General features: G+C 34.2%; 40 protein-coding genes and 1 riboswitch. Of the genes, 15 read left to right on the top strand and 25 right to left on the bottom strand.

Features of this window, described 5'->3' with window-relative positions; all coding sequences use genetic code 11:
- Positions 1–495: 495 nt before the first annotated feature.
- Entirely contained in the window at positions 496–2,073 is a 1,578-nt protein-coding gene (crtH, locus tag VKJ25_RS21860) for a carotenoid isomerase (RefSeq protein ID WP_324238761.1), read from the bottom strand.
- A gap of 813 nt (positions 2,074–2,886) precedes the next feature.
- On the opposite strand from crtH, the gene upp reads away from it, so the two are divergent.
- The 3 genes from upp (at position 2,887) to VKJ25_RS21845 (ending at position 4,458) form a co-directional block, all read left to right on the top strand.
- Positions 2,887–3,537, top strand: coding sequence for a uracil phosphoribosyltransferase (upp, locus tag VKJ25_RS21855; RefSeq protein WP_324238760.1), 651 nt, complete (start codon positions 2,887–2,889; stop codon positions 3,535–3,537).
- 222 nt (positions 3,538–3,759) lie between these two features.
- Positions 3,760–4,065, top strand: coding sequence for a ssl2009 family thylakoid membrane protein (locus tag VKJ25_RS21850; RefSeq protein ID WP_324238759.1), 306 nt, complete (start codon positions 3,760–3,762; stop codon positions 4,063–4,065).
- 108 nt (positions 4,066–4,173) lie between these two features.
- Positions 4,174–4,458, top strand: coding sequence for a YggT family protein (locus tag VKJ25_RS21845; protein WP_324238758.1), 285 nt, complete (start codon positions 4,174–4,176; stop codon positions 4,456–4,458).
- A 182-nt stretch (positions 4,459–4,640) separates the two neighbouring features.
- On the opposite strand, the gene VKJ25_RS21840 is transcribed toward VKJ25_RS21845, so the two are convergent.
- The 10 genes from VKJ25_RS21840 to VKJ25_RS21795 all read right to left on the bottom strand — a co-directional run bounded on the left by VKJ25_RS21840 (position 4,641) and on the right by VKJ25_RS21795 (position 13,845).
- Positions 4,641–5,102 (bottom strand): hypothetical protein, encoded by a 462-nt coding sequence (locus tag VKJ25_RS21840; protein WP_324238757.1) that lies wholly within the window; start codon positions 5,100–5,102, stop codon positions 4,641–4,643.
- Positions 5,103–5,589: 487 nt separating this feature from the next.
- Positions 5,590–6,480, bottom strand: coding sequence for a shikimate dehydrogenase (locus VKJ25_RS21835; RefSeq protein WP_324238756.1), 891 nt, complete (start codon positions 6,478–6,480; stop codon positions 5,590–5,592).
- Positions 6,481–6,797: 317 nt separating this feature from the next.
- A complete protein-coding gene (locus VKJ25_RS21830; RefSeq protein ID WP_324238755.1) occupies positions 6,798–7,742 on the bottom strand; it encodes a F0F1 ATP synthase subunit gamma in 945 nt (314 codons plus the stop codon).
- Positions 7,743–8,170: 428 nt separating this feature from the next.
- Positions 8,171–9,688: a F0F1 ATP synthase subunit alpha gene (gene atpA, locus VKJ25_RS21825; protein ID WP_324238754.1), complete on the bottom strand. Its 1,518-nt coding sequence runs from the start codon at positions 9,686–9,688 to the stop codon at positions 8,171–8,173.
- 234 nt (positions 9,689–9,922) lie between these two features.
- Positions 9,923–10,471 (bottom strand): ATP synthase F1 subunit delta, encoded by a 549-nt coding sequence (atpH, locus tag VKJ25_RS21820; RefSeq protein ID WP_324238753.1) that lies wholly within the window; start codon positions 10,469–10,471, stop codon positions 9,923–9,925.
- A gap of 2 nt (positions 10,472–10,473) precedes the next feature.
- Positions 10,474–11,001, bottom strand: coding sequence for a F0F1 ATP synthase subunit B (locus VKJ25_RS21815; protein WP_324238752.1), 528 nt, complete (start codon positions 10,999–11,001; stop codon positions 10,474–10,476).
- A 263-nt stretch (positions 11,002–11,264) separates the two neighbouring features.
- A complete protein-coding gene (locus VKJ25_RS21810) occupies positions 11,265–11,750 on the bottom strand; it encodes a F0F1 ATP synthase subunit B' (protein ID WP_324238751.1) in 486 nt (161 codons plus the stop codon).
- Between the two features lie 118 nt (positions 11,751–11,868).
- Positions 11,869–12,114: an ATP synthase F0 subunit C gene (gene atpE / locus VKJ25_RS21805; protein ID WP_011611801.1), complete on the bottom strand. Its 246-nt coding sequence runs from the start codon at positions 12,112–12,114 to the stop codon at positions 11,869–11,871.
- Positions 12,115–12,484: 370 nt separating this feature from the next.
- Entirely contained in the window at positions 12,485–13,231 is a 747-nt protein-coding gene (gene atpB, locus VKJ25_RS21800; RefSeq protein WP_324238750.1) for a F0F1 ATP synthase subunit A, read from the bottom strand.
- A gap of 140 nt (positions 13,232–13,371) precedes the next feature.
- Positions 13,372–13,845: an ATP synthase subunit I gene (locus VKJ25_RS21795; protein ID WP_324238749.1), complete on the bottom strand. Its 474-nt coding sequence runs from the start codon at positions 13,843–13,845 to the stop codon at positions 13,372–13,374.
- A gap of 643 nt (positions 13,846–14,488) precedes the next feature.
- On the opposite strand from VKJ25_RS21795, the gene VKJ25_RS21790 reads away from it, so the two are divergent.
- Complete coding sequence (locus tag VKJ25_RS21790) at positions 14,489–16,312, top strand: Eco57I restriction-modification methylase domain-containing protein (RefSeq protein WP_324238748.1); 1,824 nt, start codon at positions 14,489–14,491, stop codon at positions 16,310–16,312.
- On the opposite strand, the gene VKJ25_RS21785 is transcribed toward VKJ25_RS21790, so the two are convergent.
- On the bottom strand, positions 16,278–16,964 hold the full coding sequence (locus tag VKJ25_RS21785) for a hypothetical protein (protein WP_324238747.1): 687 nt from the start codon (positions 16,962–16,964) through the stop codon (positions 16,278–16,280). The genes VKJ25_RS21790 and VKJ25_RS21785 overlap by 35 nt on opposite strands.
- Before the next feature lie 156 nt (positions 16,965–17,120).
- A complete protein-coding gene (locus VKJ25_RS21780) occupies positions 17,121–18,305 on the bottom strand; it encodes a class I SAM-dependent methyltransferase (protein ID WP_324238746.1) in 1,185 nt (394 codons plus the stop codon).
- A 314-nt stretch (positions 18,306–18,619) separates the two neighbouring features.
- On the opposite strand from VKJ25_RS21780, the gene VKJ25_RS21775 reads away from it, so the two are divergent.
- The 4 genes from VKJ25_RS21775 (at position 18,620) to VKJ25_RS24775 (ending at position 24,275) form a co-directional block, all read left to right on the top strand.
- Positions 18,620–19,714, top strand: coding sequence for a TauD/TfdA family dioxygenase (locus VKJ25_RS21775; RefSeq protein ID WP_324238745.1), 1,095 nt, complete (start codon positions 18,620–18,622; stop codon positions 19,712–19,714).
- A 380-nt stretch (positions 19,715–20,094) separates the two neighbouring features.
- Positions 20,095–22,821, top strand: a complete 2,727-nt coding sequence (locus VKJ25_RS21770; protein WP_324238744.1) for a phycobilisome rod-core linker polypeptide — start codon at positions 20,095–20,097, stop codon at positions 22,819–22,821.
- A gap of 500 nt (positions 22,822–23,321) precedes the next feature.
- Positions 23,322–23,822 (top strand): hypothetical protein, encoded by a 501-nt coding sequence (locus VKJ25_RS21765; protein ID WP_324238743.1) that lies wholly within the window; start codon positions 23,322–23,324, stop codon positions 23,820–23,822.
- An 18-nt stretch (positions 23,823–23,840) separates the two neighbouring features.
- The gene (locus VKJ25_RS24775) at positions 23,841–24,275 is read left to right on the top strand and encodes an ImmA/IrrE family metallo-endopeptidase (protein WP_375340365.1); all 435 of its coding nucleotides are present in this window, start codon (positions 23,841–23,843) and stop codon (positions 24,273–24,275) included.
- Positions 24,276–25,242: 967 nt separating this feature from the next.
- On the opposite strand, the gene cobW is transcribed toward VKJ25_RS24775, so the two are convergent.
- The 3 genes from cobW to VKJ25_RS21750 form a co-directional block, all read right to left on the bottom strand.
- Positions 25,243–26,289: a cobalamin biosynthesis protein CobW gene (cobW, locus tag VKJ25_RS21760; protein ID WP_324238742.1), complete on the bottom strand. Its 1,047-nt coding sequence runs from the start codon at positions 26,287–26,289 to the stop codon at positions 25,243–25,245.
- 277 nt (positions 26,290–26,566) lie between these two features.
- Positions 26,567–26,965 (bottom strand): DUF1636 domain-containing protein, encoded by a 399-nt coding sequence (locus VKJ25_RS21755; RefSeq protein ID WP_324238741.1) that lies wholly within the window; start codon positions 26,963–26,965, stop codon positions 26,567–26,569.
- Positions 26,966–27,543: 578 nt separating this feature from the next.
- The gene (locus tag VKJ25_RS21750) at positions 27,544–28,224 is read right to left on the bottom strand and encodes a HupE/UreJ family protein (RefSeq protein WP_324238740.1); all 681 of its coding nucleotides are present in this window, start codon (positions 28,222–28,224) and stop codon (positions 27,544–27,546) included.
- A 28-nt stretch (positions 28,225–28,252) separates the two neighbouring features.
- Positions 28,253–28,428, bottom strand: a riboswitch (cobalamin riboswitch).
- A gap of 258 nt (positions 28,429–28,686) precedes the next feature.
- Here VKJ25_RS21750 and clpX point away from each other — a divergent pair.
- Entirely contained in the window at positions 28,687–30,048 is a 1,362-nt protein-coding gene (gene clpX / locus VKJ25_RS21745; RefSeq protein WP_324238739.1) for an ATP-dependent protease ATP-binding subunit ClpX, read from the top strand.
- A gap of 253 nt (positions 30,049–30,301) precedes the next feature.
- On the opposite strand, the gene VKJ25_RS21740 is transcribed toward clpX, so the two are convergent.
- Positions 30,302–31,438, bottom strand: a complete 1,137-nt coding sequence (locus tag VKJ25_RS21740) for a helix-turn-helix domain-containing protein (protein WP_324238738.1) — start codon at positions 31,436–31,438, stop codon at positions 30,302–30,304.
- Positions 31,439–32,375: 937 nt separating this feature from the next.
- The gene (locus tag VKJ25_RS21735) at positions 32,376–32,675 is read right to left on the bottom strand and encodes a hypothetical protein (protein WP_324238737.1); all 300 of its coding nucleotides are present in this window, start codon (positions 32,673–32,675) and stop codon (positions 32,376–32,378) included.
- Positions 32,676–33,131: 456 nt separating this feature from the next.
- On the opposite strand from VKJ25_RS21735, the gene VKJ25_RS21730 reads away from it, so the two are divergent.
- Together VKJ25_RS21730 and VKJ25_RS21725 are read left to right on the top strand one after the other, a co-directional pair.
- Positions 33,132–34,283: an iron-containing alcohol dehydrogenase family protein gene (locus VKJ25_RS21730; protein ID WP_324238736.1), complete on the top strand. Its 1,152-nt coding sequence runs from the start codon at positions 33,132–33,134 to the stop codon at positions 34,281–34,283.
- Between the two features lie 569 nt (positions 34,284–34,852).
- Entirely contained in the window at positions 34,853–36,031 is a 1,179-nt protein-coding gene (locus tag VKJ25_RS21725) for an aspartate aminotransferase (protein ID WP_324238735.1), read from the top strand.
- A gap of 100 nt (positions 36,032–36,131) precedes the next feature.
- On the opposite strand, the gene proB is transcribed toward VKJ25_RS21725, so the two are convergent.
- Complete coding sequence (gene proB / locus VKJ25_RS21720; protein ID WP_324238734.1) at positions 36,132–37,244, bottom strand: glutamate 5-kinase; 1,113 nt, start codon at positions 37,242–37,244, stop codon at positions 36,132–36,134.
- 450 nt (positions 37,245–37,694) lie between these two features.
- On the opposite strand from proB, the gene VKJ25_RS21715 reads away from it, so the two are divergent.
- Positions 37,695–38,765, top strand: a complete 1,071-nt coding sequence (locus VKJ25_RS21715; RefSeq protein WP_324238733.1) for a Gfo/Idh/MocA family oxidoreductase — start codon at positions 37,695–37,697, stop codon at positions 38,763–38,765.
- Positions 38,766–39,274: 509 nt separating this feature from the next.
- On the opposite strand, the gene VKJ25_RS21710 is transcribed toward VKJ25_RS21715, so the two are convergent.
- From VKJ25_RS21710 to VKJ25_RS21690, 5 genes are all read right to left on the bottom strand, one after another.
- The gene (locus tag VKJ25_RS21710) at positions 39,275–39,628 is read right to left on the bottom strand and encodes a phenylpyruvate tautomerase MIF-related protein (protein ID WP_324238732.1); all 354 of its coding nucleotides are present in this window, start codon (positions 39,626–39,628) and stop codon (positions 39,275–39,277) included.
- A gap of 435 nt (positions 39,629–40,063) precedes the next feature.
- Positions 40,064–40,543, bottom strand: a complete 480-nt coding sequence (locus VKJ25_RS21705; RefSeq protein ID WP_324238731.1) for a flavin reductase family protein — start codon at positions 40,541–40,543, stop codon at positions 40,064–40,066.
- A gap of 1,104 nt (positions 40,544–41,647) precedes the next feature.
- Positions 41,648–42,550: a heterocyst differentiation master regulator HetR gene (gene hetR, locus VKJ25_RS21700; RefSeq protein WP_324238730.1), complete on the bottom strand. Its 903-nt coding sequence runs from the start codon at positions 42,548–42,550 to the stop codon at positions 41,648–41,650.
- A 937-nt stretch (positions 42,551–43,487) separates the two neighbouring features.
- A complete protein-coding gene (locus tag VKJ25_RS21695; RefSeq protein ID WP_324238729.1) occupies positions 43,488–43,739 on the bottom strand; it encodes a hypothetical protein in 252 nt (83 codons plus the stop codon).
- Between the two features lie 588 nt (positions 43,740–44,327).
- Positions 44,328–44,573, bottom strand: a complete 246-nt coding sequence (locus tag VKJ25_RS21690) for a hypothetical protein (protein WP_324238728.1) — start codon at positions 44,571–44,573, stop codon at positions 44,328–44,330.
- A gap of 1,342 nt (positions 44,574–45,915) precedes the next feature.
- Here VKJ25_RS21690 and cysC point away from each other — a divergent pair.
- A complete protein-coding gene (gene cysC, locus VKJ25_RS21685; protein ID WP_324238727.1) occupies positions 45,916–46,440 on the top strand; it encodes an adenylyl-sulfate kinase in 525 nt (174 codons plus the stop codon).
- 543 nt (positions 46,441–46,983) lie between these two features.
- Complete coding sequence (locus VKJ25_RS21680) at positions 46,984–48,669, top strand: polysaccharide biosynthesis/export family protein (protein WP_324238726.1); 1,686 nt, start codon at positions 46,984–46,986, stop codon at positions 48,667–48,669.
- 915 nt (positions 48,670–49,584) lie between these two features.
- Here VKJ25_RS21680 and VKJ25_RS21675 read toward each other — a convergent pair.
- Complete coding sequence (locus VKJ25_RS21675; RefSeq protein WP_324238725.1) at positions 49,585–49,728, bottom strand: hypothetical protein; 144 nt, start codon at positions 49,726–49,728, stop codon at positions 49,585–49,587.
- A 788-nt stretch (positions 49,729–50,516) separates the two neighbouring features.
- Between VKJ25_RS21675 and VKJ25_RS21670 the strand changes: the two genes are divergently transcribed.
- Positions 50,517–52,637: GumC family protein (locus VKJ25_RS21670; RefSeq protein ID WP_324238724.1), on the top strand; the 2,121-nt coding region annotated here is incomplete at its 3' end.

The raw sequence follows: 52,637 nt of genomic DNA, 5'->3' as shown, positions 1-52,637 counted from the left end.
GGTATTTGAGAAGTTGGAATTGAGTTAGCTATAACTAATATAGAAATTAATCCCAAAATGATTAATCCTATTAATAGAGTTATTTTGATCTGGCTTAAATTCCAACTATTAAACATAGAGCTATCCTATTGATAAACTAAACTCCTACAGTAAAATGTTAGAATCTGTTTTTATAAGTATCTGGACAGAATTAATTGTGAATTTTTTATTGTTATATAGTAGAGGTATCAAAAGGATTACAATTAAATTTATAGACAAATAATTTTGTCTACTTACTTGTCTATAAATTTACTCCTTTCTTCCTCCTTGTTATAGCAGATATCGTGAAAATGTAGTGCGGGAATCTTGCCCGCGCGGGTGTAAATCATAACAACCGAAAGTATTCTAACTTCTTCGTTCTTTCTGATTACTTTTTAACTTCTTCTTAACTTCTTCTTAACTTCTTCCTTCTTACTGTTTCCTTCCTCCTTCTTAACTTCTTAACTTCTTAACTTCTTAACTTCTTACTGTTTCCTTCTTCTTTCTTCCTTCTTTCAATCTCAAATCAACAGCAATTCTATGAGCGCAAGCAAAACCAGAAAATGCCACAGCATTTAAACCTTGACCAGGAAATGTACTATCTCCAACACAGTATAAACCAGGTATTGCAGTACGATTAAAAGGCATTCCTAATAAACCTTTTAACTTCCGCTGAGGAATAGGTCCGTAAGTTCCATCTTGTCGATTTAAAAATCTTTTATGAGACCGAGGTGTTCCTATTTCTATATGATCTAAACTTGCATCTAAACCAGGAAAAATATTTTCTAATCTAGAAATAACTCGCTTTGCTGCTGCTTCTTTTTTAGCTTGATATTCTGCTTGATTTAATCCTTGCCAATCTTCCATATAACTAGGTGTAAAAGTATGAAGAATATGATATCCTTCTGGGGCTAAACTTGGGTCTAATAATGTGGGAATAGAAACAAAAATTGTACCTTCTGAAACTTCCATTTTTTCCCAATTTTCTAAGAGAATATGATGACATTCTGTACCTTCGGGAAATACTCTGGCTTCTACTCCTAAATGCAAACTTAAAAAACTGGGTGATTTTTGATAATTACCACGCCATTTGATCTCACTTCGAGGTATATTTTCTTCAAGCATTAATTTACCAAAAGTATCCCATCTTGTGGCATTAGAAATAATCCGTTTACCTCGATAAACTTTACCATTAATTAATTTTACTCCTATAGCTTTTCCGTTTTCAATGATAATTTCTTTAACACGAGATTTATATCTGATTTCTCCCCCATTTTTTTCCAAACCTTCTACTAATTTTTGAGCAATTTTTCCCACCCCACCTTTAGGATAATTAATACCTCCATAATGTCGGTCAGAAAATACCATACCAGCATTAATCATTGGCGTTAAATCTGCCGGAACCACTGACCAACAATAACATTCCATATCAATAAATTTCAATAACTCAGAATCCTGAATATATCTACGGGCAACATCTCCTACATTTTGGGGTAAATACTTCAATAACCCCAAACAAGAACCAGGATTTTGCCAAAATGATTTCAAGAGATATTTTATTTCTTCTAGAGACAATAACTCCATAGAATTAAGACAATTAAATACTGCCCAACATTCGTCATAAAATTGTCTAATTCCTTTCCTTTCATGGGGAAACTTTTCAGTTAATTCTTCAAGAAATTTTTCATAATTTTGGTGAACTTTTAATTCTAAATTATTTGGCAAATGATAATGTATTTGTACCGGATCGGGAATTGTTTCGATACTAACATTCACCGCATCTAAAGCACGAGTTAGTAAATTTGTAGTGCCTTTTTTGCCAAAACCAAATATCATTGATGCACCAACATCAAATGTGTATCCTTCTCTTTCAAAATAACCGGAACTTCCACCAGGAATAATATAACTTTCTAAGACTATAACTTTAGCTCCTTTAGCTACAAGTTGAGTAGCTGTAACTAAACCACCCATACCAGAACCAATTACAATTGCATCATATTCAGATATTGTCGGAAATTTATCAGTTAATGAGGGAGATGTGATAGATATTGCCATAATAAACTTTTGATACTTTTCTTAATTTTAATCTATTACTGATAATAATGATTTGTGTAAAAAAAATTGTAGGGTTTGGTTTTCAAACCCCTACAATAAAATATTACCGAAATAATTAAACAATTAAATAATTCGCGCCTTGAAGCCTCCGCCTTTTAAGGGTAAAAAGCGGTCGTCAGCGGAGCTTCCCGAAGGGTGAGATAGATGGGTTCCCTAACCATATTTAATCGACCAAGAAAAATAAATCTTTTCCTTTTAGCAAATCCTCTCCCTAAAAGGCAGAAGTAATTATCCATTATCCATTATCCATTAAAACTTGTCTCAGTCTAAACTAAAATGACTATAAATAGCTAATAGATAACTGTTCAATGCTTTGACGATAATAGGGAAAATAAACAAGACTTACACAGAAACCCGGTTTTTGTATAACTCCTGATAATATTAGAAAAATATTGATTAATTTGCACATATTTGTGTGTGATAGTTTAAAATTAATCAGCACTTACGCATTTTTAACTTTTAAAGACTAAACTATAACGTTATAGTTTTTGTTTAAACTCTATATTATGTAGTGTCTCTGTGTAAGTTATAATAATAGGACTTACACGGGAGGAACCCGGTTTCTAGGAGAAATCCTTGTTTTGAGCAATAGAAGTCTATGAGAAACCGGGTTTCTGGGTTCATCTGCGTAAGTTATAATAAATTAGTTATTATCAAAATGTTTTTAGAGGGTTACTCACAATCCCCATAACCAAAAAGATTCTGACTTTTAACTTACGACTTCTAACTTCGTTAAGAGAAACTTGCAAATTTATGGCTCCACAACTTCGTGTTTATGTCCCACCCCATCCATTGATCAAACATTGGTTAGGTGTAGCTCGTGATGTTAATACACCCTCTTCTCTATTTCGCTCTGCAATAACAGAATTAGGCAGATGGTTAACTTATGAAGCAATTCGAGATTGGTTGCCTTTAGTAGAAACTACTATACAGACTCCTTTAGCTGCATGTCCTGCTACTTTTGTTAACCCTCAAATTCCGATGGTAGTAATACCTATTCTCCGAGCTGGTCTAGGATTATTAGAAGGCGCTCAAACTGTCCTACCCTTGGCATCTGTCTACCATTTGGGAATGTCTAGAAATGAAGAAACTCTTGAAGCTAGTTGTTATTTGAATAAGCTTCCCCCTGAATTTGATCCTAATGTTCGGGTTTTGATTTGCGAACCAATGTTAGCTACTGGTGGGACAATGATGCAGGTGATGGCTGAATTAACGAACCTTGGAGTTAACCCCACTGCTATCAGAATTATTTCTGTAGTAGCTGCTCAACCTGCTCTACAAAAATTAGGTACTACTTATCCTAGCTTAACTATTTATACCGCAACTATTGATGAGACTGTCAATGATATTGGTTATATCGTACCTGGCCTTGGTGATGCAGGTGATCGAATTTTTGGCACTTAGTAGTTACAGTCCAGGATGCTAATTGATAACTGAAATGACTCGTAATTTATAATTTTAATTTGGTTATTATAATATTTTTTAGTAAAAAAAATATTATAATAACCTTTATAATGAAAAATTAACCTATAGAAACCTAGTAAATCTCTTTTTCTCATAAGCTTTGGTCTTCATAGGTAATTTCTTAAGTAAACAGCATCTAAAACAATTAGCTTTTTGCTAAATATGAGTAATAAAAATGGTTTTGCAAGTGGTTTGATAGCAGGTATAGCATTTGGTGGCCTGGTAGGTGGATTATTTGGAGTTTTAATTGGAGCAAGGATATCTGATGATACTGAAGCAGAAAACTTATTGGATAGGCAAGACAATGAAAAACAAACATCTACCAAAGAAGCAGAAGCTATAGAAGAAACTCGCCAAAGTTTAGAGGGTAAAATAGCCAAGTTGAACCAGGTCATTGATGAAGTTCGCCAGCAAATAAATGGTGTAAATGGAACTTGGGAAAAGTCAGAGCGATCGCCTTCTGAGTAAAAATTAAGTAGATTTTATACATAACTTTATGTCTCTACATGGGACAAATCTGTGCTAAACTCTATTAGATAACTTATTAGTTTTTTTTGTAGTTTCAAAATAATATTTATGAATGCTTCCATAGGACTATTAGCCCAGACATTATCAACTTTTGTCAGTTTCTACTTGGTTTTAATGTTCATTAGAATTTTGTTAAGTTGGTTCCCTAACATTAATTGGTATGATCCACCATTTTCTGTATTGAGTCAGTTGACAGACCCTTATCTTAACATATTTCGCTCTATTATTCCGCCTTTAGGAGGTATTGATTTTTCTCCTATAATTGCTATCTTTGCTCTCCAGTTTGCTGCTCAACTTTTAACTGGATTACTAGGCAGTATAGCAGTTTATTAATTTCAAATAAAAATTACATTAGGTTACACCTAAAAACTTTTGAGGCTAATAAAAAAACAAGTATTTACAAAAAATATCATGTTTCAAAAATTAGTTATAAAAAGTCTGGTGTTTCCTATCGAACTTTAGCGCTACAAGTATGCTTGTGGCGCTAAAGTTATCCACAACAAATAACCTAATTACTAAAATCCATCAAATTCTTCAATAGTTTGCTCCCATCGAACTTTATGGGAAAACCCAGATGATTTAAAATTCTTAAGTTTTAAGGGAGTGGGTAGATTTGCTGGTACTGAAACTCTAATTTCAAAATCAGTACTGCTAAATGGGAGTACTTCTTCAATAGAACCAAGTCTACCACGATTTTCCATAACATTGTTGTTATTAGCATCATAAATACGGCCAAAAACATCAGCATCATATACAGGTTTACCAGAATTATTTTTAGCTTTTCCACTGATAATAAAGCAGTTAGCTGCCATACTCGAACCACTGGTAATTGCCCCTTTTCCTAGCTCTGTAGGACAATCTTTGTACTCTAAATCATATAATTTCAGTTCAATTGCCCAAGCTGGACTACTCCACAGCCAAATAGCTATTGTAATTAAGATAGAGATAATAATATTAGGTAAGAATCGTGATTTCATATTATTAAAATTTAGACTTAGTATAATAACTTTAACTTATCTGAGAAAGATTAGCACAATCAAAATAAATTATTACAGTAGTTTCAGAGTAGAAGCTTATTATTCTATTCAATAATGGATAATGGATAATGGATAATGGATAATGGATAATGGATAATTGATAATTGATAATTACCTCTCCCTAAAACGGATAGGACTGAATAAAAGGAAAAAATTTATTTTTTTCCCCTATCCAAGCGGAGGCTTAAAGGCGCGAATTATTTAATTGTTTAATTATTTAATTATTAATTATTCGGTAATCTTAGTAACACAAGCATCTTCCTTGTTACAGTCTGGAAGGCTGAACAGGAAAGCAGAGTAGAGGCCTATTTGTAATCCTAGTAACACAAGCATCCTGCTTGTTACAGCCTGGAAGGCTGTGTTACCAAGCCAATCTTTAAGTCTAGCTCACCATCCTCATGTATTACTGTAAATTACGAATATATTTTTAATCAGTCAACCCTAAATGTTCACGTAAAGAACGACGCATAACATCCACAGGTACAGACTCTTTTAACCATAATTCTAAAGCAGCAGCCCCTTGTTGGACTAACATTTCTAAACCGTCAATAGCGATCGCTCCCCTTTCCTGAGCTTGCTGAATAAATTTAGTCGGATTAGGAATATAAATTAAATCATAGACTATTGCCCCTCGTGACAAATTATCAAACATTGCCTCATCCACCGGATATTCTTGAATATTGGGGTACATTCCGACAGGAGTCGTATTAACCAACAAATCTGCTTTAGTAATTAAGCTTGACAAATTATCCCATTTGTGTATGGTAATATTTACAGGCAGAGGAGAATTAAGCCAACTTTGCTGAAAAGCCCTTAATTTATCTTCTGAACGACCAACAACATGAATCTCAGCCAAACCCAACTCAGCACAACCCGCGACAACTGCACGAGCAGCACCACCATTACCCAAAATTACCGCAACTTTTTGATGCCAATCCCAATTATAAGTTTTTAGTGGAGCTAGAAATCCTGTAACATCAGTATTAGTCCCTGCCCATCCTTTATCTATTTTATAAACGGTATTAACCGCTCCCACTGCTTCAGCAATATCCGATACTTCCGATAAAAGTGGAATTATTGCTTGTTTGTGGGGAATAGTAATACTAAAACCCTGGACCCCAATAGCAGAAAATCCAGCAATAGCAGTTGTTAAATCTTCTGGTTTAATAGGAAAAGGTAGATAAACATAATCTATTAAATTTTGTTGATTTTTTTGATTATTTATTGCTTTAATTGCAGCATTGTGCATTAGGGGAGACAAAGAATGTTCAACCGGATAGCCAATTACTCCTAATAATTTTGTTTTACCTGTAATCATATTTTTTTGAGTAGGGGAGTAGGGAAGTGGGGGAGCAGGGGAATAATTATAGAATAATGAAAATATAAAATATATTTATTAACTAGACTCTATGATAGACATCCCCAATAATAAAAAATAAAATCAATTCTGATCAGAAATTATCAATTATTTCTCCGTGTTCCCTATTCCGTATTTCCTCTTTGACTTTGACCAGAGGAAAAAGTTGCAAAAATACGCCTGAGTTATCCCAGACGTATTTCCAATATAATCTTCAAAATTCCAGCTATCTCAAACAAAGACAAAGATTCTTTGACGACTTATAACTAATAACTCAACTAGAGAGCTTCCGCGCCACCGACAACCTCAAGAAGTTCTTGAGTAATCGCAGCTTGTCGAGCCTTATTATAAGAAAGAGTTAATTTACGAGCCAAATCACTAGCATTATCACTAGCATTGCTCATAGCAGTCATTCGAGATGCTAACTCACTAGCAGATGATTCTTGCCACGCTCTTAATAACTGATTAGTCAAAAATAATGGTAAGAGAGCTTCTAAAATTTGAGTAGGCTCTTGCTCAAAAATCATGTCACGAGGTAAACTTTTAACAGGTGCAGGTACAGTTTCTCGTGATACTTCCCAATGACCATCTTTACTGGTTAAACGGAAAATTTCATCATCGTGAACTTCCAAACCTTGAGGATCGAGAGGTAACAAAGTTTGAATTGCTGGTTTAGAACTAATTAGTGAAATAAACTTAGTAAAAACTAATTCTACCCTATCCACTGAACCTGCTAGAAAACTCGCCAGAATTTCATCAGCAACTACAGAAGCATCATTAGCCGTAGGAATTTTTTCCGGGTTATCATAAGTATTTATAGTTGGAACTTCACGACGTTGAAAATATTGAATAGCTTTACGTCCAATTATCAAATACTTGCAGTTAATTCCTTGTTCTGTCAGTTCACGGGCCCTAGTTTCTGCCAACTTAATAACATTAGCATTATAACTCCCACATAGACCACGATTTCCAGCAATTACTAATAACCCAACTGTTTTTACCTCCCTTTTTTGGAGCAGGGGTAAATCTAGATTTTCAAACTGTAAACGTTGAGCAAGTCCATATAAAACTTGAGCAAGGCGGTCAGCAAAAGGTCTTGTACCAATTACTTGTTCCTGCGCACGACGTACTTTCGCTGCTGCTACGAGGCGCATTGCTTCTGTAATTTTTCTTGTGTTTTTGACCGACTTGATGCGATCGCGAATAGCTTTTAAATTAGGCATTGTTTTTAAATAAGGAAGAAGGAGGAAGGAAGAAGAAGGAATAAGGAAGAAAATCTTTGACTTTCTCTTAATTTATCAACCATATTCAACTTTACTGAAAAGCCAGAAAAGAAGGAAGAATAAATAAGGAAAATTCTTGACTTTTTCTGATCGGTCAACTATATTCTACTTTCTGAAAAGTTCTGTATATACCAATCCTCAAATCGTTGATGAGAAACTGTAGGGGTTTGGTCTCCCAACCCAAGCCATAATGGGATATGGAAACCAAACCCATACCATAAAAACGTTACAACATCATTGTGGATTGCTATAGTTTCTTTCCAGCACTTAGTTGCTAAATTTATCTAAACTAATAATTTAGTGGCTAATTGTTTTTCTACCATTAACAACTAACCACTAATTATTGATACCTGAAAGCAACTAATCTACTAAGCTGATACTAAGAATGTCTGCTTATACTCAGCGATACCCTCTTTCAAAAGAGCTTGTGCGTCATCAGTTAGTACCTTTTTAGTGTTGATAATTTCACCAAACTGAGGCTTACTGTTGTTAAAGTAATCTATTAAACCAGCAATAAACTTAGTTACTTTCTCCAAAGGAATATCATCCAAGTAACCATTAATACCAGAATAAATTACTAATACCTGTTCAGGAAGTGTACGAGGTGAGTTTTGAGGTTGCTTCAAAATTTCCCGTAAACGTTGACCCCGTGCTAGTTGGTTTTGAGTAGCCTTATCTAAATCAGAAGCGAACTGAGAAAATGCTTCTAACTCAGCAAACTGAGCCAACTCTAACTTGATTTTACCAGAAACTTTTTTGATAGCTTTAGTTTGAGCCGCAGAACCTACCCTAGATACAGAAATACCAGCATTTACCGCTGGACGGAAACCTGCGTTGAATAAGTCACTAGACAAGAAGATTTGACCGTCAGTAATAGAAATTACGTTAGTAGGAATATAAGCGGAAACGTCACCTGCTTGAGTTTCAATAATTGGTAGAGCAGTCATACTACCTCCACCAAGTTTGTCATTCAGTTTAGCAGCTCTTTCTAGAAGACGGGAGTGGAGATAGAATACGTCTCCTGGATATGCTTCACGACCTGGTGGACGACGTAATAGTAAGGATACCTGACGATAAGCTTGAGCTTGCTTAGAAAGATCGTCATAAATGATCAAAGTCGCCTTACCTTTGTACATGAAGTATTCAGCAATACTCGCACCAGTGTAAGGAGCTAAGTATTGTAGAGTAGCTGGGTCACTAGCGTTAGCTGCAACTACAACTGTATAATCTAGTGCGCCTTTATCTTCTAAAGTACCTACTACTTGAGCTACTGTGGAAGCTTTTTGACCAATAGCTACATATACACAGATAACATCTTCGCCTTTTTGGTTAATAATAGTATCAATGGCGATCGCTGTTTTACCAGTCTGTCTATCACCAATAATTAATTCTCGCTGACCTCTACCAACAGGAATCATAGAGTCAATCGCAGTAATACCTGTTTGCATTGGTTCGTGAACAGAACGGCGATCAATAATTCCTGGAGCTGGAGACTCAAGTAGACGGCTTTCAGTAGTTTCGATATCTCCCTTACCATCAATTGGACGACCAAGGCCATCAACCACTCGACCAACTAATGCTTCCCCTACTGGTACTTGAGCAATTTTACCTGTGGCGGTTACAGTAGAACCTTCTTGGATTTCTCTACCTTCACCCATTAATACTGCACCAACATTGTCCTCTTCTAGGTTTTGGGCAATACCTACAGTACCGTCTGCGAACTCTACCAGTTCTCCGGCCATTACTTTGTCTAAGCCATAAATCCGAGCAATACCGTCACCTACTTGGAGAACAGTACCAACGTTAGATACTTTTACGTCTTGTTCGTACTGTTCTATTTGGTCACGAATAATTTGGCTAATTTCGTCAGGTCTGATTGATACCATTTTTATTTTCTATTGTCAAGTTGTTTTACACAAATTTATCAATTATTGTATAGCAGTTACTAGGGATATTAGGAAATTCCTAACACTCTCAAATATAGTCACAGCGATAATTTAACTTTTGAATGCTATAGCTAAGAAAAAAAGGACATAGAATCACAATTAATCTTAATAAATTAGAAATTTTTTCCAATTGTTCCCTGTTCCCTGTTCCCTATTTCCCTGTTCCCTGCTATACTATACTGCTTTGAGGCTAATACCAATTCGGCGTAGTTGTCCTTGTAAGCTAGAGTCAATTATCTGAGACCCTATTTTGATAATTACCCCACCAAGTAAACTTGGGTCAATCTTAGTTTCCAGTTCCACACCCGCTGCACCAGTCATTGACTTAACTCGTTCGCGGACTGTATTTTGTTGGTCTTCATTTAATTCTATTGTGGAGGTTACTTCTGCTAAAACAGTGTTATTAAATTTCCGCAATAGAGCTAAATATTGTTTTCCTATCTGTTCTAGAAAAATAATTCGACCTCTATCAATGAGCAGCATTAAAAAATTACGCATCAACGGATCTACTTCCTCTCCCACCATGCGTCGTACCACTGCTTTTTTATCCTCTGGCTTAATAACTGGATTTCCCAAAAATTTCTTCAACTCTGGAGATTCAGTCATAATATTAATCAAGCCACGCACATCTTCGGCAAATCTTTCAGTTAATTCTTTTGATTCAGCCAAAGACATTAGAGCTGCTGCGTAGGGTTCTACGATTTCACCAGCAATTATACTCATAATTAACCTCCCAATAACCCTATGCTACGATCTACTAATTGTTGCTGGGCATTCTCATCCAAAGTTTCTTGTAGTCGAGATTCTACTTGTGCCAATGCTTTAGATGCTACAATTGAGCGTAGTTGAGCAACCGCCCTATTTCTTTCAGTATCCATTTCTTGGCTAGCAGTAGCTTTCATCCGCTCAATATCTGCTTCAGCTTGCAGTGCAATTTTCTGTTTAACTTCCTGCGCTCTGGTTTCAGCAGTAGCTATAATTTTTTTGGCTTCTGCTTGAGCTTGTTGCAAGTTTTGTTGTTGCTCTGCTAATGCTGCTGCTGCTTGCTGTTGACGCTTTTCTGCTTCTGTGATTGCCTGTTCAATAGTAGCGCGTCTTTCACCAAGAATTTTCCCAATGAAACCTGGCGCAAAATAGAGCAGAGCAGCAATTATAATTCCTAAATTAATTAGGTTTGTGTCTAAAATATCCAGGTTTAGACCAAAACCTTCTTCTGCACTAGCTTCTGTAGCTAGCCATAAAACATTTATCATGATATTCTGTAATAGGTCAGCCCTTACCAATGGATAATTGATAATTAATCAATCTGATTTAAAGCAACTCCAATTAAGGAGAAAAATTGCTAGGAGATTTACCTATATTCAATTCCCTTACGGTTTTAATCACAGGTAATTATCCATTAATTCATTATCCATTATCAATTAATGAAAAGCCTTTTATTCTCTTGTTGGATGTTAAGCTTAGTAATAGCAGTCCGAGCAAATATTAGAATATTGTTGTTAAATTCTAAATTTGTCTATCTGACCAATTCTGGTCCTAATAGTTTTTCGAGAATTTGGCGACTGAGAGAGTCTACTTGTGCATCTAACTGTTGCAAAGCTGCTTCCTTTTCCCGTTCTATTTCTTGAGCTGCTTGTTCTCTCTTTGCCTGTGCTTCTTGTTGAGCTTCAGCAAGTTTAGTAGTTGCTATTTTCTCAGCTTCTGCTTGAGCTGCAGCAATAACCTTTTGAGATTTTTTCCGGCTTTCTGCTAACTCTTGCTCGTATTGTGCAGCTAACTGTTTCGCCTTTATCAAACGTTCTTCTGCTTTTAGTTGATTATCGCGAATATAATCTGCACGAGAATCTATAGCATTACCTAATGGCTTATAAAAAATTTTGTCTAAGACAAAAGCCAGAAGTAGAAATTGAATTGCCATTATGGGTAGAGTGGCATTAATATCAAATAAACCACCCTCTTTGGCTACTTCTTCAACAGCCAGTAAAATTGTCGAGTTGATCATTTTTTCTTATCTTTGGTGGTTCCCATAGTTTCTATAAGTGTTTGATTTCAAGATTTTAGATTTTGGATATCTAAAATCTAAAATCTAAAATCCCTACTTCCTATAAATCAGGTTTTTCTTATGCAAATGGGTTAGCAAATAGTAACACCAAAGATACAACTAGACCGTAAATTGTTAAAGCTTCCATAAATGCCAAACTTAACAATAGAGTGCCTCGAATTTTTCCTTCTGCTTCTGGTTGACGAGCGATACCTTCTACAGCTTGACCTGCTGCATTACCTTGACCAATTCCAGGACCAATAGCACCTAAACCTACAGCTAGAGCAGCAGCGACAACGGAAGCAGCAGCAATTAATGGATCCATAATAATTCTCTTTCCTTTTTTGTTTAACTTAAAGTACGAACTTGACGATTTTAAAGACATTGATTACACTGTAGTGCAACCAACTACACAATGGTCACTGTTTTAGATGAATTGATGTAACGATCAAAGTGGAGCGTGAAACTGAACCTGTTCAAATTTCTGGCTTTTATCTCACATCACTCATCAACTCTGATTTTTAGTTTTGACATCTCCAGGGCTTCTCACACCCTAGATTCTTCTTTTTCTGGGATTTTTTGACTTTACTATTTTCAATCTATATGAACCTAGTAACTTTTCATCCCACTAACAGGTTAGAATATCAGACTTTGAGTTTTTTTAAGCAAGTTTTTTTCTACTGCCTAATTAATTCTTAGTCGTGATGTTCGCCGTGTTCTTCTAATGCTTCTCCGATGTAGTTAGCAGCTAGGGTAGCGAAAATTAGTGCTTGAATCGCGCTTAAGAATAAACCCAAAACCATTAGTGGAACGGGAATAAACAAAGGCACTAACAGAACTAGCACTCCTACTACTAATTCATCTGCGAGAATATTACCAAATAAACGGAAGCTTAGAGATAGAGGTTTGGTAAAGTCTTCTATGATCTTGAATGGGACCATAAAAGGTACTGGTTCCGCATAACCAGCAAAATATCCTAAGCCTTTTTTACTGATACCTGCATAAAAATATGCTATGGAAGTCAGTAATGCCAATGCCACTGTTGTATTAATGTCGCTGGTGGGGGCAGCTAATTCTCCGGAAGGTAATTCTACTACTTTCCAAGGGACTAAAGCTCCTGACCAATTTGACACAAATATGAACAAGAACAACGTACCAACAAATGGTACCCAAGGGCGATAATCTTTTTCACCAATCTGGTCTTTGGTTAGACTGCGTATAAATTCCAGGACAGATTCCATGAAATTTTGCATTCCACTGGGGATGCGCTGCACATTGCGTGAGGATACAAAAGCAGCTAAAAGTATCAGAGCAATTACAAACCAAGATGTGAGTATAATTTGCCCATGTATTTTGATGCTACCTAGCTCCCAGTAGAAATGCTGGCCAACTTCCAATTCAGCCAGAGGTAAAAAGTTAATAGTGTTTAAAACATCTAGCATTTTGGTGATCAGGCTTCCCGATTTATGTCAAGGTGTGGATTTAGCTATTAGCTTTCAGCTATCAACTTGTAGGGCTGAATGGCCATTCAGCCCTACTGTTAAAATAATCTTGATGACTGCTGAGAGCTGACCGCTTTTTTTTATGAGTTAGGCATGAAGGATGTGCGGACTACATATATTATGAGGGCTGCTTTGTAAGTCAGAAATCCTAGGAAAATCGGTAAAATTTTTAGCTCATTTAATTGAGTTGCTAATATTATTAACCCCACAAAGATAGCTAGTCTGGTTTTACTTAGACCTCCTGTTTCTCTGCCAATACGTTCAACATCTTTAGCCAACATTCTTAAGTAAACCACACTTGTCGCTGCTCCTATCAAATAATTAAGAGCAATGTTTAGGGAGTAAAAAACCCAGACAAAGATAAATATTATACCTGTGATTGTCAAGGTAATTACATATAATTCCTGTTGGAGTTTGTAATATTCTTGTATTGAAGGATTTGGTTCTGCTGGTATGGTCCCTGCTTCTGAAGTATTACTTTCAACAGTCCCTACTTCTGAAGTATTACTTTCAACAGTAGTTATGGGTTCTGGTGATGTATCAGATAAATTCACAAAACTTTAGATACTAATCACAAGTTGTAGGCTTTTTTTATATGCCAGGAGCCATCATACCATGTTGGGGTCAACTTATTTAACATTTTATTTATAAGTCATAAGTCAATATTTATAAGTCAAAAGCTCAAAGAAATGGACTTAATCTGTAGAGAATATAGCAATTCCTGCACTTATTAGGTAAAATTATCGTCCCCCTAAATTGCCCATTGTCACGCTCAGAAAAATGGATGTAGAGATGGGGAGATGGGGTGAGGTTTGCATACTTGCACAATACAGATATATTTCATATAAATATTCTCTGGCTACAAAGAATTAGCCCTGCCTAAATTCTCCTTAAAAAGTTATCCCTTATAATCTTATTAAAGATATGTAGTTTCCATTATTTTTAAGATTGCTAAGTAGGGTTTGCAAAATTAATTGTATAAGTTAATAAGCAAGATTAATTTCACATTATTATTAGACATCTCCAATCTTATCAATAAATTATCAATTTTTCCTTTCTGTTCCGTATTACTTTTTCCTTCCATACCTCTCTCAACTAGGAAATTAATTTTTCTCAACTAGGAAATTAATTTTGCCCAACTACTTATATGTTATGTTATATTTCAAAGGAAAAAATTAAGTTATCAAGATAACTGAAATGAAATTCAACTATCTCTACGAGACAAAAATCATTACAAATAATCAGAATAAACCATATATAACTTCAGAATTTCAAGATGTTTTCTATAGTTTAGTTGTCAAACTGAAAAACTCTCAATTAAAAGACTTTTTGATTGAAAATATCCTTGACAATAGCACACAAAATATTAAATTAGATGTAACCAACCTAGAAGTATTTGCTAAATCTCGATCGCCCCGTTTAGGAGCATTCTATACTTCTGATAATTTAGTCAATAAAATTATTTCACAAATCGAAATTAAACCCTATTTTAAATATTTAGACCCCGCTACTGGTACTGGCAATTTTGTTTTGATATTAGCCAAAGAACTACTAACTAAATATTCTTTTGATTTTGTAGATGAAATATTAAATTTAATCTATGGATTCGATCTAGATTGGGAAGCACTAGAAATTTGTAAAGTTCGGTTTTTATTAGAACTAGAGAAATTTTTTAAGATTGACATTTCTACTTATCAAAACCTTAATTTTTATCAGACTGATTTCACTGTAAAAGCTACACAGGGATTTGACTTTATTAATGATTTTAACATTATCTATAAAGATTCAAAGCAAGTAATAAATATTAAAAAAGATCTAAAGTTTGATTATATTTTTGGCAATCCACCTTTTATCACTTTTTACGGCAGACGTAGTAAAAAATTACCGGAAAGTCATAGAAAATATTATTTAAGCAACTATGAGTTTATTCCTGATTCAGTCAAAAATGGTAAATTAAATTTGTATATGTTTTTTATTGAACATGGTTTGAATCTGCTCAAAACAGGTGGGGATTTAATTTACTTGTTAGATAATTCCATTTACGAAACCTCAGCTTATTATTTGCGTAAGTGGATAATTAAAAATTTCCAAATTAAATATATTCAGATGGGTTTAACTAATTTTGAGAATGTCGCTAGTGGTCAAACAATCTGGCATATTAGGAATATTTACCCTGAAAAACCTGTTTTAATAGAAGATTTTTCTCAACATAAAATTCGGGAAATAGATCGGGATAAATGGTTGAAAGATGTGGAATGTAGGATCGGTATATCTGATTACAACTCAATTTTAGATAAGCTTGCTCAGAATAAACTATTGGTTGACTATTTTCCCAGAAAATCAATTAGAACCTGTTGTATGTTGTTAAATTTAACTGAAAAATTTTTAGTTACTAAAGAAGATTATCAAAGAGATAAATCTGGATTAATTATGCCTTATCTAGAAGGAGGAAAGTCTTTATTATCTCCAGATAAACCTTTTGAATTTTTTCATTATCTTAAATATGATTATGAATTACAACTTCGACTTAGCGAAGAAATTAGAGTGAAATTGGATAAAGAAGGTATTAAAAATAAAAAGCGTATTGGTTTAGGTCAATTGGAAATTTACAGATCGCCTAAAATTTTTATTCGACAGTCAAGCGATCGCTTAATTGCCAAATTTACAAATGAAAATTTGATGGCAAATAATAGTTTATATGTATTAACTCCTATTTATTCTAATTTTAGAAAGGAAGACTGGGAAAATATTTTAATTTATACGGAACTTTTACTTAACTCTAAATTATATTTATATCTAGCGTATCAGATGAATATTATTAGAAAAAATCCTAAACAGCAACCTCAAATTAAAGTTAGCGATCTAAAAAGATTACCTTTTTGGTTGGATGAAAAAAGTTTATTTTTTAAGGAAGTAATTAGTATGATAGATAGAAATAAAATTGATTCTCTGATTTACCAAGAATTGAAATTTACCGATCGAGAAATTAGCGAGATAGAGTCTTTTTCACTTCTTGTTTGACATTATCAAAATCAGATTCTAATCTATTGATTTCTTTTTCTATCTTTTGCTGCTTTCTGACTAAAGAAGCTTGTACTTTTTCTTTTAGTAAATCAATAAAGTCAGTTAAACTCCGACGTTGAGGAGAAGAAGCATAATTAACTTGTAATTGATTATTTGGCTGAATCCTAAAAGAAGAATTAATATCTTTCAACAGAAAAACATTAACCATTTTACTTGTGGGAGTTTCTACAAATCTTAAACCATTTTCATCCTGAACATAAGCCAATTGACAATATACAGCAAAATAATTTCCATTCTTGAAAAAATCTAGAAATTTTTTGTAAGTTCCCATATCTGGATTACTATCTTTGTAAACTGCATTTGTGGCTTTGATATCTATCCAAATTAATTCTTGTTCCTGCTTGTTAAACTCATATATAAAATAAATATCATAGGGATTTTTTGTTGCTCCTTTAGGAGAACCTGCAACTTCAATAATTTTTTCTTGCTGCTGTGCTATATCAACAAATTTATCTTCTAAAACATCACTTATCTCTGCGCCAGCTCTAGAGACTGCTCTAATGGGTAAAGTAGAATTTTCGGAAATTATTTGTTGAAAAATTGTATCGATAAAATTAATAATTATATCTTCTTTTTCCTGCCACTTCATATTGATAAAAATTTCGACTATTGATTTGTGAAAAGAAAACTGTAGGAGTTTGGTCTTCAAACCCAAGGAATAATAGGATTTGGAGACCAAACCCCTACGATAATTTGAAATTTAGTTACAGTAATTAATGTAGGAGCGAATGGCCATTTACCCCTACTAGCTAGGATTTAGTAAAATCAAAAGTCTCGATTGAAGCGATCGCACAGTTTCTAGTCCTATGGGCAAATTTGTTAATATTTCTCCTACTGTCTTTGTCCCTTCATCACAAGCTTGTAAAAATTCATATTCTTCTCTTGACAAATTTACCAATTTATAGTCACCATCAAATATATTTTCGCTCGGCCACCCCTGGATACAAGGACTTAATTGGGATATTGCTGTGCTAAGAACTTGATCGTCAGACCAATCAACTCTATCTAGAGGTGGTCTCCCCAAGAAAAACTCGTAATGACTAATTTGGGGATCTAATAATTCAATCAAACGATAACGTTCCTGGTCATTCAAATCAATTGTTCTATCTATTAATTCTGGAGATTTTCCTAGCAGTCGTTTTATATCCCAATATTCCCAATTGGAAAATCCCAGAAATTCTAGACCAGATGCTTCTATCAGCTCAAACAAAGTATCTATATTGTAGTCAATCTCCTGGGGATGGACATACATATCGGCAAAACATTCGTCTCGTTTATTTTCAAAAGCCCATCTTTCCTGTTCATATTTGACAAGACGGTTATTCTCTGGTAAAGAAGCAAAAAGTTGCCGTCCGATTTTTACTCCATCTTTATAGTTGCCTCGTTTATTGCCTTGAAGCATAGCGATCGCCTGCTGCATGAGTCTAATTTCCCAACGTCCCAACTCTGCATAGACAAAGATGTGCATAATTCCACCAGGAGCTAACTTCAAAGCTAAATTTTGGATACCTTTAATTGGATCGGGTAAATGGTGCAACACCCCTACAGAATTAATAAAGTCAAACTCTCCTTCCAGGTTACACACATCATATATGCTGAGGTGATGAAACTCGACCCGCGAAGCTCCCGAACGTTGACATCTTTCCTTAGCTACCTCCAAAGCACCACTACTTAAATCTATTGCAACTACAGATGCTTCAGGGTTGAGATGAACTAAGTAGTCTGTACTAGAACCTGTACCACAACCTGCATCTAAAATTCTAATATCTTGTTGTTTCGGTGTTTGACCAGTACAGAAACTATAAGCTACTGGCCAGCTCCAGCGCCAGTTATATCCTGGAGGTGGTTCATCTACTAAGGGGTCTGGAGGAAATGGGAAAATATCGTAGAGTCCCTCAACCGCAGAACTAATATTAAGTTTGTCTTTCATATTTGAGTCAAAAATTAAGATTGAGTGTAGGAATACAGATAATTGTTGATGATGTTGTTGCGAAAACTTAATTTTGCTACACAAAAGTTAAAAGAATTAATTAAGAATGAGTTGACTACTTTTTAGCCCTGATGATTTAATTATCCTGTCTAACCAGGAGTCAGGGAAAATTTTTATGGTCAAGTCCTTCAATTATCAACAATTACTTAACAAAATTTATTATTTTCTCTAAGATAAACGACCATAAATCTATATAACATAATATTGAACGGTAATCACAATTAAGTCTGACTCCTGTATATGGGGGTAACTCTATGATGAAACTCAATGAAGACAATCAACCATATAAAGAATTGAATCAAAACCTTTTTATGGTAAGTGCTAAACAAAACTGCACTAATTTTGAGTCCCTAATTAATTATCTCAATCATCATCAATACGAAGTTGAGTCTGCTTTGAGAAATTATGGTGGTCTAGTCATTAGAGGATATAAAGTGAAAACTCCTGAGCAGTTTCAGCAGGTGGGGTTGAGTATTTTTCCCAATCTGCAAAATCAATATCCTGGTGGGGCACCTCGTCATAAAGTTGCGGAATATGTCTGGACTGCTTCTGCAGTACCAAGTTATTTATCAATTGCTGGTCATACAGAATTATCCTATTCGCCATCAGACCAACCTGCTCATATATTATTTTTTTCCCCTCAAGTTGCTACAAGTGGGGGGGAGACTCCAGTTATTAATATGAAATCGGTTTTATCAGACTTACCTGAAGATTTACAGGAGAAGTTTTCCGAAAACAATTTGATAACAAAGTTTTTTTGGGTAAGTATGGAGAAGAAATTATTTGACGTGCGATTATGGGAGTGGGGTAAGTTTCGTTATCCGAAATCTTGGAAGACTGTATTTAACACTGAGGATAAGGGTTTAGTTGAAACAAAATGCTTTGATGCAGGAGGACAGACTGAGTGGCTTACTGATGATAACTTAATTGTTTCTTGTGCGATGCCAATAACTAGCTCTCATCCTATCACTAAGGAAACTGTCTGGACAGGATGGTTTCCTTGGTTTCATATTTGGGGTATTTGTATTGATGCTTGGTTTGTTGCTAACTACCAAAGACAATTCAGGAATTGGTTAGTGTTTCTTATCTTATTTTTAATCACATTTGGGCAAATTTGTCTCGAAAAATTGATTCGGAATAATTACAAATACAGAGTTTTGGATGTAGCATTTGAAGATGGTTCTAATTTATCTTTTTGGGATGTTTATTCTATCGTCAAGAGTTATTGGAAAAATACAGAATTATTTTCCTGGCAAGAGGGAGATATAATAATTTTGGATAATTATAGTATAGGTCATGGTAGGCTTTCTTTTACTGGGGAAAGAAAAGTTTATGTAGCTTTTGGTTAAATTATGTCTTCTGTAAAAGCATTAAAACCAAAAAAATGATAAATTATTGATTTGGTTTTAATATCAGCTTTTATGGCAGAAAATGTCTTAAGATTTACCTTAAGAAAACTATGTCTTTTCTCAAAGGAAAGCCTGCTTAAAGTATCATAAAAATTCAAAGTTAAATAGGTAGGCAAATAGCTATTAGTATTCATCCCTTCCTCCAGAATGCTGCGCCAACAGCTTTGACTGGGTTGTGATAATTTTTAATTCTTTTTGGAGGCTAATTTTCCTGACAAAATAATGAATTAATAACTCATAGCTGATAGCTGATAGCTAACTGCTCAATACTTAAAAATAGAAGCTGTAAAAACTTTAAAATAAGGAGCGATAAAAATTAAATGACTGTTAAAGCAAGTGGTGGAACTTCAGTGGCACGCCCACAACTATATCAAACCGTACCAGCATCAACTATTTCTCAAGCGGAACAACAAGACCGCTTTCTAGGAAAAGCAGAACTCAACGAACTAAAAACATTTTTTAGTTCAGGTGCTAAACGTTTAGAAATTGCTCAAATACTAACAAATAATTCCGAAAGAATTGTTTCTGTAGCTGCCAATACTATCTTTACTGGTGGTTCTCCTCTGGCCTACTTGGAAAAGCCAGATCAACGAGAAATGGCCATGAGTGCTGTTAGTGCTAAGACAACCTCAGTTTCCGATGTGACTTATGTTGAGAAAAAGAGTGGAAAGAACCCACTTCAATCTCTGGGTAATCTGTTCACTAATTTCACTGCCAGTAGTGGTGGCCCTATACCTGCTGGCTTCCGGCCCATCCCTGTGTCTAAGTATGGCCCGGCTAATATGACCAAATCTTTGCGGGACTTGTCTTGGTTCTTACGGTATATTACTTATGCGATCGTGGCCGGAGATACTAACATTCTCTCAGTTAATGTCCGGGGTTTAAGAGAAATTATTGAGAATGCTTGTTCTACAGCAGCTACTATTGTGGCTCTCCAACAGATGCGACAAGCTTCTATTAAATATTTCCAACAAGACAAGGAAGCTAAGGACATTGTTGCTCAATATTTTGATGTAGTTTTAATAGAGTTTCGTGGAGCAACACCTTCTAATAAGCAACGTCAAGGTCAAAGTTCAAGTCAGCAAGGGTTAGAATTACCACAAATTTACTTCAATGCTGCGGAAAGACGACAAAAATTTGTGATGAAACCTGGTTTATCTAATTTTGAAAAACAGGATGTCATTAAAGCAGCTTATCGTCAAGTATTTGAAAGAGATATTACCAGAGCCTACAGCCAAAATATTTCTTATCTAGAATCTCAGGCTAAAAACTGCGAAATCTCCATGAAGGAGTTTATTCGTCGTTTAGGTAAATCTCCTCTGTACCGGAAACAGTTCTATGAAGGATTTGTTAATAGTCGGGTAGTAGAACTAGCAACTCGTCACTTCTTAGGTCGGGGTTTAAGTTCATCAGAAGAGTTTAGCAAATATTTCAACATTGTTACTAAAGGTGGTTTGTCTGCTTTAGTGGATGCTATTGTAGATTCTCAAGAATACTCTGATTATTTTGGAGAAGAGACTGTACCATATTTGCGTGGTTTAGGTCAAGAGGCTCAAGAATGTCGGAACTGGGGAGTACAATTTGACTTATTTAACTATAGTGCCCCTTTCCGGAAAGTCCCTCAGTTTATTACTTTATTTGCTGATTATAATCAACCTTTACCAGACCAACACGTTTATGGTCAAGGTAATGATCCATTAGAAATTCAGTTTGGGGCAATATTCCCGAAAGAAACTCGCAACCCCAAAAACCGTCCTGCACCTTTCGGTAAAGATACTCGTCGGATTTTAATTCGTCAGGGCGCTGGTATTGATAATCAAATTAGTAATCCTGGTGCAAGACCAAAAAATCCTGGTTCTTTAGGTCCGAAGGTTTTCAAGTTGGATCAACTTCCTGGTGGTTATGTTGGTAGTGGTTTCAAAAATACTGGTGGTAGCAATGGTGCTAGCATTAAATACTCTGAAGTTTCTACTCAAAAAATTATTACTGCTGCTTACCGTCAGGTATTTGGTCGGGATGTTTATGATGGTCAACGTTTGAAAGTAGCAGAGACTAAACTTGAAAATGGTGATATTACTCTTCGGGAGTTTATTCGCGCTCTGGCAAAATCTGACACTTTCAGAAATACATACTGGACTTCTTTGTATGTATGTAAAGCAGTTGAGTATATTCATCGTCGGTTATTAGGTCGCCCCACTTATGGTCGTCAGGAAATTAATTCTTACTTTGATATTTGTGCTAAGAAGGGTTTCTATGCTCTAGTTGATGCCATTATTGATAGTCAAGAATATAATGACGCTTTTGGAGAAGATACTATTCCTTACGAACGTTACTTAACTCCTGCTGGTTTATCTTTGCGAAATACAAGGGTAGGTAGCATTGGGGATAAAAATCTCCAAGTTAAGAAAGAAGTTACCCCAAGGTTTGTGGAGTTAGGAACTCCTGGAGAAGTTCGCAGCGAACCTGATGTTGAGAGTCGAGTTATTCAAGGTGTTAACAAACAACGGGAACAGTCTAAGGTATTTAAGTTGACAAGCACCCAAGATAAGCAACAGTTGAAGTTAGTTGTTGCTGCTGCTTACCGTCAAATTTTTGAGCGTGATATTGCTCCTTATATAGTTAGAACAGAATTTTCTTCTCTGGAAAGTAAGTTAGGGAATAATGAAATTAACCTCAAAGAGTTCATTGAAGAATTAGGTTGTTCTCAACTTTATGTTAAGGAGTTTTATACACCTTATCCTAATACTAAGGTGATTGAACTTGGTACTAAGCATTTCTTAGGTCGCGCTCCTCAAAATCAAGTTGAGATTCGGAAGTATAATCAGATTCTAGCAACTTCGGGTATTAGGGGTTTTATCGGCGCTATGGTTAATAGTGTTGAATATGCTGAACTGTTTGGGGAAGATACTGTTCCTTATCGTCGTTTCCCAACTCTTCCTGCTGCTAACTTCCCGAATACTGAAAGATTGTATAATCAGTTGACTAAGCAAAATGAAGATTTGGTTATACCTAGTTTTGAACCAGTAGTTGCTACAGATCGTAGTTAAGCTGTTAGTTATTTCTGGGTTTTATTATTTTTTGTTCCTCTGCTATAAATCTATGGCAGGGGATTTTTTTAGTAATGAGTGGTAACACAACCTTCTAGGTTGTTAGAGCAAATGAAGGCTGTATTACAAAGATAGATAATTTTTAAAGTGTACCTCACTATCCTCAAAAGTACCGTAAGATTGTTAATTACTATAGGTTTTTATAGCAGGGGAATTTTTTAGTTGAAGTCAGAAGTTAGACGTCAAGATGAAAGTTAGTTTTTTTTTGAAGTTAAAAAGGTTGAGGTAAGTTCTACTGATTTTTATCATTAGGACTTACGCAGAACCGCCATATCTAGGGAATGATATTTGCGCTCTACGAATAGCGTGTTGAAAAATTTGCGTAAGTTCTAATCTTATCAAATAAATGTTGAAATAAGGTTAGTCTGATACTAAATTTAATGATTGAAATAAGGATTAAGATTATCAATATAAGTATTAGTACATAAGGAGGATTGAACATGACAAAAACACTGACAATGTCTGACCTCTATACTAAACTTTCTCAGGTTGGTTTAGACCATAAGTATGTCAGAGAAAATGGTTTACCGAGTTGGTGGAATGATCGACTTAATAGTAAACCTTTTGCTGTTTTAGAAGGTGCAGGTTACATTGCTGCTCGGCTTAATCTTGAGTTAAAATCCTTATTTGATGAAGAGGAAGTTAGATTTAATCTTTTGCCTCATACTAACTTTAAAAAATGTAGTAGTAAGAATAAAAAACGTCCTCATGTAGCTCAAGCTCTAGCAAGTCGAGTAGCTGATTTAATTACATCTGCTACAGAGCTTAATTTTACTATTTTACCTAACAATGTTAAAGAAATTAGGGAAGAAATTTTAAGAGATGCTCTAACAATTAATTTAACTTCTTTACTGAAGTATTGTTGGAGTAAGGGGATTATTGTTGCTTATTTTAATCATTTTTCTAGATCAACAAAAAAATTTGCTGCATTAATTCAATAGCAATCTTCATCTCCTGTTATTATTATTAGTTCAAAGCCTACAAATTCTGCTAGGTTAGCTTTCAATTTAGCACATGAATTAGGACATCTAGCATTAGGACATTTAGAAGAAGGTGTCTTAGTAGATGAAGATATTCAGTCTGAATGTAATGATAAAGAAGAAAACCAAGCTAATAAGTTTGCCACTGAGTTATTATTAGATAATTATGATAATTGTTTAAAATATAACCAGATTCATAACAACAAACAATTAATTCAAAAAGCTAAAGAAAAAGCTAGAGAAAATCCGACTCTTGAACCTGATTCAATCATTCTAAACTATGGTTGGCATAATGGAAATTGGGCTTTTGTTAATACAGCTTTAAAAAAATTAAATCTGGAAGCTAATGGTCAACAGATTGTTAATGAATATTTGGCTGATAGGTTAGATTGGGATATATTTAATGATGAATGAAAGCTATGAATATTTAGAGGAGGTGTTAGGAGTTTAAATTTTGCAGGTTTCATTCTACTGTTTGGATGATGACATAATTCATAAACTAGCTACTTGTGATTTATTTTAGGATACTTTAAACAGTCTTGATATTGAGCCTAAAAAGGTGAAAATACTGGAGACTTTTCCGGATAGATGGAAAAATAAAATTAGGCGTAAAAGAAGTAATCAAGAACTAAGTCGAAAAGATATAGATAAAGCATTAAAAGTGGTTGATAATTTATCAATTGTTTCTGAGGATAAATTTAATAGTAGTATGAACAATGTATACTTTCAACTGTCTGAGTATAATAGAAGAAGTAATGATAAAAAAAATCAATCGATCAGGGAGAAGCACTTTTAATTAGTTATGTCAGTATTCTCAATCAAAAGGGAGGTAATCATTATTTTTTAACAGGCGATAAAAGGTGTTTAAAAGCTTTAAACAATTGTGGGTTAAGTGATGTAATAGAGTCACTTCAGGAAAAATTTTGGTGTCTAGAGCAGTTAATATTAAAGAATATTGAAAAAAATGCCTTTGAAAATGTGAAAAATAAAATTGTTCCTGTTAATTATTGCGATAAGGCTTTAAAAAATGTTTTTTCTAACGAAACACAACAAGATAGTATATGTACTTTAATAAATTACATTGAAACCTTGAGGAAAGATATTGGTAATCTATTGAATACTTATGGGAATAAGTAGGGTTTGCTAATTAAATCTAAAACTATTTACGGATATAAAGTTTTAGCCTTTTTAGATATCAAAAAATGTAAGCTTTTAGGTTGATCTGGTACGGTTACTGAAAAATCAAAAATTTAGTATTTTGGGCAAGAGTTGCGCAGAAAAGTGAAGAGAGTATTATGAACGAATATTTCCTGTATAACTCTCATTTATTTTGATATCCTTCCTCACTTCTACCCATTACTAAAATACTTTTTCATATAACCTAATTAGATAATTTATTACCAAACTCAGATTGAATTTTTTCTAGTTCCAAAAACTTACCAATTACCACTAATTTAGTTTGCTTAATCTCATTTTTTTGCCAAAGACGATCATAAAAATAATCAAAGCGATCGCCTACCCCTTGCAAAACTAAACGCATAGATTTATTCGGCACTGCCACAAAACCTTTAATCCGATAAATCTCATTATTTGCCACTAAACTTTTCAACTTTTCAACTAACTCTTTTGGTTCAAACTCTTCATCTAAAATTAAATTTACCGAATTAATTTCATCATCATGTTCGTGTTCTTCCTCGGTATCATGGTGACTAGGACGAGAATCTAAATTCTCCTCAACTGCTGCATTAAAACCTAACAATAAATCTGGATTAATTTCTCCTCCAATACAAGGAACTATTTTCACAGTTTTAGGCAACTGTTCTTTTAACCAATTTTGCACCTTATTAGAAGTATTTTCATCCACCATATCAACCTTAGTTAATAATACCAAATCAGCACAAGCTAACTGGTCTTCAAATAATTCCTCAATAGGCGTTTCATGGTCTAAATTTGGGTCAGCTTGACGTTGAGCTTCCAAAGCATCAATATCTCCCACCAAACTACCATTTGCCACTGCCTCACAATCAACCACAGTTACAACTCCATCCACCGTAGCAGCAGTTTTAATTTCCGGCCACCGAAATGCTTGAACTAGAGGTTTTGGTAATGCTAACCCAGAAGTTTCTATCAAAATAGAATCAATTTTTTCCCGACGTTTTAATAGTTCTTGCATAGTCGGAAAAAATTCTTCTTGTACAGTACAACAAAGACAACCATTTGTTAGTTCAACAATGTTATTATTAACATCTTCCTCATCACAAACTTGACAGGAACGTAACAAATCTCCGTCTATACCAACTTCACCAAACTCATTTACTAAAACTGCTATGCGACGACCTTGATTATTTTGTAATAAATGACGAATAGTAGTAGTTTTACCACTACCTAGAAAACCTGTAATTACAGTAACTGGAATTTTAGCACTCATAATGTTATTATTATTTAGGGAACAGGGAACAGGGAACAGGGAACAGGGAATAGGGAATAGGGAATAGGGAATCCAGAAACCCGGTTTCTCAAAGAAACCGGGTTTCTTCGCGTAAATGCTTACCAATAATTCCTATTTTTCCTAATTTATACCGAAAATTTTTGGTAATTACGGCTCTTCTTTTAAAAAGATAAACAAGAAAATTCCGTATTTTAAACCTTCTTATTCAAGAGGTACTGATAACTGTTAACTGATAACTGATAACTGAAATAACTCCCTATTTAAAACTTAAGGGTGGAACTCTTGCCAAAACACCTTTTTTGAGTTTTTCAGGACGTTCTGACCAAGACAATAAACCATCAGGTTTAGAATAATAAAGACTTGCACATTCTAATACTGCTTCTGAAATTTCGGACAAAGTTTCAGTTTGATGAGAAATATCTCCAAATACATAAGTATGTTTACCAGGAGCAACAAAAGAAACAGCACAAAAGTGACTACAAGCACTCATACATTCCACTGGTTCGATAGAAAAACTATTGCTTAATTGCCAATTTTTATGGTTTTGGGAAAGTTGTTCTAGGAGTTTTTCTCCTCCACTAATACCTTGTCTTTTTCCATTTTGCCAAACACTGGCGCAAGTAGTACAAACAAATAGAATATGTGGCGTTGACATGTGATTTTTTTTGATAATATTTAGGAATAAACACTAAAATTTCTAATAGTTAGTATTAGGTCATGGAAATAGATTTTTCTTAAATCATTAAATGTTTTGCATTTGCTAAAAAATTTACCTAATTAATTTGAAGCAAGGGTATTTCATTTTAGGGAACACTTAACTGGAAACAGGGAACCCAGAAACCCAATTTCTCAAAGAAACCGGGTTTCTTCTTTGGTGAGGTACACCAGGGCGAGCCAGATGCACGGTTCCCGAAAAATTGCACTGGCAAGATTTAACTATCTGTACTTCATATACTTGGAATATGCTGTAATTTCTGACTTTTTGTTTATTAACAAAAATATGAATTTTTAAATAAAAATTATATCAATCAATCTTTAAAAAACAGTCAAATATTAACTTGAGCATCCTAGACTGAAACAGCTAATTTTGTCTGTTATATTTTGGGGCGACTTTATTTCATCTGATAGTTAAATTCGTGAATTTAAAAAAACAAACCCGCCCCCAAACTTTGCCAAATTTTATAATTTTCAGACCAATAACTGATTGCTGATTCCTGACACCTAAATGCTTACTTAGCCAAATATAGCACTCGTGAAAAATACAACTCCAATACCACTTATCGCCAAACCTAAAAAACGAATTAAATTCAAGAATTGATTTTCCCAATTATTACTAACTAATTCAGTCAACTTCATTGCTAATAATGCTATAAAAAATTGAATAGCCGTAAACCCTAATAAATATGCCAATAATGGAGTCATTTCTGCACCAAGAATTGCTTCTCCATAAGCATAACCATGAAATATACCAGCAATACCAGCAAAAACAATTAGTAATAAATTATTCAACCTTTGTTTAAAAGCTAAAATTACCCCAAAAACAACTACGGAAAAAGCGATCGCTAATTCTGTTAAAGGCAAATCAATACTGAGAAGATGAATACCTGTTCCTAGCATTCCTGTAGCGAGAAAAGATGCTAGTATTGATAAACCATTAGGGATTGTTGTTCCTACTAATCCCACTGCCAAGACAAAAGCCAAATGGTCAATGCCAATTATAGGATGTCCCATACCCGAAAGTAAACCTTCCCCAAAATTAGATGGTATTTTACCCCCCATTGGATGGTGAGCAATGGCCGATTCTATAGTGCTAAAGAAAATTAAACTTGCAAAGGCAAATATTAAAATACCCCTGACTGTCTTAAACTGATTTCCCACTCTAACTTTTGTATACTTGCTATATTTGTTTATCATCCGTACCTCGCAGATGTGTTATCATAATACCTTTTTTCTCATATTGGTGGGCATTCTGGCTTGAATAAATTTTAGATTTTTAATTTTTCAAAGATCAAATCTAAAGTTATCTCACAGTTGCGGGACAGCGTTGGGCTTGCACCAAACTTTCCCCCTTACTTCTAACGACTGATCCTCGCTAGAACCAACACAGGATATTCATATTATCACAGTGTTGCTTATTTTAATTCACATCAATCTTTAATATTTAGAAAAATTTCAACATTTTATTCTGAAATAGATGAAATAGAATAAAGTATTCCCTGTTAAATAGCATATAATTTAAGGTATAAACAAAAATTTGAAAATTGAACTTCAAAGGTAGCTCAAATAAGAAATCGACCCCAATCACTAACCTTAAGAATCACACAACTTAATCCCTTCACAAAGTAAATATCACCATTACCAAGGAAAAAAACATATATGTCCAGATACGATTCCCACCTGAAATGCTCATTTTGTGGCAAGTCACAAGATCAAGTCCGCAAATTAATAGCAGGTCCAGGGGTTTATATTTGCAATGAATGTGTAGAACTTTGTAACGAAATATTAGAAGAAGAATTATTTCAATATAGTAAAAATACTAATTCCCCTGCTTTAGTAGAAAAACCATCAGAAAATCATAGACATTTAGGTAAGAAAAAGATTCCTCTAGAAGAAGTTCCCAAACCTAGAGAAATAAAGCAGTATTTAGATGCTCATGTAATCGGACAAAACCAGGCGAAGAAAGTCCTTTCAGTTGCAGTATATAATCACTATAAACGTTTGAGTTCTCAAACAAAAAATAATTCCGAGAATAATTGTGACTCTGACGTGGAATTACAAAAATCTAACATTCTCTTGATGGGTCCAACAGGTTGTGGTAAGACTTTATTGGCTCAAACTTTAGCAGAGCTACTAGATGTACCATTTGCAGTAGCGGATGCAACAACTCTGACTGAAGCTGGTTATGTAGGGGATGATGTCGAAAATATTTTATTAAGGTTATTGCAAGTAGCAGATTTGGACATAGAATCTGCCCAAAAAGGAATTATATATATAGATGAAATTGATAAAGTTTCTCGTAAAAGTGAAAATACTTCTATCACACGAGATGTATCTGGAGAAGGTGTACAACAAGCTTTATTAAAAATATTGGAGGGAACAGTAGTAAATGTTCCCCCCCAAGGTGGACGCAAACATCCTTATCAAGATTTTATTCAGCTCGATACTAGCTCTATTTTGTTTATTTGTGGTGGTGCTTTTGTGGGCCTGGAGAAAATTGTGGAACAACGACAGGGCAAAAAATCTTTGGGTTTTATTCAGACAGAAGAAGTTAATCAAAATAGTATAAGTTTATCATCAAAAGAAAAACGGAATATTAATGTACTGAAAAATGTTGAACCAGATGATTTAGTAAAATTTGGTTTAATTCCAGAGTTTATTGGACGAATGCCAGTTTTAACAGTTATTGACCCATTAGATGAAACTGCATTAATGAAAATATTAACTGAACCACAGAATGCTTTGGTTAAGCAATATCAAAAATTATTAAAGATGGATAATGTTAAGCTGGAATTTGAAAAAGAAGCTCTAACAGCGATCGCTAAAGAAGCACATAGACGTAAAACTGGAGCTAGAGCATTACGAGGAATTTTAGAAGAGTTAATGTTAGATATTATGTATGAATTACCATCCCGTGAAGATGTTACTTACTGCACTATTACTAAAGAAATGGTAGAAAAACGTTCTACTGCTGAGTTATTATGGCATCCTACATGGCATAAACAACATGAGTCTGCTTAGACATTTTTTCAACGATTGAGGAAAAGATAAGGTTTTAAGATTCCCCTTTTCAACCTATAAATGATAACTTAAAAAGTAACGAAAATCAATATTAGCCAGGAATTAAAATCCCTGGCTCAAAGCTCAAGTCCTTTGGACTTCAGTTTTGAGCTGTGAAATATATTTCACAGCGGTTTATTTCAGCTTAGGGTACTGATAATTTTTCCCTGTTCCCTGTTCCCTGTTCCCTGTTCCCTGTTCCCTAAAAAATTTGTTAACTGATAACTGTAAAAGTTTCTGGTGGAGCTATATCTGAACCAACAACTAAACTACCTCTAGTCGATTTTAATCCTGGTGTCTGAGTAGTTTCTGAATGTTTTTGTGACTTCACAAATGAATCTGGTGGTTCTAGAGTATCTGGAACCATATTTACTCCAGAACTTGGTTGTTGGGACATCCAACTTAGTCCACTTACTGTTCCAGCTATTAAAGCTGCATAACCTACATATAGGTAAGCTGGATGTAGATGAAATCCAAATTCTTGATCAGACTCAGACCAAGATGGGATTAAACCTTTAAGTGAATTAGAACTAGGCAAAGCTGCTGCTAAAGTTATACCATCAAACCCTAAAGCATTACCAAGACGAAAAATAAATCCCCGAAGATATACATCTTCTGGTAGTCTTTCTGTTTCACCTCTCTCTATTGCTTCTACATAATGAAGTGGTACGAAAGTTTGTTTATGAACTTGTTGCATAGATAAACAACGCATTTTTCGTGCATTTTGTAGTTTTTTACCTAGTTCCTGTAAGTATATTTTTCTTTCTTGAAGTTTTAAAGCTGCTTCCTCTGCTTTAGTTGGCTTTTTATTCCATTTGAATAGACTATTTTTTAGTGAAAATTTTTCAGACTTATTATGATTATTTTCTGATAAATTAGTATCTATATCATCAGAGTTTATAGCTAAAACAATTGGTTCAGTTGGAGCTTCTGCTTCGATAGCAATGTTTAAGTTTGTACTCATTTTTTCTGCAACTTGATTTTGATTTTGAGGGATTAACTTTTCCTGATATTTGTTTTGAGAAAGAGGATTTTTTTTCAGCTCATTCATTTTATTAGACTGAACAGAAAGTAGGTCTGTTGAAGACTCTTTTTTGTCTGGTATTAATGTTCCAGTTAAGTTTTTGAGCTTGAATCTGATAGTTTCATATCCTAATGTTTTGATTTGAGCTTCAGTTTCAGATACTCCTTTTTCTAGGGTAGTTTTGAAGTTTTTCAACATCAAACTATAGACTGGGTTAGTTTGAATTTCAGTTTCGATATTAGTAGGTAGCGATCGCCAACTATCTCGATCTATTTCTATAGGAATAGAATCAGAAAAACTATGGCTATATTTAAGTTTTAATTCCATGATTATGGTTTTAATTTTATTTATAAGTAAGCAGTCAGCATTCAGTTTTATTGCCTTTATTTGAAAACTAAAGCTGGTTTTTATTGTGCTTTAATTTATGACTTGAAAATCTGTTATAAATTTAGTAGCAGCAGCTAAAGGAATGTTTATAGTTATTCTGAATAAGAATGAAACATTTTTTTAGCTGAAACCTTTTAAGAGTAAGAAATTATTGTCTCAGTCTAAACCAGAATGACTATAATTAATTTGTTTTTTTAGCTGAGAGCTGACCGCTAATAGCTGTTTGTTTACATTTATACTTACAGCAAATTTCAAGTATATTAAGTACAATTATTAATTACAAAATTTTTGTAGTGCAGATATCTTAACTGCGATAATTGTACCTCACAAATATGAAATTCTGTAATAGATGTAAAAGATATAATCTAAGTAATTTATTCTGTAAGTTAATATTGATTCCGGATGAATAACTCTGAATATTTACAGTGAATTAATTCCGGATGAATAACTTTGAAGATTGATAAATGTCTATGCAAAATTAATTACACATTCTACTGACTATCTATTGCTTATTATCTCTCTTTAAATTTTGCACAACTATCTTAGTGGGTTAAAAAGCATTTCAAATACTTCTTAGCAACTCAGAAGTTAGATAGGGGAGTTTTGGATTAGCAAGGTATAAATTTTCGGTTGCTCAAGTTGAGAAAATGAGCATATTAGACAGAATATATTGTTAGGAAAATCAAAATATAAAACATTTGACTAGCTGCTCTCTAATTCTTTATTTATTCAGATTCCTAACTACTTTCTACTGAACTAAAAAGACTTTTTCAGAAATATACAGTAGATTATACAAAGAAAAAACCCGATTTCTCAAAGAAACCGGGTTTCTGGATTCCTTCTTCCCTACTCCCTACTCCCTAATCAAATTATTTTTTTATCTGCCAACATTACGTTGTAAAGCAGTTATTCTCTGAGAATTAGCAAATACTCCTTCCCCTTGCATTTGATTTATAGGTGGTATGATTTCAATTTTCATAACTTTCTCAGTACAAATACAAACTGTTTGATCTATTAAATGAAAAGTAATCCAAGGCTGTTTAAGTAATTGTTGTAATTGTGCTTGAAATTGTTGTGCATTAATTGGCAAACTAAAGGTTTCTTTGTGACCATCTATATAATAAAATGTTAATTCTGTACTGCTTTCTTGGGCATATTGAGCGAATGAACCTTTCATTGTTTTTCCTCCTATAATTTGATTTATTAATAATTTTGTAAGCATTCATTCCTCAGCAATCACCTATTGCTTTTAGTGAGCAATAAAAGCTTTATTATTCATAAATTTTTCTGACTAAAAAAGCCTTTTTTAAAGTCTATATTCCTTTAAATCTCCTCTTCAAGGTTGATATTTTGCTGTTAACGCAGTTCCTCCCCAGAGGGCTAACTCATAGTTAAGAGCTGAATGCCTACATAATTTTTTATTGCTTACTTGTGCAAAGATTAATGATTTTTTAGAATAAACTTTAGCTCTGGAAAAAAATATTAAAACTTTTCTAGAAAACTTGACAAAAATAATGGAGAAAGATTATTGTTGGGTTGAGGAACGAAACCCAACCTACATCTGACTCTCCTCCTGACTTTTCCATATTGAGCTATACTCTATAAAATTGACTTAAACTTAGCATTAGTTGCCATGATTGAATCTAGCAATATTTCCCAAACAACTACCACTTTATTATCCCTAAACATAGCTCCAGCTCAAGTTATTCGCGGAAAAAATGCTTTAGCTCAACTAGGAGAGGCGATCGCCCGTCTTGGCAATAATCCCCTCATAGTTGGAGGCGATCGCTCCCTAAGTATCATCCAACCTTACCTACAAAGCTATAACTTAAAATTTACCCAAACTAACTATGGTTCCGACTGTAGTGAAGGTAGCTTGGCCAACCTCCGCCAAACCGTTGCTACCCAGAAAGCAGACCTCATAATTGGTATTGGTGGTGGTAAAGCTCTCGATACAGCCAAACTTCTAGCTCACCAATGTCATTTACCCATAATTACTATTCCTACCTCCGCAGCTACCTGTGCAGCTTGGACAGCATTATCAAATATTTACTCAGACCAAGGCGCTTTCTTATATGATGTAAGTCTAACTAGATGTCCAGATTTACTAATTCTAGATTATGACATAATTAAAACCGCTCCTTCTAGGACCTTAATAGCTGGCATTGGAGATGCGATCGCCAAATGGTATGAAGCTTCAGTCAGCAGTGGCCATTCAGAACAAACCATGATTATTGCTGCTGTCCAACAAGCTAGAGTTTTAAGAGATATCCTTTTTCAAAAATCAACTGCTGCACTACAAGAACCAGGAGGAGAAACTTGGCAAGAAGTTGTAGATGCAGCAGTATTATTAGCTGGTGTAATCGGAGGTATTGGGGGTGCGCAATGTCGGACTGTAGCTGCCCATGCTATTCATAATGGCCTAACTCATTTGTCTACCAGTCATAGCCAACTACATGGAGAAAAAGTTGCTTATGGTATATTAGTTCAACTAAGGTTAGAAGAAATGGTACAAGGGAATCAATTAGCTATTGCTGCCAGACAACAACTATTAAAATTTTACCAAGAAATTGGTTTACCGAAAAGCTTAGGTGACCTAGGGTTGACAGAAATCAGTTTATCTGAATTATGGCAGGTTGCGGAAATTGCTTGTAGTCCAAATTCTGACATTCATCGACTACCATTTAAAGTAGTTCCAGAGCAATTAGTAGCAGCAATGGTTTCCACAACAGTCTCATTCGAGGTAGAGAAACAAAATTTGGGAATGAATTTAGATATTAAGTGAAACATAGAAAATTATTATATGGCAGTTCCCATACTGGTGAGGTTTAACAAATTCAGAAGTTCCTACGGAATGCTCCGCAAACAGAAGTTATTTTTGTAACGGGGATTTGAGCAAGGTTCCCAAAACGTTTCGCCCATCAAGACGGTGTGGCGCGACCTAATTAGAGTTGGCTGAAAAAGCCTGAAAGTATAAAATATAAAACTTTTAGGACTTTTAGGCCGATAAAGGGAACAAAAAGACTGAAAGATAAGTCTAAATCACGATATTAATAAACGCTATAGTTTTTCCCTGTTCTGTTGGCCTAGCTTATTTTTAAGCATGAAGAGGAGGCTTCCATATAACTCCTAAAATTTAAAATATCTACTTTCAAGTTAAAAAAAGTAATATAAAATTCATTATTTTTCTTGAAAAAGTTTGATATATTTAGGACTTACGCACCAAACCGGGTTTATGAACAAAATTTCGTGGTTTTAGTAACAAGATAACGGTAATAAACCCGCTTTCTTGGTTGCTCCCGTGTAAGTCCTGATATTCTTTATTTCTTGTAAAAAATATTTGTCAAATAATATATGTATTCGATTAAGCCAGCAGACAGGATAGACGCATTACCACCTTACGTTTTTGCCCGCCTAGATGAACTAAAAGCTCGTACCCGCGAACAAGGACTAGATTTAATAGATCTGGGAATGGGAAACCCCGATGGACCTACTCCTCAACCCGTTGTCGAAGCTGCCATTAAAGCTTTACAAGATACAACTAATCATGGTTATCCGCCTTTTGAGGGTACTTCTATTTTCCGTAAAGCAATTACTGATTGGTATTTTCGTCGTTATAATGTAAAGCTTGACCCTAATGGAGAAGCTTTGCCACTTTTGGGTTCTAAAGAGGGTTTAGGTCATTTAGCTTTAGCATACATAAATCCAGGAGATTTAGTTTTATCACCTAATCCTGCCTATCCTGCACATTTTCGTGGCCCTTTAATTGCAGGTGGTAAAATTCATAGTATTGTCCTAAAGCCAGAAAATGATTGGATTATTGATTTAGGGGATATTCCCGATAGTGTCGCAGAACAGGCAAAAATTTTCTTTTTTAATTATCCTAGTAACCCCACTGGTGCTACTGCTCCACGAGAATTTTTTGAGGATATTGTGGCTTTTGCGAAAAAGTATGATATCCTACTGGTTCACGACTTATGTTATGCTGAATTAGCTTTTGATGGTTATCAACCTACCAGTTTATTAGAGATTCCTGGAGGAAAAGATATTGGTGTAGAATTTCACACTATGTCGAAAACTTATAATATGGCTGGTTGGCGAATAGGTTTTGTAGTTGGCAACTATCATGTAATTCAAGGGTTAAGGACTTTAAAAACTAATTTGGATTATGGTGTATTTAGTGCTTTACAGTCAGCAGCTAAGACTGCTTTAGAGTTACCAGATGAATATTTACATCAGGTTCAAGAACGTTATAGTCAACGTCGAGATTTTCTCATTCAAGGTTTAGGAAAATTAGGTTGGAATGTCAAGAAAACCCTAGCAACTATGTATTTATGGGTTCCTTGTCCCCCAGGTTTAGGTTCTACTGATTTTGCTTTATCTGTTTTACAAAAAACTGGAGTAGTGGTGACTCCTGGAAATGCTTTTGGTACTGCGGGTGAGGGTTATGTGAGAATTAGTTTAATTGCTGAGTGTGAACGTTTGGGTGAAGCATTAAGGCGGTTGGAACAAGCAGGTATTCGTTATAAGTAGGGAATAGGGAATAGGGAATAGTTTAGACATTCTGCTACGGCCAAATTTTCCGATCCTAAAAAAGGCTAAAATCTTTATCTGTCAATGCTTTAAGATTTCATCAGCCTGCTGTAATTAAAAGATTATCTCTATGTACAACTGTTTCAGACCCTACATAGCCTAAAATTTCAGGTATATCTTCTGAGCGACAACCCAGAATTTTTTGCAATTCAACGTTGCTATAATTTACAAGTCCCCTACCTATTTCCTCACCTTTTTCATTACATAGTTGTACAGCATCTGATGAATTAAATTCCCCCTCTACTTGAATAATACCAGCAGCTAATAGAGATTTACCAAGCTCAGAAATTGCCCTAACTGCACCTTGGTCCAGATAAAGTTGGCCTATCGGAACTAAAACATTAGCAATCCAATGTTTGCGGGCGTTTATTTGTCGTGGTTGAGGTTCAAACTGAGTACCAATAGATTCTCCATTAAGAATTTTTAGTATATTAGAAGGAATTTTACCATTAGTAATTACAGTTCTAACTCCAGCAGCAGTAGCAATTTTGGCAGCTTCAATTTTGGTAATCATTCCACCTGTTCCTCTGCCACTAACAGACTTTCCAGTTTGAACTTGAAGTTCTTCAAGTTGTTCCATTCGCTTTATTAAAGCAATAGGTACAGCATCTGGATTACTTCTCGGATCGGCTGAGTATAGTCTATCAACATCAGTTAAGATAAACAACCAATCAGCCTCTACCAAACTAGCAACTAAAGCTGAGAGATTATCATTGTCCCCAAACTTTAGCTCTTCAACAGCAGTAGTATCATTTTCATTAACTATAGGAACTACTCCCAGTTGGAAAAGTTGTTGAAATGTGTTATAGGCATTGACATAACTACTACGTCGTGATAGGTCGCTTCTGGTTAGCAAAATTTGAGCAATTGTCTGTTGCAAAGATGAAAATAAGTCATCGTAAACTCGCATCAGTCGTCCTTGACCTACTGCTGCTACTGCTTGCTTCATGGAAATATTTTTAGGCTTTTCAGTTAGTCCTAGCATATCACGACCTACACCAACAGCTCCAGACGAAACTAAAACGACTCTATTTCCTTGGCGAGTTAAGTTAGTAATAGTTTCAATTAAGCTAGAAATTGTGGATAAGGCTAAATTTCCGGTTTCTGAATTAGTTAGACTAGAAGTACCTATTTTAATTACTATTGTATTCATAACCAATAGATAATGGATAATTAGGGTTTGCGCTTTTTTAGTATTTTAGTAGCAGGGAGAAGCCAGAATCGAGAATCCAGAATCCTTATGGGAATAGGAATTACAGAATGAGGTACTCAGAAGAATTATAATTATCCTTTGATTTTAGGCTAATTATGGCAGAAAACCCTAGACTTTTTAGCTTGAGAGACTTAAAAGCTGGTACTTTTGACCTACCTAAAAATGCTAAAAGGTTTATCTGTCAAGGCTTTCATCAATAATTCAGCCAGCCCTAATTAATAATTAATCGCTACACGCACCATTCCCTACTGTCTACTCCCTACCAAAAGAGCAACATATAATTTTATAGCACTAGCTCCAGTCAGCAGATTAAGATAAATTGCAAAGAAAAAGATAAACCTATTAATCTAATTAGGTGTGGTGGAGGAGAATCTAGGAGTGCTAGATAAAATGTCAACAATATATCCAAAAAATTTTACCAAAAATAGTCAAGCAAAACTGCTGTGTGTAGGAGTCATTGGGGTTGGTAATATGGGTCAGCACCATACCCGTGTCCTCAGTTTGCTCAAAAATACTAAATTAGTAGGTATAGCAGACATCAACGTTGAAAGGGGACTAGATACTGCCAATAAGTATGGAGTTCGTTTTTTTGAGGACTATCAAGAGCTTTTACCTCATGTTGATGCTGTATGTGTCGCTGTACCTACTCTTCAACATTATGCTGTAGGAATGACCTGTTTAAAAGCAGGAGTCCATGTTTTAATGGAAAAGCCCCTTGCTGCTAGTATTACTGAGGCCGAATTTTTAGTGAATACTGCTGCTGAAACAAATCGAATTTTACAGGTGGGTCATATAGAAAGATTTAATCCTGCTTTTCAAGAACTCAGCAAGGTCCTCAAAACTGAAGAAATATTGGCCTTAGAAGCTCATCGCATGAGTCCTTATTCTCATCGAGCTAATGATGTGTCTGTAGTTTTGGATTTAATGATCCATGATATTGACTTATTATTAGAATTAGTGGCCGCTCCAGTGGTAAAATTGACTGCTAGTGGCAGTAGTGCTTCTAGTTCGGGAAATTTAGATTATGTAACAGCTACTCTTGGTTTTGCTAATGGTATAATAGCTAGTCTAACTGCTAGTAAAGTAACACACAAAAAGCTTCGTTCTATAGTTGCCCACTGTAAAAATTCTCTAACAGAAGCAGATTTTCTGAATAATGAAATTCTGATTCATCGGCAAACAACAGCAGATTATGTTACAGATTATGGTCAAGTGCTTTATCGTCAGGACGGCTTAATTGAAAAGGTTTATACTAGCAATATTGAGCCTCTTCATGCAGAATTAGAACATTTTATTCATTGTGTAGGAGGAGGAAATAAACCTTCAATTGGAGGAGAACAAGCTTTAAAAGCATTAAGGTTAGGTAGTTTAATTGAGAAAATAGCTCTTGATGGTTTGGCTGATCATCCAGTAGATTCAGAATTTAATTTATTGGATAATTCTATATTGAAAGTAGGATGAAATATTTTGATAATTCTACTAGGAATTTTTGAATAGAACTATTATTTTTGCTGATTTTTTTTGTAAGCATTTAGCTAATAGTTATTAGCGATAGCAATATGAACAGGACTAAAGCCATGAACGCTATTAGTAGGGTGTGTTTCGCTACGCGACATGAAAAGCGCACTTCGTCACGCACCGACACACTATATATAGTACCTTTGCGTTAGTCCTGATCAAATGATTTGCGAGAAAAAACTGTAGGGGTTTGGTCTCCAAACCCAAGTACCAGGGATTTGGAAACCAAACCCCTACAATAAAATCTGACAACTTATTTAGGATTGCTATAAATGCTTACATTTTGTTATAAATCAAGAGGGTTTTCTTAAGACTAAAATTCATAAGCTATGGAGCTAAACTATTAGAGTAGCTCTTGATATTACAGCACTTCCCAAAAAGTCTTGAACTGAACTGTATTTTTCTATAGATTCATCTGCTTTCCTTCTTCCGTCTCTCTTCTTCCTTCTTCTTTAGAAAGTAGAACTATTCCAACCCCACATATAACCTTTAGCATCAGAAAATTCTATATAAATTCGATTTTTGGGAACGTCTAGAGTTTGATTAATTTCTTGACAAAAATCTTGGCTCATTGCTTTAGTTTGATTAGGATTCATACTGCCAATATTTTTAATTTCTATATAGCAAACTGGTTCATGACTATTTCCTCCGAAAGTCATGGAAATATCTGATTCAAAAGTTGTCATTACATAAGATTCTGGTTTACTAAAATGCTTTGCTATGCCAGAAGAAAGATTTTTGAGAAGACTATCAATTTTATCTTTTTCTGGTTGAGAAACAGATGTTTTAACTTTAATTAATGGCATAAATAAATTAATAATTAACTACGAAAAAATAAACTATTAAAGAAGGAAAAAGGAAGGTAAACATTCAGGTATTAGCTATTAGATATTCCGTAGGAAATGCTTACGAATGAATTTATAGCAAATTGCTACTATATGAATTAAAGAGGGAAAATTGCTAGTTTGTAGAGGGTTGGGAGACCAAACCCCTACGGGAGAAAATTATACTGATACTGATGGATTTTATATGAAAGTTATATCATCAGAAAAGAGGGAAAATTTCTTGTTTGTAGAGGGTTGGGAGACCAAACCCCTACTACTTGAATTATAGCCATACTGACGGATTTGATATTAGCTAATAAACTTCTCCAAAAACTTCAATTAAAATCAATTATTATTCATAAATTATCAGTTACTCCTCCCCTATTTCCTATTCCTTAAAACTGCTATTGATGGTAATTAACCACCATAATTCCAACCCGTACTTTCTAATAATAAAGGATCTCCCTCACGATGTAAACCTGCTGCAATTACTTTTCCTACATATACAGTATGGTCGCCTTCTTCTACAGCACTAATAACTTGACATTCAACATAGCCAAGAGTATCAGAAATAATAGGGCAACCAGTTTCTCCTAAATAAAATTCTACTTCTTCAAATTTATTTCCCACACGACGTTGAGGTTTAAAAAATTGTTGAGCTAAATCTTTTTGTTCTGCTCCTAAAAAACTTAGAGAAAATACTCCACTAGCCTTAATCATAGCATGGGATTTAGATTCTTTATTTACACAATTAACAATTAGGGGAGGCTGAAAAGATGCTTGCATTACCCAACTAGCTGTAAAGCCATTAACTTCATCACCATCTTTAACGCCACAAATGTATAATCCATGAGGAATTTTACGCAGTATGGTTTTTTTTGCCTGTTCGTCTAACAACGTTTTTACCTACTATAATATTTAAGAATTTGACATTTTTTATTTTAACTAAATAGGGGACATTAGTTGGAAGATAACGAGCAAGTTAACTCTATTTACCAAAAAAAGAGGTATAAAGCCTCCCCTGGTTCGGGGATGAAAAAATTTTAACTCAGTATTTCAAGCCTCCGAGTTTAGTCGGAGGTTCACTGTCTACTGATAACTGATAATTGAAATGACCCCATCATAAAGTTCAGTTATTGTATAGCAATGTGCGCACTTAATATTTACAAATTGCCGGAAGTGTTCAATAGCTAAAAGCCTTATATTATAAGCTATTCATTCTTCCTCCATACCTGTTCCCTGTTGTCTGTTCCCTAAGTGCTGTAACTTATAAGTTTTCATTTAGGTAGACCAAGACCACTGTAGGGACGTTCCATAGAACGTCCCTACAGGGTTTTGCTTATGGTGATGTGGTTCCTCATATTTCGGACTAAGGATCTAAAGTTGAAATGATTAAATTCTTTTAACACAAGCATCTTGCCTGTTAGCTGTTTAGCTCATAAAAACGAGGATTTTGTATCAAATAATACTCAATAATCAAATTTAATTTGATAGACTATGATAATTGAAAACTGCTCAAAATATTTTTTAATAGTAAAAAAAGTTAAGATGCAGCCCTGTTTAGTTATCTCACAATTTAATAGGGGCTTGCTGATTAAATATCAAAGCCTTGACAGATAAAGATTTTAGGATTTTTATGTCGAAAAAAGTTCCTGGTTTTTAGCTGTTGTAGTTTCAAAATGATCAAGTTTTGACGAATTGTCAGAAAATTTGGCCGTAGCAGATCGTCTAAACAGTTAAGTGTTCCCTGTTCTCTGTTCCCTACCTCAGCTAAAAGACTTTTTCAGCCAACCCTAATTGGTTTTTAATGAAACCATAGTTTTCAATCAAGTTTAGTTAAAACCCTAAAGCTTTAGATTAGATTAGTTAAGATTATCAAGTTTATTAAAAACTCTAATAATTACAGATAGTAAATTCTAAAGATTTAAAGCTATGACTGAAAGTTTTAGGGGCTAGAAAAACTTCTAACTCCTAATAAACTAAAGATTGCAAGTAATTAGATTAATCATCCTTAAGGCCAAAGACCATTTGTAGCACCATTTGTTTTCCGCCTTGTTCGTGATAGCGATCAGCCCAATGCCTGATGATTTCATCTAACTCATCTTTAGCTTGCTCATAGCGAGCTGGAGAAATATCAAACTCCTCCAAAATGCGCATTACATTTGTGCTTTTCTGTTCAGCCCAATCTTTCATTAAGCGAAAATATCGAGCTGTATCCTCAACCATAATAAAAGTACGTTCTTCTTGATCCTCTGGAGAATAAGAAGAGCGAGTCAGGGCATAAAAAGGCATTCCCCAAGGAGAATCTATCTTTGTGACTGTACCAGAATAGATCAAACGACGTTTAATATGTTCTGCCAAAGCTTCACTCAGAGGCATCCGACGTTTAGCTGGTAAATCTTCTTGAGAACGTCTATGCAAAAACTCAATTAACTCCATGAACTGAAAAGAATTAATCAATTTAGCATCAGGCATATTTGGTGGAAGTTTACTTTCTATGTATCGTCTTTCATCAATAGAAAGATTGTTATTAGGAAGTCGGGAAAGTCCAGGTATCCAAGGATACTGTTCTAACCATACATAAGGAAACTGAATTAAATAGCGAGGTTCTTGAGAACCCAACATTTTCAGCAACTTACCTTTTGTCAGTGCTTCTTCTACTTCCTGCACAATCACCTTAACCCGTTTAGGTTCGATGTGATGCAGATGCCCAGTCATACGGAGATTCTTATCTTGCTCTATGTAGGTCATGTATATAGCACATTTGGCGGCTGTGGCAGCTGCATCTAAGAAAGCTCCATGACGATGCCCACTCGTCCTCATGGCACTGAACGCTAAATATAACATAATCTGATCCATAGCGCTCTGGCTAAGGCTATTAATCAGATCGGTATCAGTTTTCATTGTAATCCCCAAAATAACAAAAGTAGGAAGGCATTTTATCACCTTCTGTTAACAATTAAAAAGATACTGACTATGATGATATTTCAATGTCAGTAAAGTCAGTCAGCTATAAGTTTAGTTTTACTCTAACCAAGAGCATGAATTACGCAAAATAATATGTTATGCCCTAGCTACAGTGTGAAGCTCATTATAAAACTCTTTGTAGTTAGATATTGATGCGTAAATCTTAAACATAAATATCTTTTTGAGATTTTTTTTACATTTGGTTTGAGAATATGTACACGGATTAACCGTGAGTATAATTTGTTATCTTAGTAGATTTTTGCACCCTGCGTACTTTTGGCTGACAGACATACTTAATGATAGCATAACATAATGGTATAATCCCAAATTTGGAGTATAGAGTGGGTTTATTGCTTCCTAATCCTGGTCTCAAGTTGGATGTAACGAAGTCAGAAGTCAGAAGTTGTTTTTGTGATGAGGATGAGAACAACCATCCAAAAATATTTCGCCGATTAAGACGGGGTGGCGTGACCCAATTATGAAGTCAAAATTCAGAACTCAGAAGTCAGAAGTCAGAAGTCAGAAGTTTTTTGTGTAATGAGGATTAGAACAACGCTCCAAAAATATTACCAAGTTTTGATAGTGGTGAGATATCTTTCTCATTTTCTAAATACTTAATATCATGTCCGGATAATTACTAAGAAAAAAATATTCTCTTCTTTTGTTTTTCATTAATTATTCAACTGGACATGATATATCAAAGATGAAGTTGTCTATTGAAGAGCGAGGCTTTGAAGCAAAATTTGAGGTATTTTTCTAGATCATCATATATGTTTATAAATGGAAGATAGAACCAATATTATCAATTTAAGAGCTGCAAAAACTTTGATAAAAGTTCTACTTCCTCCGGAAATTTCAAGAGTAGTAAATAACTTTAGCGTCCACTACCACGATGAGAAAAAATTTCCTGATTATTTAACCCAAAAGAACAGCTTGTGTTGACAAATTGTGTTCTGTTTCCTTTTTTTGGGGGATAAGTAGCTTCCCCATGACGGGGTTGAGCAGATTCTCTGAAAAATTTTGCAGATGATTCAACTTCATTTCCAGTCATTAAAGCTTGGCTAATAGGAGCATTACCAAGTAATAACAAAAAGGAGAAAATGATGGCTGTATAATAGTTTTTCATAGGTCGTATCCATTTAAGAGCATCTACTCTCTAATACAAAAATTGAGGATCAAATCAGGATACTTATCGAAGAATTATTTATTAGTTCAAAATATGAAGACTGTGTGAAGGATAAGTATAGTGTTAAAATGGATTTATTGGCAAAATAGATGTAAAGCTAAGACTGAAATGTATCTACAAACTAGATTCTCAATCGCAAAAAAATAAATTAAAAGTTTATCTTGATGATTCTTCGGTATTTTCACCATCAAGCAATGAGTTTTTACCACCCTGTCTTAATTTTTTAGAGTGGTTTGGTAAATTTTTCCAATACTTAAAGTTATGTCCGGATAATTACTAATAAAAAAATCATTTTTTATTATATCCTAGCTCTTTTATCGTGATTGATTAAGTATTGACCCGGACATAATATCATAAAGATAAGTTGTCTATTGAAGAGCCAGGATTCAAACCAAAATATCAGGTAATTTTTCACATTATCATCATATTTATGAATGGAAGATAGAACTAATATTATCAACTTAATAACTTGAAAAACTTTGATAAAATTTTTACTTATTCTTCAAAATTAAAAAGTAGTAAATAGCTTTATCGTCCACTACCACGATGAGGGAAAATTTCCTGATCTAATCCAGAATTACAGCTTTTTTCTACAAAATTTCGTCTGTTTCCTCGCGGAGGCTGAGTTGGTCCATAATGACGATTTTGAGCAGATTCTCTGAAAAATGCTGTAGATGATTCAAGTTCATTTTCAGTTATTAAGGCTTGGCTAATAGGAGCATTACCAAGTAATAATAAAAAGGATAAAATGATTGTTGTATAATTGTTTTTCATAGGTTGTATCCATGTAAGAGTATCTACTCTCTGATACAAACTTAAAGAAATAAATCAGGATATTTATTGCATAATTAGTTATTAGTTAAAAATCAGAAAAGGGTGTGGAGGATTAATTTATTGTGATGGCTTTATTTGGGAATCAGAAGTTAAAATAAGGCTGAAATAAAGCTACAGATTAAGTTTGCAACCTAAAAAAAATTAAAATTGGATTGTGATTATAGTCCAGTTTTTTAACTGCCAAGTAATGGATTGTTTTTAATACCCTACATTTAGATTTATAAAATGGTGAAAGACTTTTATTTTTGAAATACTTGATGTGACAGTTATCAAAGTTATCAGATACGGTTTTTTTCTTCTTTTCTATTTTTTGTTCCCTGTCCCCGACTCCCTAAAACCTAATTTTTTTATCTCAAGAGTATGGAAATTACTTGTCCGGATAATTATTGATAAAAAAACTCTTTCTTCACAATTACTTAAAATTATTTTCCCTTCTACTCTAGCTTTTCCTTCGTTATTTATTGTGATGATTATCCGATTTTTTAACCGTCACTTTACTAATTGATAATAGATAACTAGGGTTGGGGATTGTAAGTGTTTTTATTGAGTTAGGGAGTAGACGGTAATTTCAGTTATCAGTTATCAGTAGAGAGTGAACCCCCGACTAAACTCGGAGGCTTGAAATACTGAGATGACTTACGCAAAGGTACTATATATAGAGTTTAAAAACTATTGCGCAATAGTTTTAACCGCTATATCTAGCGTCAATCCGTAATTTTTGACTGAGTGAAAATTTTTTATCCCTTTAAAAGGGGAGGCTTTATACCTCTTTTTTTGGTAATTTTAGTTATCAGCATTTCTGACTTGAAATACTAAAGTTTATTTTTTCTTATACCAATTTGATAAATGTTTTAAGACTTACCCATAGACCATAGACACAGTATTTAGGGTTTGTGCTTCTTCAGTCTTTTTTTAAGAAGTAGAGGAGTAGGGGAGTAGAGGAGTAGGGGAGTAGAGGAGCAGGAAAGTAACTTTTTTTGCCCAACCGTATGCCTAAAATAGTAATTTGAGGAGCATTAAGCACCTCAAAATCAGGTACTTTTTTTCAGACCTGAAAGTGCTAAAATATATGTCCGTAAAGACTTTTAGATTTAATCAGCCAGCCCTATTTAAAACTATAACGATCTAGTTTTTGTCTATGTTTACCTTTGCGTAAGTCCTGAGAAATATAGTTTTTATTATCGACATCCATGTAATGAATGAAAAATTTACTGATATTCTATTAATTCACTGATTAAAGTAAAATAGGGATTCACTGAAAACTCAAACAAATTAAGTTAACATGGAAAAAGGATTTATTCTTTGGTTTACAGGTTTAAGCGGAGCTGGTAAGACAACTATCAGCAAAGTTGTAGCAGAAAAATTAAAGGAAAGAGGTCGAAATGTAGAGATATTAGATGGAGATATCGTCAGAGAAAATCTATCAAAGGGGTTGACTTTTAGTAAGGAAGACCGAGATATAAATGTCCGACGAATTGGATTTGTCGCTCATCTTCTTAGCAGAAATGGAGCAGTGGCGATTACTGCAGCAATTAGTCCTTATAAAGCAATACGAAATGAAATTAGAGCAATGGATGAAAACTTTATAGAGGTTTATATTAATGCACCTTTAGCAGTTTGTGAACAACGTGATGTTAAAGGATTGTATGCTAGGGCTAGGGCTGGAGAAATCAAAAACTTTACTGGTATTGACGATCCTTATGAAGCCCCAGAAAATCCAGAAATTACTTGCTATACAGACAATGAAACTTTAGAGGAAAGCGTAGCTCATATAATTAGTAGTCTAGAAAAATTAGGTTATTTGTAAGCATTTCCTACAGAATGCGCTCGCCATTCAGCCGTCAGCTATTAGCTAGCTTCCTGGGTCGTAACTTCCCAATTCAGCTGTTAATTGTGAATAAGGTAAAATAACCTTTGAAGTTAAGTAAAGAGTAAAAAATTACTGTCGAGTTTCCCTTCCCAAAGCTCAGAAGTAATTAGGGCTTGCTGAAAAAGTCTTTTAGTACCAGGGAGAAGTCAGAATCCAGCAATCCTGCAATCCTTATGGGAATAAGAATTACAGAAGAGGTAGGAGGAAGAATTATCCCTTGATTTACGGTTCCCGAAAAATCGGCTAATTATGGCAGAAAATCCTGGACTTTTTAGCTTTCAAGACTTAAAAGCTGGTACTTTTGACCTACCTAAAAATGCTAAAAAGTTTATCTGTAAAGGCTTTCATCAATAATTCAGCAAACCCTAATTATTTATTACTAATTGCTGATAGCTGACTCTTAATAGCTGAATACTTATAGTTATTTGGCTTAAAAAAATAGGTTATTTGGATTAAAAAAAAATAGAGAGGGAGTGAGAAATGAAGTGGCAAGAATTAAAAAATCAAGCAGATATAATTAGCAAAATATTATATTTATCCAAAATTTTAAGTTATGGAACGATAGTTATATTATGCAGTCACTGGGGATTATCTGATTCTGTAAAAGCTCAATCTCTCTCTCAGAATGAACCAATAAGACCGCAAAACTCGACTTTACCTAAACTAATAGAACCTTGGAGTAACGATGTAGAAGTAACACCACCTCCACCTCCAAAGGATGCAGAAGTAATACCACCTCTCCTGTCTCCACCTCCAGAATTAATATTGCCTTCTGAACCAGAAATACCATCACCACAATCAAAAGAATATACTCTGGGTCCTGGCGATCGCATTCAAATAGATATCTTCAACATACCAGAATATAGTGGAGAAAATGGCCGACATCAGGTACAAATTGATGGTACTCTCAACTTACCATTAATAGGTAATGTCTCTGTGCAGGGAATGAATTTAGATAAGGCTAAAGAGTTAATTCAAGAAAAATACGGTGAATATCTACAAATACCTATAGTTAATCTTAATTTATTAGCAGCACGTTCATTAAAAATAGCGATCGCTGGTGAAGTTCAACATCCTGGTTCTTATACCATTTCTCCAGTAGTTAGTCAAGGAAATGATAGTAAAGGCACTCAACTACCTACGGTTACTAAAGCATTACAGGTTGCGGGTGGAGTCACAACTTCAGCAGACATTAGACAAATTAAAATTCGTCGTTCCCAACTCAACGCTCCAGAACAAATAATTAATATTAATTTATGGGAACTTTTGGAAAATGGTAGCTTAGTCCAAGATATTTCTTTGCGGGATGGGGATACTTTATTTGTTCCTAGTATTACTGAGGTTAATCCTGTAGAGTCAAATCAATTAGCAAGTGCTAATTTTGCTGGTACGAATACTCAACCTTTAAATATTGCAGTAGTAGGAGAAGTAGCACGGCCTGGTCCATATATATTGGAAACAAATATTAACCAAATTCAAGTTTCTAAAACAGAAGAAAATTTAGATTCCACCACAGTAGAAGATAATACTTCACTTCCTGAGAATACTAGATTACATACTGTTACTAAGGCAATTAAGATAGCAGGTGGTATTACTTCCGCAGCGGATATTCGGCAAATTAGGGTACGGCGACTAACTCGTGCTGGTACGGAGCAAACGATGAAAGTAGATCTTTGGCAACTTTTGGAAAGTGGGGATTTAAGCCAAGATATAGTTTTACAATCAGGAGATACAATTTATGTGCCAGTAGCAGATGAAGTTAATTTAGATGAGTTAGCTAAAGTTACTGCCTCAAGTTTTTCTCCAGGGAATCTGAAGGTTAATGTGATTGGGGAAGTGGTTAAACCGGGAACAATTTTTGTAACTCCGAATAGTACGCTGAATCAAGCTTTATTATCAGCGGGAGGTTTTAAACCAGGAAGAGCAAAAACGAAGGAAATAGAATTGATTCGTCTTAATCCTAATGGTACAGTTACTCGGCGAAAAGTCAAGGTAGATTTTTCAGCAAAAGCTAATGAAGAAACTAATCCAACTTTATTAAATAATGATGTAGTTGTAGTTGGGCGTTCTGGTAGGGCAACTTTTACTGATGGTGTAGGAGGTGTGTTAGCTCCTTTCGGTCCTATTAATAGAATTTTAGGGGTATTTTTTGATATTTTTAATTAATTTAGGGAGTAGGGAGCAGTAAGAATAACTCGACAGTGCAAAGTTCTAGGAATAATACCAATTACCATAAACTTTGCTATATTTGGATATTCTATTTCTAAATACTATTTGCTAGTGTAAATGCTTGATATTTGGTAATTTCAGTTATAAAGAAAAGACGTTTTACCAGTTTCCAAGTATAGCAAGACTTTTAAGAATTGGTATAACTATTGCTAGTTAAGGCTTTCAGCTATCTAAAAATTAGAAACTTTCTATTGATAACTGTAGGTGGTGTAAAGTTTTATCAGTAATACTTTCAGCCTTTCAAGCAAATAATTTTTTAGGAAAACTTTGTACTATCGAGCCAGAATAAATTAATAGAAATTATTATTAAAGTGTGTCTACATATTAAGCAGTAAGCTATTTGCAATTGAGTCATTAGAGAATTAATAGTTATTTTGGCAATAACCTATAACCTAACCTTAGTAAGTTATTGCATTTAAAAGCTGATAGCTATTGGGGTAACATTCCGCAGGAAATCCTGAAAATCTAAGATTATTTACACCATAAAAATTTTATAATTTTTATGGTGTGAAAAAGTGTGCTTGTTTGAGATACTGATGGTCAAAAATTCAGAATTTTGGACAATAATTTGGTAAACAAATTGCTCCTTATTAATCCATCAAACTATTCTACTGAAAAAGACTTTTCCCTATTCCCTACTCCCTACTCCCTACTCCCTACTCCCTACTCCCTAGTCTGGTTAGGATATTATCAGGTTTTTTGGCTTGAACTATAGTAATAATATAAATGTTTAGTAATTAATGGTCAGTTCTAAGGTTTGTAGGCATTCAGCAGTCAGCCATCAGCTATCAGCTATTTTTTTTGTTTTAGATGTAAATCTCATCTTTAAGACTATATTTATAAACATTTTTCTTAAAATAAAACTTGATAATGGATAGCTTGAAAAACAGAGTCTTGTTGCTGATAGCTGACAGCTAATAGCTGAATGTTTACTACAGTTTTTAACAAGAAAGATAATTGAAGCCAAATTAATGAAGTGCTTAAAGTTGTTAACATATAATTAAATATAAATATTATTTAATAGACTGCTAAGGTTAAATCTGGAAATTATAAATTTATCTTAGAAGCTAATATCTGAGAGCTGACTGCTATTTGCACAAGATTCCGTAGGAAATGCTTACATATTGTCAGGTTTTTTGGCTTGAACTATAGTAATAATATAAATGTTTAGTAATTAATGGTCAGTTCTAAGGTTTGTAAGCATTCAGCAGTCAGCCATCAGCTATCAGCTATTTTTTTTGTTTTAGATGTAAATCTCATCTTTAAGACTATATTTATAAACATTTTTCTTAAAATAAAACTTGATAATGGATAGCTTAAAAAACAGAGTCTTGTTGCTGATAGCTGACAGCTAATAGCTGAATGTTTACTACGGTTTTTAACAAGAAAGATAATTGAAGCCAAATTAATGAAGTGCTTAAAGTTGTTAACATATAATTAAATATAAATATCATTTAATACACTGCTAAGGTTAAATGATGAACTTTTATAAGCATTCAGCTCTTAGCGTTCAGCTCTCAGCTTTTTTTTTATAAATAAAATGTACTTTGATAAACTCTTAAGATTAGCTGATGAAATTTTACACATACTTTGTAATTCTTGGAAATTTCTAAATTGCTTTTTTCTCCTGGAAAGGTAATAAAGCTGATAGCTGATAGCTGAGTGCTGACTACTTACTTTTTTCTTCTCTAAAAGTTAGCTGATAGCTGACCTCTAAAGTTTTAAAGAATTGCTTTTTTCTATTTGTAAACTGGTAGATCCTTTCCTATTTTTTACTTTTAACTATGAATATAGAACCCGAAAAAACTTCTCAGTTATCTTTATATAATAATCGCAATAAACTGGTCAATTCTTCCCCACTTCCTACTCCCTATTCCCTAACCCATAACAATAATATATATGATGGTGAGTTTCACAATTTTGAAGAGAAATCGTCTCAAAAAGAAAATAAAATTTGGAAGTTAATCTGCCGTCGTTTTTTCTTGATTTTTAGTTTGACAACTGCTACAACAACAGGAGCATATTTCTGGACTTTAAATCAGATTCCTGTGTATCAAGGAGCATTTCAAATATTAGTTGAAGAAGTTATTGTTAAAAGTTCAGCTACTCATCAATTAAGTACAGATGAAAAAATATCATCTTCTCCTATTATTCCTTCCTATTCCGATACGAATGCTGAAGAAGATTGGGAACAACAAGCAGCCAAAATTATTTCTGGTATAGATGAAGATAAAATTATTTCATATCCAGATAAAAATATTCAACAAAATCAAAACACAAGTAATTATCAATTAGATTATCAATCACAAATTGAAGTTTTAAAAAGTCCGCAAGTTATGCAGCCAATAATTGCGGAAATTCAAAAACAGTATCCGGAAGTTAATTATAATTTTTTGTTTAATAAACCTCATAATCAAATTTTAAGTGGGGAAAAACTAAAAGTAAAAAGATTAGATGAAACCAAAATTATCGAAGTTACTTATCAAGATTCAGACAAAAACAAAATCAAGTTTGTATTAGATAAGTTGGCAGCAGCTTATACTAAATATGGTCGTGAAGATAGTCAATCTGATACTGGTAAAAAGCTGAAGCTTGTTAAAGAACAAATTCCTAAATATCAGGAAAGAATCAAACAACTGCGACAGGAATTACAAGAATTACAAAAAGAATATCTGTTTATTAATCCAGAAGTTAAAAGTCAACAAATAGCCACAGAAAGTAATCAAATTCAAACTCAAAAATTAGAGAATCAAATATTACTTGACCAACAGCGAGCGCTTTATAATTTGTTGCAAGGTCAGTTGGGAATTAATCCAGAAGAAGCTTTGATTGCTTCGGCTTTAAGTCAAGCACCAAGATATCAATCATTATTAAATGAATTACAAAAAGTAGAAACAACAATTGCTCTAGAATCATCTCGTTTTAAAGAAAAAGCACCTCAAATGCAAGCTTTATTTAAACAACGAGAAAAATTACTGCCTTTATTAAATCAAGAAGTAGAAAAAGTTGTTGGCAAAGATATAGAAGAAATAAGTAAAAAGGCTTTAGCTTTTCAAGATTCTGTTCGCTTAGAATTAATTCAGAAAATGATATTAGCTGCCAATGAAATAGAGGTGATGGAAGTTAGAGCTAAAGTATTGAATGAAGCTGAGGCTAAATTAAATAAAGATGCAACAAAAATGCCAGAGGTAGTGAGGCGTTATACAGAAATTCAGGAAGGATTAGAAACATCAAGTCAAAGGATTAAAGACCTATTAGAAAGACAAAAAATCTTACAAAGAGAAGTAGCTGAAACCACATTACCTTGGGAATTAATTGCACCACCAGAATTAGTAAAAACTCAAAATGGTGAGTTAGCAATAGTCTCTCCAAAAATGTTATTAAATCTTGCCCTGGGAGGAATAACAGGCTTAGTATTAGGAATATTATTAGCTCAGTTCGGAGAGAGATTTGAACAAGATGTTTTTGAGACTCCAAAAGAAGTTAAAAAATCTATTGGTTTGCCTTTGCTAGGAATTATTCCGATACATGAACAAAGAATGTGGATGAATGATGAATTGAAAGAAAAGAAAAGTTCATCTTTGGTTTTATATCCCTCAGTTTTTCAAGAAGCTTTCCGTACTTTAAATGCTAATATTCGTCTCTTAAATATTGAAAATCCTATTAATTCTTTTGTAGTTAGTTCTGCTTTACCAGGAGATGGTAAATCTACAGTGGCAAGTCATTTAGCTTGCGCTGCTGCTGCTATGGGTCAACGAGTATTATTAATAGATGCTGATTTACGTTGTCCACAAATTCATAATATGATGGGTTTATCAAATGAGCAGGGTTTGAGTAGTGTAATTATTGATGGTACGCCAATAGAAACAGCAGTTCAGCGATCGCCTGTGGATGAAAATTTAGTT

Source organism: Okeania sp. (assembly GCF_035285525.1).
Classification (GTDB): Bacteria; Cyanobacteriota; Cyanobacteriia; order Cyanobacteriales; family Microcoleaceae; genus Trichodesmium.
This window is presented reverse-complemented; position numbering and strand designations above follow the sequence as displayed.

Excerpts from the sequence above, each read along its gene's own strand:
- VKJ25_RS21785 (WP_324238747.1), bottom strand. The coding sequence starts at position 16,964 with ATGAAGTGGCAGGAAAAAGAAGATATAATTATTAATTTTATCGATACA.
- VKJ25_RS21740 (WP_324238738.1), bottom strand. The coding sequence starts at position 31,438 with ATGGAATTAAAACTTAAATATAGCCATAGTTTTTCTGATTCTATTCCT.
- hetR (WP_324238730.1), bottom strand. The coding sequence starts at position 42,550 with ATGAAAACTGATACCGATCTGATTAATAGCCTTAGCCAGAGCGCTATG.
- VKJ25_RS21840 (WP_324238757.1), bottom strand. The coding sequence starts at position 5,102 with ATGAAATCACGATTCTTACCTAATATTATTATCTCTATCTTAATTACA.
- VKJ25_RS21835 (WP_324238756.1), bottom strand. The coding sequence starts at position 6,480 with ATGATTACAGGTAAAACAAAATTATTAGGAGTAATTGGCTATCCGGTT.
- atpB (WP_324238750.1), bottom strand. The coding sequence starts at position 13,231 with ATGCTAGATGTTTTAAACACTATTAACTTTTTACCTCTGGCTGAATTG.
- proB (WP_324238734.1), bottom strand. The coding sequence starts at position 37,244 with ATGAATACAATAGTAATTAAAATAGGTACTTCTAGTCTAACTAATTCA.
- VKJ25_RS21675 (WP_324238725.1), bottom strand. The coding sequence starts at position 49,728 with ATGTTAACAACTTTAAGCACTTCATTAATTTGGCTTCAATTATCTTTC.
- VKJ25_RS21790 (WP_324238748.1), top strand. The coding sequence starts at position 14,489 with ATGAAATTCAACTATCTCTACGAGACAAAAATCATTACAAATAATCAG.
- VKJ25_RS21725 (WP_324238735.1), top strand. The coding sequence starts at position 34,853 with ATGTATTCGATTAAGCCAGCAGACAGGATAGACGCATTACCACCTTAC.
- VKJ25_RS21730 (WP_324238736.1), top strand. The coding sequence starts at position 33,132 with ATGATTGAATCTAGCAATATTTCCCAAACAACTACCACTTTATTATCC.
- atpA (WP_324238754.1), bottom strand. The coding sequence starts at position 9,688 with ATGGTATCAATCAGACCTGACGAAATTAGCCAAATTATTCGTGACCAA.
- VKJ25_RS21735 (WP_324238737.1), bottom strand. The coding sequence starts at position 32,675 with ATGAAAGGTTCATTCGCTCAATATGCCCAAGAAAGCAGTACAGAATTA.
- VKJ25_RS21850 (WP_324238759.1), top strand. The coding sequence starts at position 3,760 with ATGAGTAATAAAAATGGTTTTGCAAGTGGTTTGATAGCAGGTATAGCA.
- VKJ25_RS21755 (WP_324238741.1), bottom strand. The coding sequence starts at position 26,965 with ATGTCAACGCCACATATTCTATTTGTTTGTACTACTTGCGCCAGTGTT.
- VKJ25_RS21710 (WP_324238732.1), bottom strand. The coding sequence starts at position 39,628 with ATGCCATTAATTAAAGTTAAAACATCTGTTTCTCAACCAGAAAAAGAT.
- VKJ25_RS21750 (WP_324238740.1), bottom strand. The coding sequence starts at position 28,224 with ATGATAAACAAATATAGCAAGTATACAAAAGTTAGAGTGGGAAATCAG.
- crtH (WP_324238761.1), bottom strand. The coding sequence starts at position 2,073 with ATGGCAATATCTATCACATCTCCCTCATTAACTGATAAATTTCCGACA.
- cysC (WP_324238727.1), top strand. The coding sequence starts at position 45,916 with ATGGAAAAAGGATTTATTCTTTGGTTTACAGGTTTAAGCGGAGCTGGT.
- clpX (WP_324238739.1), top strand. The coding sequence starts at position 28,687 with ATGTCCAGATACGATTCCCACCTGAAATGCTCATTTTGTGGCAAGTCA.
- cobW (WP_324238742.1), bottom strand. The coding sequence starts at position 26,289 with ATGAGTGCTAAAATTCCAGTTACTGTAATTACAGGTTTTCTAGGTAGT.
- VKJ25_RS21780 (WP_324238746.1), bottom strand. The coding sequence starts at position 18,305 with ATGAAAGACAAACTTAATATTAGTTCTGCGGTTGAGGGACTCTACGAT.
- VKJ25_RS21815 (WP_324238752.1), bottom strand. The coding sequence starts at position 11,001 with ATGATAAATGTTTTATGGCTAGCTACAGAAGCTAGTGCAGAAGAAGGT.
- VKJ25_RS21830 (WP_324238755.1), bottom strand. The coding sequence starts at position 7,742 with ATGCCTAATTTAAAAGCTATTCGCGATCGCATCAAGTCGGTCAAAAAC.
- VKJ25_RS21770 (WP_324238744.1), top strand. The coding sequence starts at position 20,095 with ATGACTGTTAAAGCAAGTGGTGGAACTTCAGTGGCACGCCCACAACTA.
- VKJ25_RS21810 (WP_324238751.1), bottom strand. The coding sequence starts at position 11,750 with ATGATCAACTCGACAATTTTACTGGCTGTTGAAGAAGTAGCCAAAGAG.
- VKJ25_RS21765 (WP_324238743.1), top strand. The coding sequence starts at position 23,322 with ATGACAAAAACACTGACAATGTCTGACCTCTATACTAAACTTTCTCAG.
- VKJ25_RS21715 (WP_324238733.1), top strand. The coding sequence starts at position 37,695 with ATGTCAACAATATATCCAAAAAATTTTACCAAAAATAGTCAAGCAAAA.
- VKJ25_RS21680 (WP_324238726.1), top strand. The coding sequence starts at position 46,984 with ATGAAGTGGCAAGAATTAAAAAATCAAGCAGATATAATTAGCAAAATA.
- VKJ25_RS21690 (WP_324238728.1), bottom strand. The coding sequence starts at position 44,573 with ATGAAAAACAATTATACAACAATCATTTTATCCTTTTTATTATTACTT.
- upp (WP_324238760.1), top strand. The coding sequence starts at position 2,887 with ATGGCTCCACAACTTCGTGTTTATGTCCCACCCCATCCATTGATCAAA.
- VKJ25_RS21845 (WP_324238758.1), top strand. The coding sequence starts at position 4,174 with ATGAATGCTTCCATAGGACTATTAGCCCAGACATTATCAACTTTTGTC.
- VKJ25_RS21775 (WP_324238745.1), top strand. The coding sequence starts at position 18,620 with ATGATGAAACTCAATGAAGACAATCAACCATATAAAGAATTGAATCAA.
- VKJ25_RS21695 (WP_324238729.1), bottom strand. The coding sequence starts at position 43,739 with ATGAAAAACTATTATACAGCCATCATTTTCTCCTTTTTGTTATTACTT.
- atpH (WP_324238753.1), bottom strand. The coding sequence starts at position 10,471 with ATGAGTATAATTGCTGGTGAAATCGTAGAACCCTACGCAGCAGCTCTA.
- atpE (WP_011611801.1), bottom strand. The coding sequence starts at position 12,114 with ATGGATCCATTAATTGCTGCTGCTTCCGTTGTCGCTGCTGCTCTAGCT.